This is a genomic window from Mesorhizobium sp. M0678 (assembly GCF_040320505.1).
In the GTDB taxonomy this organism is placed as follows: Bacteria; Pseudomonadota; Alphaproteobacteria; order Rhizobiales; family Rhizobiaceae; genus Mesorhizobium.
This window is the reverse complement of record NZ_JAMYPT010000002.1, coordinates 1-53,421: the sequence shown is the minus strand read 5'-3', so window position 1 is coordinate 53,421 and position 53,421 is coordinate 1. Positions and strand designations below refer to the sequence as shown.

At 63.4% G+C, this 53,421-nt stretch carries 64 protein-coding genes and 1 tRNA gene (1 of these 65 only partly in view); 23 read left to right on the top strand and 42 right to left on the bottom strand.

All coding sequences use genetic code 11. From position 1 onward, the window contains the following. From NKI29_RS03690 to gcvA, 4 genes are all read right to left on the bottom strand, one after another. Positions 1–18, bottom strand: the beginning of a protein-coding gene (locus tag NKI29_RS03690) for a carbohydrate ABC transporter permease (protein WP_023676992.1). Its footprint begins 807 nt before the window's first position; the window shows 18 of its 825 coding nt (coding positions 1–18); the start codon lies at positions 16–18; its stop codon lies off the left edge, out of view. Positions 19–225: 207 nt separating this feature from the next. Next, the gene (locus NKI29_RS03685) at positions 226–1,098 is read right to left on the bottom strand and encodes a carbohydrate ABC transporter permease (RefSeq protein ID WP_031195183.1); all 873 of its coding nucleotides are present in this window, start codon (positions 1,096–1,098) and stop codon (positions 226–228) included. A gap of 114 nt (positions 1,099–1,212) precedes the next feature. Then, positions 1,213–2,523, bottom strand: a complete 1,311-nt coding sequence (locus tag NKI29_RS03680; RefSeq protein ID WP_352568548.1) for an ABC transporter substrate-binding protein — start codon at positions 2,521–2,523, stop codon at positions 1,213–1,215. A 214-nt stretch (positions 2,524–2,737) separates the two neighbouring features. Beyond that, on the bottom strand, positions 2,738–3,649 hold the full coding sequence (gcvA, locus tag NKI29_RS03675; RefSeq protein ID WP_352568549.1) for a transcriptional regulator GcvA: 912 nt from the start codon (positions 3,647–3,649) through the stop codon (positions 2,738–2,740). A 110-nt stretch (positions 3,650–3,759) separates the two neighbouring features. Here gcvA and NKI29_RS03670 point away from each other — a divergent pair, with 110 nt between their 5' ends. Then, entirely contained in the window at positions 3,760–3,945 is a 186-nt protein-coding gene (locus tag NKI29_RS03670) for a hypothetical protein (RefSeq protein ID WP_254815832.1), read from the top strand. 75 nt (positions 3,946–4,020) lie between these two features. Here NKI29_RS03670 and NKI29_RS03665 read toward each other — a convergent pair whose 3' ends face one another. Further along, on the bottom strand, positions 4,021–4,980 hold the full coding sequence (locus tag NKI29_RS03665; protein ID WP_023676997.1) for a sugar-binding transcriptional regulator: 960 nt from the start codon (positions 4,978–4,980) through the stop codon (positions 4,021–4,023). Positions 4,981–5,341: 361 nt separating this feature from the next. Between NKI29_RS03665 and NKI29_RS03660 the strand changes: the two genes are divergently transcribed. Further along, positions 5,342–5,974: an HAD family hydrolase gene (locus tag NKI29_RS03660; protein WP_023676998.1), complete on the top strand. Its 633-nt coding sequence runs from the start codon at positions 5,342–5,344 to the stop codon at positions 5,972–5,974. A 22-nt stretch (positions 5,975–5,996) separates the two neighbouring features. On the opposite strand, the gene NKI29_RS03655 is transcribed toward NKI29_RS03660, so the two are convergent. The 7 genes from NKI29_RS03655 to ureC all read right to left on the bottom strand — a co-directional run bounded on the left by NKI29_RS03655 (position 5,997) and on the right by ureC (position 11,597). Next, the gene (locus tag NKI29_RS03655; protein ID WP_023676999.1) at positions 5,997–6,764 is read right to left on the bottom strand and encodes a class II aldolase and adducin N-terminal domain-containing protein; all 768 of its coding nucleotides are present in this window, start codon (positions 6,762–6,764) and stop codon (positions 5,997–5,999) included. Positions 6,765–6,844: 80 nt separating this feature from the next. After that, on the bottom strand, positions 6,845–7,486 hold the full coding sequence (gene ureG, locus NKI29_RS03650) for an urease accessory protein UreG (protein WP_023677000.1): 642 nt from the start codon (positions 7,484–7,486) through the stop codon (positions 6,845–6,847). Further along, a complete protein-coding gene (locus NKI29_RS03645) occupies positions 7,483–7,923 on the bottom strand; it encodes a DUF3995 domain-containing protein (protein ID WP_023677001.1) in 441 nt (146 codons plus the stop codon). The genes ureG and NKI29_RS03645 overlap by 4 nt, the downstream gene beginning before the upstream one ends. Further along, complete coding sequence (locus NKI29_RS03640) at positions 7,920–8,621, bottom strand: urease accessory protein UreF (RefSeq protein WP_031211833.1); 702 nt, start codon at positions 8,619–8,621, stop codon at positions 7,920–7,922. Before NKI29_RS03640 ends, NKI29_RS03645 begins: the two co-directional genes overlap by 4 nt. Further along, on the bottom strand, positions 8,602–9,186 hold the full coding sequence (locus NKI29_RS03635) for an urease accessory protein UreE (RefSeq protein WP_023677003.1): 585 nt from the start codon (positions 9,184–9,186) through the stop codon (positions 8,602–8,604). The genes NKI29_RS03640 and NKI29_RS03635 overlap by 20 nt, the downstream gene beginning before the upstream one ends. A gap of 57 nt (positions 9,187–9,243) precedes the next feature. Continuing rightward, entirely contained in the window at positions 9,244–9,837 is a 594-nt protein-coding gene (locus tag NKI29_RS03630; RefSeq protein ID WP_023677004.1) for a hypothetical protein, read from the bottom strand. Between the two features lie 47 nt (positions 9,838–9,884). Continuing rightward, positions 9,885–11,597 carry an urease subunit alpha gene (gene ureC, locus NKI29_RS03625; RefSeq protein WP_031211834.1) on the bottom strand — a complete coding sequence of 571 codons (1,713 nt, stop codon included), beginning with the start codon at positions 11,595–11,597 and terminating at the stop codon, positions 9,885–9,887. A 179-nt stretch (positions 11,598–11,776) separates the two neighbouring features. Here ureC and NKI29_RS03620 point away from each other — a divergent pair, with 179 nt between their 5' ends. Together NKI29_RS03620 and NKI29_RS03615 are read left to right on the top strand one after the other, a co-directional pair. Beyond that, entirely contained in the window at positions 11,777–12,160 is a 384-nt protein-coding gene (locus NKI29_RS03620; RefSeq protein ID WP_023677006.1) for a hypothetical protein, read from the top strand. 126 nt (positions 12,161–12,286) lie between these two features. Further along, the gene (locus NKI29_RS03615; RefSeq protein WP_023677007.1) at positions 12,287–12,781 is read left to right on the top strand and encodes a hypothetical protein; all 495 of its coding nucleotides are present in this window, start codon (positions 12,287–12,289) and stop codon (positions 12,779–12,781) included. A 26-nt stretch (positions 12,782–12,807) separates the two neighbouring features. On the opposite strand, the gene NKI29_RS03610 is transcribed toward NKI29_RS03615, so the two are convergent. Genes NKI29_RS03610 through NKI29_RS03590 form a run of 5 tightly spaced genes read right to left on the bottom strand, consistent with a single transcriptional unit; the run spans position 12,808 to position 15,193 of the window. Further along, entirely contained in the window at positions 12,808–13,113 is a 306-nt protein-coding gene (locus NKI29_RS03610; protein ID WP_023677008.1) for an urease subunit beta, read from the bottom strand. A gap of 7 nt (positions 13,114–13,120) precedes the next feature. Then, entirely contained in the window at positions 13,121–13,714 is a 594-nt protein-coding gene (locus NKI29_RS03605; protein WP_352795701.1) for a HupE/UreJ family protein, read from the bottom strand. 28 nt (positions 13,715–13,742) lie between these two features. Then, the gene (locus NKI29_RS03600) at positions 13,743–14,000 is read right to left on the bottom strand and encodes a DUF1272 domain-containing protein (RefSeq protein WP_023677010.1); all 258 of its coding nucleotides are present in this window, start codon (positions 13,998–14,000) and stop codon (positions 13,743–13,745) included. A gap of 19 nt (positions 14,001–14,019) precedes the next feature. Continuing rightward, a complete protein-coding gene (locus tag NKI29_RS03595; RefSeq protein WP_023677011.1) occupies positions 14,020–14,322 on the bottom strand; it encodes an urease subunit gamma in 303 nt (100 codons plus the stop codon). Positions 14,323–14,350: 28 nt separating this feature from the next. After that, positions 14,351–15,193 carry an urease accessory protein UreD gene (locus tag NKI29_RS03590; RefSeq protein ID WP_023677012.1) on the bottom strand — a complete coding sequence of 281 codons (843 nt, stop codon included), beginning with the start codon at positions 15,191–15,193 and terminating at the stop codon, positions 14,351–14,353. Between the two features lie 202 nt (positions 15,194–15,395). Here NKI29_RS03590 and NKI29_RS03585 point away from each other — a divergent pair, with 202 nt between their 5' ends. The 3 genes from NKI29_RS03585 to NKI29_RS03575 all read left to right on the top strand — a co-directional run bounded on the left by NKI29_RS03585 (position 15,396) and on the right by NKI29_RS03575 (position 17,704). Then, positions 15,396–15,650: an acyl carrier protein gene (locus NKI29_RS03585; RefSeq protein ID WP_023677013.1), complete on the top strand. Its 255-nt coding sequence runs from the start codon at positions 15,396–15,398 to the stop codon at positions 15,648–15,650. A gap of 4 nt (positions 15,651–15,654) precedes the next feature. Then, a complete protein-coding gene (locus NKI29_RS03580) occupies positions 15,655–16,863 on the top strand; it encodes a beta-ketoacyl-[acyl-carrier-protein] synthase family protein (RefSeq protein ID WP_023677014.1) in 1,209 nt (402 codons plus the stop codon). 136 nt (positions 16,864–16,999) lie between these two features. Continuing rightward, positions 17,000–17,704: a glutathione S-transferase family protein gene (locus NKI29_RS03575; protein WP_352588686.1), complete on the top strand. Its 705-nt coding sequence runs from the start codon at positions 17,000–17,002 to the stop codon at positions 17,702–17,704. 21 nt (positions 17,705–17,725) lie between these two features. Here the strand turns inward: NKI29_RS03575 and NKI29_RS03570 are convergent, their stop codons facing one another. The 4 genes from NKI29_RS03570 to NKI29_RS03555 all read right to left on the bottom strand — a co-directional run bounded on the left by NKI29_RS03570 (position 17,726) and on the right by NKI29_RS03555 (position 19,975). Next, complete coding sequence (locus NKI29_RS03570) at positions 17,726–17,854, bottom strand: hypothetical protein (protein WP_302893450.1); 129 nt, start codon at positions 17,852–17,854, stop codon at positions 17,726–17,728. Further along, positions 17,841–18,101 carry a hypothetical protein gene (locus tag NKI29_RS03565; protein ID WP_352750554.1) on the bottom strand — a complete coding sequence of 87 codons (261 nt, stop codon included), beginning with the start codon at positions 18,099–18,101 and terminating at the stop codon, positions 17,841–17,843. Before NKI29_RS03565 ends, NKI29_RS03570 begins: the two co-directional genes overlap by 14 nt. A 70-nt stretch (positions 18,102–18,171) precedes the next feature. Then, positions 18,172–18,792 (bottom strand): nucleoside triphosphate hydrolase, encoded by a 621-nt coding sequence (locus NKI29_RS03560; RefSeq protein WP_352449496.1) that lies wholly within the window; start codon positions 18,790–18,792, stop codon positions 18,172–18,174. A 76-nt stretch (positions 18,793–18,868) separates the two neighbouring features. Next, positions 18,869–19,975 (bottom strand): hypothetical protein, encoded by a 1,107-nt coding sequence (locus NKI29_RS03555; RefSeq protein ID WP_352795579.1) that lies wholly within the window; start codon positions 19,973–19,975, stop codon positions 18,869–18,871. Between the two features lie 209 nt (positions 19,976–20,184). On the opposite strand from NKI29_RS03555, the gene NKI29_RS03550 reads away from it, so the two are divergent. Further along, entirely contained in the window at positions 20,185–21,075 is an 891-nt protein-coding gene (locus NKI29_RS03550; protein WP_352795578.1) for a D-alanyl-D-alanine carboxypeptidase family protein, read from the top strand. A gap of 33 nt (positions 21,076–21,108) precedes the next feature. Here the strand turns inward: NKI29_RS03550 and NKI29_RS03545 are convergent, their stop codons facing one another. Next, positions 21,109–21,915 carry an AraC family transcriptional regulator gene (locus NKI29_RS03545; RefSeq protein WP_352795577.1) on the bottom strand — a complete coding sequence of 269 codons (807 nt, stop codon included), beginning with the start codon at positions 21,913–21,915 and terminating at the stop codon, positions 21,109–21,111. A 201-nt stretch (positions 21,916–22,116) separates the two neighbouring features. Between NKI29_RS03545 and NKI29_RS03540 the strand changes: the two genes are divergently transcribed. Further along, positions 22,117–23,037 (top strand): zinc-binding dehydrogenase, encoded by a 921-nt coding sequence (locus NKI29_RS03540; RefSeq protein ID WP_352795576.1) that lies wholly within the window; start codon positions 22,117–22,119, stop codon positions 23,035–23,037. A 163-nt stretch (positions 23,038–23,200) separates the two neighbouring features. Further along, positions 23,201–23,277 (top strand) — tRNA-Arg (locus NKI29_RS03535). Between the two features lie 2 nt (positions 23,278–23,279). Here the strand turns inward: NKI29_RS03535 and NKI29_RS03530 are convergent. Beyond that, the gene (locus NKI29_RS03530) at positions 23,280–24,980 is read right to left on the bottom strand and encodes a DNA methyltransferase family protein (protein ID WP_352795574.1); all 1,701 of its coding nucleotides are present in this window, start codon (positions 24,978–24,980) and stop codon (positions 23,280–23,282) included. After that, on the bottom strand, positions 24,977–26,929 hold the full coding sequence (locus tag NKI29_RS03525) for a type IIL restriction-modification enzyme MmeI (RefSeq protein ID WP_352795573.1): 1,953 nt from the start codon (positions 26,927–26,929) through the stop codon (positions 24,977–24,979). Before NKI29_RS03525 ends, NKI29_RS03530 begins: the two co-directional genes overlap by 4 nt. A gap of 242 nt (positions 26,930–27,171) precedes the next feature. On the opposite strand from NKI29_RS03525, the gene NKI29_RS03520 reads away from it, so the two are divergent. Then, on the top strand, positions 27,172–27,405 hold the full coding sequence (locus tag NKI29_RS03520) for a hypothetical protein (protein WP_023677026.1): 234 nt from the start codon (positions 27,172–27,174) through the stop codon (positions 27,403–27,405). Between the two features lie 106 nt (positions 27,406–27,511). Here the strand turns inward: NKI29_RS03520 and NKI29_RS03515 are convergent, their stop codons facing one another. The 3 genes from NKI29_RS03515 to NKI29_RS03505 all read right to left on the bottom strand — a co-directional run bounded on the left by NKI29_RS03515 (position 27,512) and on the right by NKI29_RS03505 (position 29,773). Beyond that, entirely contained in the window at positions 27,512–27,826 is a 315-nt protein-coding gene (locus NKI29_RS03515; RefSeq protein WP_352795716.1) for a hypothetical protein, read from the bottom strand. Between the two features lie 73 nt (positions 27,827–27,899). Further along, a complete protein-coding gene (locus NKI29_RS03510; protein WP_352795571.1) occupies positions 27,900–29,195 on the bottom strand; it encodes a cytochrome P450 in 1,296 nt (431 codons plus the stop codon). 50 nt (positions 29,196–29,245) lie between these two features. Beyond that, positions 29,246–29,773, bottom strand: a complete 528-nt coding sequence (locus NKI29_RS03505; RefSeq protein ID WP_352795570.1) for a metallophosphoesterase — start codon at positions 29,771–29,773, stop codon at positions 29,246–29,248. A 227-nt stretch (positions 29,774–30,000) separates the two neighbouring features. Between NKI29_RS03505 and NKI29_RS03500 the strand changes: the two genes are divergently transcribed. Together NKI29_RS03500 and NKI29_RS03495 are read left to right on the top strand one after the other, a co-directional pair. Further along, entirely contained in the window at positions 30,001–30,330 is a 330-nt protein-coding gene (locus NKI29_RS03500) for a hypothetical protein (RefSeq protein WP_352725664.1), read from the top strand. 94 nt (positions 30,331–30,424) lie between these two features. Further along, complete coding sequence (locus NKI29_RS03495; protein ID WP_352795568.1) at positions 30,425–30,973, top strand: DNA-3-methyladenine glycosylase; 549 nt, start codon at positions 30,425–30,427, stop codon at positions 30,971–30,973. 33 nt (positions 30,974–31,006) lie between these two features. On the opposite strand, the gene NKI29_RS03490 is transcribed toward NKI29_RS03495, so the two are convergent. Further along, complete coding sequence (locus NKI29_RS03490; RefSeq protein ID WP_023677031.1) at positions 31,007–31,273, bottom strand: DUF3606 domain-containing protein; 267 nt, start codon at positions 31,271–31,273, stop codon at positions 31,007–31,009. A gap of 176 nt (positions 31,274–31,449) precedes the next feature. Between NKI29_RS03490 and NKI29_RS03485 the strand changes: the two genes are divergently transcribed. Next, positions 31,450–31,968, top strand: a complete 519-nt coding sequence (locus NKI29_RS03485) for an EF-hand domain-containing protein (protein WP_352571830.1) — start codon at positions 31,450–31,452, stop codon at positions 31,966–31,968. Between the two features lie 86 nt (positions 31,969–32,054). Then, a complete protein-coding gene (locus NKI29_RS03480; protein ID WP_352725668.1) occupies positions 32,055–32,396 on the top strand; it encodes an antibiotic biosynthesis monooxygenase family protein in 342 nt (113 codons plus the stop codon). 26 nt (positions 32,397–32,422) lie between these two features. Here NKI29_RS03480 and NKI29_RS03475 read toward each other — a convergent pair whose 3' ends face one another. The 11 genes from NKI29_RS03475 to NKI29_RS03425 form a co-directional block, all read right to left on the bottom strand. Further along, the gene (locus NKI29_RS03475) at positions 32,423–33,256 is read right to left on the bottom strand and encodes an SMP-30/gluconolactonase/LRE family protein (protein ID WP_352795567.1); all 834 of its coding nucleotides are present in this window, start codon (positions 33,254–33,256) and stop codon (positions 32,423–32,425) included. 13 nt (positions 33,257–33,269) lie between these two features. Further along, positions 33,270–35,045, bottom strand: coding sequence for a CoA-transferase (locus NKI29_RS03470; RefSeq protein WP_352577644.1), 1,776 nt, complete (start codon positions 35,043–35,045; stop codon positions 33,270–33,272). Beyond that, positions 35,042–35,827: an enoyl-CoA hydratase/isomerase family protein gene (locus NKI29_RS03465; RefSeq protein ID WP_352468260.1), complete on the bottom strand. Its 786-nt coding sequence runs from the start codon at positions 35,825–35,827 to the stop codon at positions 35,042–35,044. Before NKI29_RS03465 ends, NKI29_RS03470 begins: the two co-directional genes overlap by 4 nt. 2 nt (positions 35,828–35,829) lie before the next feature. Beyond that, the gene (locus NKI29_RS03460) at positions 35,830–37,035 is read right to left on the bottom strand and encodes a CaiB/BaiF CoA transferase family protein (RefSeq protein ID WP_352571834.1); all 1,206 of its coding nucleotides are present in this window, start codon (positions 37,033–37,035) and stop codon (positions 35,830–35,832) included. Positions 37,036–37,053: 18 nt separating this feature from the next. Then, positions 37,054–37,839 carry an SDR family NAD(P)-dependent oxidoreductase gene (locus NKI29_RS03455; RefSeq protein WP_352620545.1) on the bottom strand — a complete coding sequence of 262 codons (786 nt, stop codon included), beginning with the start codon at positions 37,837–37,839 and terminating at the stop codon, positions 37,054–37,056. Between the two features lies 1 nt (position 37,840). Beyond that, positions 37,841–38,836, bottom strand: a complete 996-nt coding sequence (locus NKI29_RS03450; protein ID WP_352571836.1) for an ABC transporter permease — start codon at positions 38,834–38,836, stop codon at positions 37,841–37,843. 30 nt (positions 38,837–38,866) lie between these two features. Beyond that, the gene (locus NKI29_RS03445; RefSeq protein WP_352795565.1) at positions 38,867–40,399 is read right to left on the bottom strand and encodes a sugar ABC transporter ATP-binding protein; all 1,533 of its coding nucleotides are present in this window, start codon (positions 40,397–40,399) and stop codon (positions 38,867–38,869) included. Next, a complete protein-coding gene (locus NKI29_RS03440; protein WP_352571838.1) occupies positions 40,389–41,372 on the bottom strand; it encodes an ABC transporter permease in 984 nt (327 codons plus the stop codon). The genes NKI29_RS03445 and NKI29_RS03440 overlap by 11 nt, the downstream gene beginning before the upstream one ends. A gap of 139 nt (positions 41,373–41,511) precedes the next feature. Further along, complete coding sequence (locus NKI29_RS03435; protein WP_023677042.1) at positions 41,512–42,543, bottom strand: sugar ABC transporter substrate-binding protein; 1,032 nt, start codon at positions 42,541–42,543, stop codon at positions 41,512–41,514. Positions 42,544–42,566: 23 nt separating this feature from the next. Next, a complete protein-coding gene (locus tag NKI29_RS03430) occupies positions 42,567–43,418 on the bottom strand; it encodes an IclR family transcriptional regulator (RefSeq protein WP_023677043.1) in 852 nt (283 codons plus the stop codon). Next, positions 43,418–44,560: an ABC transporter substrate-binding protein gene (locus NKI29_RS03425; RefSeq protein WP_352571839.1), complete on the bottom strand. Its 1,143-nt coding sequence runs from the start codon at positions 44,558–44,560 to the stop codon at positions 43,418–43,420. Before NKI29_RS03425 ends, NKI29_RS03430 begins: the two co-directional genes overlap by 1 nt. A 622-nt stretch (positions 44,561–45,182) precedes the next feature. On the opposite strand from NKI29_RS03425, the gene cyoA reads away from it, so the two are divergent. From cyoA to cyoD, 4 genes are read left to right on the top strand one after another with little or no spacing between them, the layout of a single operon-like run. Further along, complete coding sequence (gene cyoA / locus NKI29_RS03420) at positions 45,183–46,106, top strand: ubiquinol oxidase subunit II (RefSeq protein ID WP_084641133.1); 924 nt, start codon at positions 45,183–45,185, stop codon at positions 46,104–46,106. A 2-nt stretch (positions 46,107–46,108) separates the two neighbouring features. Next, complete coding sequence (gene cyoB / locus NKI29_RS03415; RefSeq protein ID WP_023677047.1) at positions 46,109–48,115, top strand: cytochrome o ubiquinol oxidase subunit I; 2,007 nt, start codon at positions 46,109–46,111, stop codon at positions 48,113–48,115. Beyond that, complete coding sequence (gene cyoC / locus NKI29_RS03410; RefSeq protein WP_023677048.1) at positions 48,112–48,762, top strand: cytochrome o ubiquinol oxidase subunit III; 651 nt, start codon at positions 48,112–48,114, stop codon at positions 48,760–48,762. Before cyoB ends, cyoC begins: the two co-directional genes overlap by 4 nt. After that, complete coding sequence (gene cyoD / locus NKI29_RS03405) at positions 48,759–49,187, top strand: cytochrome o ubiquinol oxidase subunit IV (protein ID WP_023677049.1); 429 nt, start codon at positions 48,759–48,761, stop codon at positions 49,185–49,187. The genes cyoC and cyoD overlap by 4 nt, the downstream gene beginning before the upstream one ends. A gap of 153 nt (positions 49,188–49,340) precedes the next feature. Here the strand turns inward: cyoD and NKI29_RS03400 are convergent, their stop codons facing one another. Beyond that, positions 49,341–49,829: a YbhB/YbcL family Raf kinase inhibitor-like protein gene (locus NKI29_RS03400; RefSeq protein WP_352571840.1), complete on the bottom strand. Its 489-nt coding sequence runs from the start codon at positions 49,827–49,829 to the stop codon at positions 49,341–49,343. A gap of 136 nt (positions 49,830–49,965) precedes the next feature. Here NKI29_RS03400 and NKI29_RS03395 point away from each other — a divergent pair, with 136 nt between their 5' ends. Genes NKI29_RS03395 through NKI29_RS03385 form a run of 3 tightly spaced genes read left to right on the top strand, consistent with a single transcriptional unit; the run spans position 49,966 to position 51,841 of the window. Then, on the top strand, positions 49,966–51,147 hold the full coding sequence (locus NKI29_RS03395; protein WP_023677051.1) for a DUF3182 family protein: 1,182 nt from the start codon (positions 49,966–49,968) through the stop codon (positions 51,145–51,147). A 50-nt stretch (positions 51,148–51,197) separates the two neighbouring features. Then, a complete protein-coding gene (locus NKI29_RS03390; RefSeq protein WP_352645257.1) occupies positions 51,198–51,608 on the top strand; it encodes a SpoIIAA family protein in 411 nt (136 codons plus the stop codon). Positions 51,609–51,625: 17 nt separating this feature from the next. Continuing rightward, positions 51,626–51,841 (top strand): hypothetical protein, encoded by a 216-nt coding sequence (locus NKI29_RS03385; protein WP_031211849.1) that lies wholly within the window; start codon positions 51,626–51,628, stop codon positions 51,839–51,841. 39 nt (positions 51,842–51,880) lie between these two features. On the opposite strand, the gene NKI29_RS03380 is transcribed toward NKI29_RS03385, so the two are convergent. After that, positions 51,881–52,204, bottom strand: coding sequence for a hypothetical protein (locus NKI29_RS03380; protein WP_023677054.1), 324 nt, complete (start codon positions 52,202–52,204; stop codon positions 51,881–51,883). A gap of 204 nt (positions 52,205–52,408) precedes the next feature. Next, positions 52,409–52,846, bottom strand: a complete 438-nt coding sequence (locus NKI29_RS03375) for an Lrp/AsnC family transcriptional regulator (protein WP_023677055.1) — start codon at positions 52,844–52,846, stop codon at positions 52,409–52,411. Positions 52,847–52,975: 129 nt separating this feature from the next. Between NKI29_RS03375 and NKI29_RS03370 the strand changes: the two genes are divergently transcribed. Further along, a complete protein-coding gene (locus tag NKI29_RS03370; RefSeq protein WP_502896628.1) occupies positions 52,976–53,416 on the top strand; it encodes an arginase family protein in 441 nt (146 codons plus the stop codon). Positions 53,417–53,421 lie beyond the last annotated feature (5 nt).

Here is a 53,421-nt window from a genome sequence, read left to right as displayed (position 1 = left end):
GGTGACTGCACGTGCCATGGTCAGGTCCTCCCTATCGGCGATGTTGGCGGCAGGGTCGACCCCCACTCCGGTTTGCTGCGCAACCCACCTCTCCCCCGATCGAGGGGGTGGAGGAAGGGCGCGGTTTCGATGCAGGCCTTTCCTCTACCCCGGGCAGGGGGAGAGGTGTCCCGCGCAGCGGGACGGAGTGGGGGTGGTTCAGCGCACGTGCCATCTTATCCTCCCTTATTTATCCAGGTTCTTGCCGACAGCGCGCATGGCGAAGAAGGCAACGATGTTGGCGAGAATGACGGCAATGATACCGCCGGCGGACGCCTGGCCGATTTTGAACTCCAGCAATGCCTTCTGATAGACGAGGAAGGGCAGGTTGGTGGAGGCGTAACCCGGGCCGCCATTGGTGGTGACGAGGATCTCGGCATAGACCGACAGCAGGAAGATCGTCTGGATCAGGATGACGACGGTTATGGCGCGCGACATATGAGGCAGCGTCAAATAGATGAAGCGGCTGATGAAGCCGGCGCCGTCCATTTCGGCGGCTTCCTTCTGCTCGCCGTCGAGCGACTGAAGCGCGGTCAACAGGATCAGCGTAGCAAACGGCAGCCATTGCCAGGCAACGATGATGATGATCGCCAGGAGCGGATGCTGCCCGAACCAATCGATCGGCTGCCCGCCGAAGAAGCGCGCAATATCGGCGAAAACCCCGTACTGCGGATGCATGATCATGTTCTTCCAGACCAGTGCTGCCACCGGTGGCATGACGAAGAACGGCGAGATGACAAGGATGCGGACGATGCCCTGTCCCCACATCGGCTGATCGAGCAGAAGGGCGAGCAGAATACCGCCGATCACCGTGATCAAAAGCACGCTGACGACGATGGTGAGCGTGTTGAGGATCGACTGCAGGAATGCCGGGTTGGAATAGAACAGCGCGTAGTTCGAAAACCCGACGAAGCCGTCGCGCATCGGATTGAGCGGGTTGTATTGCTGGAAGGAAAACCACAGCGTGAATGCCAGCGGCACAATCATCCAGACCAGCAGCAGCACCACGGATGGCGCCATCATGAAACGGGCAAGCGAACGGGTCTGCTGAGTAGCCATGACGGTCACCCTTCGAGGTCGGCCAAGTTTTTCAGCGGTGTGAAAGCTGGCCGCCCGAACTGGGATTCGGGCGGCCGTTGCCGGTCGCCATTGGCAACCGGCACCCGGAGGAGCTTACTTGATGTAACCGCCCTCGGTCATCGTCGCGGTGGCGGCGTCCTGCGCCTGCTTCAAGGCATCGTCGACGCTCGACTGGCCGGCAAGTGCCGCCGAGAAGAGCTGGCCGACGGTGGTGCCGAGACCCTGGAACTCAGGAATGGCGACGAACTGGACGCCGACATAAGGCACCGGCTTGACGGTCGGGTGCGTCGGATCGGCGGAGTTGATCGAGTCCAGCGTCATCTTGGCGAAAGGTGCTGCCTTCTGGTATTCGGGATTGGCATAGAGCGACGAGCGCGTTCCCGGCGGAACGTTGGCCCAGCCTTCCTTCGAGGCGACGAGCTCGGCATAGTGCTTGCTGGTTGCCCAGGCTACGAACTTTTGAGCGGCGTCGGCCTTCTGCGTGCCGGCGGGGATGGCTAGCGACCATGCCCACAGCCAATTGCCGCGCTTGCCGAGGCCATTGTCCGGCGCCAGCGCATAGCCGACCTTGTCGGCGACGGTGGAGTTCTTCGGGTCGGAAACGAAGGAGGCAGCGACGGTAGCGTCGATCCACATGCCGCATTTGCCCTGCTGGAACAGCGCCAGGTTTTCGTTGAAGCCGTTGGACGACGCGCCCTCGGGGCCGTCGGCCTTCATCAGGTCGACATAGAACTGCAGCGTGTTCTTCCATTCGGGCTGGTCGAATTGCGGCTTCCAGTTCTCGTCGAACCAGCGCGCGCCGAACGAGTTCGACATGGCGGTCAGGAAGGCCATGTTCTCGCCCCAGCCGGCCTTGCCGCGCAGGCAGACGCCGTTCACGCCGTTGGCGCGGTCGGTCATCTTGTCGGCGGCCTGCTTGATGAAGTCCCAGGTCGGTGCATCGGGCATCTTGAGCCCGGCCTTTTCCATCAGGTCCTTGCGGTACATGACGAAGGAGCTTTCGCCGTAGAACGGGGCTGCGTAGAGCTTGCCGTCGACCGACAGGCCGCCGGCTATGGCCGGGATGATGTCCTTGACGTCGTAATCGTCGCCGAGTTTGTCGAGCGGCAAAAGCCAGTTCTGCTTGGCCCAGATCGGCACTTCATAGGTGCCGATAGTCATCACGTCGTACTGGCCACCCTTGGTGGCGATGTCGGTGGTGACGCGCTCGCGCAGAACGTTTTCCTCGAGCGTGACCCACTGCAGCTGGACGTCGGGATTCTTGGCGGTGAAGTCGTCGGTCAGCTTCTGCATGCGGACCATATCGCCATTGTTGACCGTGGCGATGGTGATGGATTCGGCATGCGCGGCGAAAGCGAGCGCGCTGGCCGAGAACAGGCCTAGGGTGAACGTGCGAAGTTTCATCAAAATTCCTCCCATAAACCAAGATGAGCATTTGCCTTGGCTGTGAGCAATTACTCACTTGCGATGAATTATGTCAAGACGGATTCGTTGCTGCAGCGCAGCACGCCGGGTCTTGTGCAGCGGCAAGCCTGGGACGTTTGCGGCATGTCTGACGAAGGATTCGGCCGGGCTGATTGGGCCCGGCGCTTTGCTATCGGGCTTGCTGGGATTCAGCCTACTGGCAAGCGATTTCACTCAGGATCCAATCGCGGAAGGCGCGGATCTTCGGCACGTTGCGTCGTGCCGTCGGATAGACCAGCCAATAGGCGTGGCCGTCGTCACCGACCAGATCAAAGGGCTGGATCAGGCGGCCGTCGGCAAGTTCGGTCTTGAACAGCGCCTTGGTAACGATCGCCACGCCGTGGCCGGCAATCGCGGCATTGGCCTCGTAGGCCTGCGCGCCCATGCTGGTGCCGGGACGCCTGGCCAGATCCTCGACCGGCAGGCCGGCGGCGGCAAACCAGTCCCGCCACCAGATGTCACCCGGGTCGAGGATCGGCAGCCGCAGCAGGTCGGCCGGCTCCTTGACTCCGCCGATGCTTGCCGCGAGCTTTGGACTAAGGACCGGCGTGAAATCGGCCCTGAAAAGCATATGGGTCTCGACGCCCGGCCAGTTGCCACCGCCGGAGCGGATGGCGATGTCGATATCCTCTCTGGCAAAGTCGACAACCCTGTTCGAAGTATCGACGCGCACCGCCAGCGACGGATGCGCGACCTGGAACGAACCGAGATGCTGCGCCAGCCAATTGGAGGCAAATGTCAGCAGCGTCGAAACGCAAAGCAAGCCGTCGGCGCCGGTGCGCGCGGCGGCATAGGCGCCGCTCAACAGCGCGAACGCCTCGCTGACCGCGGGCGCCAGGCGCTGGCCGGGTTCGGTCAGCACGATCTGTTTTGGCTGGCGCAAGAACAGGGGCGCGCCGATGCGCTCCTCCAGAAGCTTGATCTGATAGCTTGCCGCCGCCTGCGTCATGCCAAGCTCCTGGGCGGCCTTGGTGAACGAGAGATGCCGCGCCACCGCCTCGAACACCCGGATCGCCTGAAGCGGAGGAAGCTGCGAAACCAGCTGTCGTGAATTGAGCTCCGGCATAAGCCCTCCTTATGGGCAGTGATCGACGTTTGATTGGCGGCACCGGCCGGTCCTACCGATATTCCGTATTGAAGATCAATTACGCCTAGGGATAGCGAAGGCTGACGATCATGACCACAATACAGGAAAAGCTGCTTCTTGCTCCAGCCCATGGCTGGTTTTCACGGTTGGCGCGGGGATTGGCAAGGCACGCGGCGCGGAAACGGGCCTATCTCGACGTCCGGGAGCTGCCGCCGCATCTGCAGCGCGACATGGGCTTTCTCGACGGCAACGATCCTTGCGGCCGGCACCAGTAGTGACGCTCGTTTTATCGGGGATTCAGATGCGTTTCGATTTCACATGATCGTTTCCGACCGCCAGCGGCTCGGAGATCATGCGCCCGCCAGCAAGGCGGCGGCGGTCCGCTCATCGGTGATGAGGCCGTTGACCAACCGCCGGTTGACGGCGGCGAAGATGCCCGGCAGCTTGCGGTCGCCCATGGCAAGCGCGATCACCAGCGACTTTTCGCGCGACGGCAGCGGCGCCGACGACACCCGATCATTGGTGATGCCCTCGATCATGCGGCCGTCACGATCGAATACCCAGCCGACGATCTCGGCGACGCCGCCGGCCTTCTGCAGCGCCTTTAATTCGCCCTCCGAAATGAAGCCGTCTTCGTAAAGCGGCGCTTTCGGGCCGAGATCGCCGATGCCGACAAAGGTGACGTCGGCCTCGGCCGCAAGCGCCAGCGTCGGCTGGATCATCGGCTGGCTGAGCAGCATCTCGCGCTCCTCGGGCGAGGAAGCGATGACCGGCAAAGGCATCGGAAACGAACGCGCCTTGACCCTGTCGGCCATGGTGAAGATGACGTTGTAGAAGGCCGCCGAGCCGTCCGGCGAGATGTTGCCGGTCAGCGACACCACTTTGTGCTGCGGGCATTCCATCGGCGGCAGTTGCTCGATCGCGGCCTTCAGCGTGCGGCCGGTGCCGATCGCCATGACGATCGGCACCGGCGACCGCAGCCGCCGTTCGATCTCGGCCGCCGCCGCCTCGGCGACGCCGATGACGGTGGAGGAAGAAGAAGGGTCGCTCGGCACCACCTCGACCAGATCGAGCGCAAAGCGCGATTTCAGCCGTGCCGCAAGGTCGAGGCAATTGGCGATCGGATGGTCGACGCGCACCTTGATCAGCCCTTCGGAGACTGCGAGCGACACCAGCCGCTGCGCCGTCTGCCGCGAGATGCCAAGCGTGGCGGCGATCTGGTCCTGGGTGTTGCCTGCGACATAATAGAGCCAGCCGGCACGCGCCGCGTCGTCCAGCCTGTTGCCGCCGCTGTCCTGCCGCGAATTCAAGTTCCTGCCTCCCAACCCCGCCGAGCATAAGAGGCGGAGCGCAGTAGTTTCGCAGGGAATGAACTTGCGCGCAATTGCCTATTGTAAGAGCAATTGCTTAGTGATGAAACTTGGGTGTTTGGAGCGAAGTGACAGGTCGACCCAGTCTCGTTGCAACAGCAAGGCTGTCGAGGTCGCACCAATCACGGTTCTAAAGCGCGTTGCGTTCGATCGACCTCATGCGACGCGTTTTAGGTTCCTTTTTATGCATGTCGTCATCGCAAAACCGCTGCACACTTTGCGCGACATGCATTAGCGGGGACGCGGCGGTTTATCTCGCGCGCTAAACGCTTTAAGGAATTTTTTGAGAATGGAGCCTTGCATGACGCCGAAAGCGGTTTTCTGGGATATGGACGGCACGCTGGTCGACAGCGAGCCGCTGCACGAGGCGGCGCTGATTGCGGCGCTGCACAGCGTCGGCATCGCGCCGCCGGCCGACCTGCATGAGCGCGTGCTCGGCATCGCCGCATGGCCGGTCTACGAAATGCTGCGCGACGAGTTCGGCCTCGACCTGCCTTTCGACGACTGGATCGTGCGCAAGTACGATCACTATCTGCCGATGGCCGAAACGCTGACGCCACGCACCGGCGCGATCGAGATTTTCAATGAGCTGCTCGCGCTTGGCGTGCCGCAAGCGGTGGTGTCCAACTCCGACAGGCTGATCGTCGATGCCAATCTGCGCGCCGTAGGCCTCGTATATCCCGGCATGAAGACGGTCAGCCGCAACGACGTGCGTGAAGGCAAGCCGCATGCCGAACCTTTCCTGCGCGCCGCCTGGTTGGCCGACGTCGATCCCGCCGAGGCCGTGGCGGTCGACGACAGCGTGACCGGCGCCACGGCGGGGCTGGCAGCTGGAATGAAGACGATTTTCTGGCCAGAGGTGCCCATGGAGGGGCCGCCGGGGGCGATTGTCATCAACAGCGCCGGCGAATTGCGGGCCGAACTCGGGCTTTAAGCCAGGCCCGGCGGGACCGCGCTCAACTCCGGTAGGCAGGCTCCTGCTCGTCGAGGATCGCCTTCAGTTCGGAAAGGTGGCGCTCGGCCTGGCCGGGATAGTCTTCCTGTTCCCTTGCCGCTTTCTCCGCGATCTCATCCGACAGTACCCGCAGCGGCCGGCCGGTCCACAGCGCCTTGATATAGGTTTCGGCGGCGCGCTCGAAATAGAACATGCGGTTGAAGGTGTCGGCGACGCTGTCGCCGATGACCAGCACGCCATGGTTGCCCATCACCATCACCTTGACCTTCGGGTCGACAAGAAGCTGCGAGCAGCGCTCGCCCTCTTCCTCGAAGGCCAGCCCGCCATAATGAGCGTCGACGACATGGCGGTTGAAGAAGATCGCCGAGTTCTGGTCGATCGGCGGCAACGTCGAGTCAGCGAGCGAGGCAAGCACGGTGGCGTGGATCGAGTGGACATGCATGACGCAGCGTGCATGACGCACGTTGCGATGGATGGCACCATGCAGGCCCCACGCCGTCGGGTCGGGCGCATTCGGGCCGACCAGCGTGTCGGGATCATTGGCGTCGATCAGAAGCAGATCGCTCGCCTTGATACGCGAGAAATGCACCTGGTTAGGGTTCATCAGGAATTGCGAGCCATCGTCGTTGACCGCCAGCGAAAAATGATTGGCCACCGCCTCATGCATGTTAAGCCGCGCCGTCCAGCGGAAGGCGCAAGCCAGATCGACGCGCTCCTCATAGAACGGCAGGTTGGTCAGCACTTCCTTCTGCAGGCGCGTGATGCTCATCGTAACCTCCGTGAAAGAAGCAAGGATGCCGCGCGGCTGGAACACGCGCAACCGGTTTCGTTTGGTACAGGCGAGCGCCGTTATGCCGCCGTGCTGGTGGCCGCGCCGACCCGAAGCCCGCCATGCTCGACGATGAAATCGATCACCTCCTGCAGGCCCTTGCCGCGCGACAGGTCGGTGAAGCCAAACGGCCGTTTGCCGCGCATGCGGGCAGCGTCGCGTTCCATGATGTCGAGATTGACGTTCACATAGGGCGCAAGGTCGCTCTTGTTGATGACCAGGAAATCGGACCGGGTGATCGCCGGTCCGCCCTTGCGCGGAATCTCCTCGCCCTGGCAAACCGAGATGACATAGAGCGTCAGGTCGGCAAGGTCCGGCGAGAAGGTGGCGGCGAGGTTGTCGCCGCCCGATTCGATGAAGACGATGTCGAGATCCGGGAATTTTTTGGTCATCTCGGCGATCGCCTGCAGATTGATCGAGGCGTCCTCGCGAATGGCGGTGTGCGGGCAGCCGCCGGTCTCGACGCCGATGATGCGATCCTCGGGCAGCGCCTGAAGCCGGGCCAGCATCATGGCATCTTCCTTGGTGTAGATGTCGTTGGTGACGACGGCGATCGAGAACTCGTCACGCAGCGCCTTGCAGAGCTTTTCGGTGAGCGTCGTCTTGCCGGAGCCGACCGGGCCGCCGATGCCGATGCGAAGAGGACCGTTGGCTTGTGTCATCTAGGGAACTCCGTGATGGCAAGAATGGCGAAGCCGAGCCCGATCAACAGACAGAGCGGCGAATAGTAGCTGACATCAAGCCGCGCGAAAGGCTGTTCGGGCGCCAGCCGGCGCCACCACGGCGTGAAGCCGGCAATGCCGCGCGCCAGGAAGACCAGCGCGATGAGCAGCGCCGTGGCGGCCAGCCCGGCCTTGGGAAAGGGCGTGGCGAACACGCCTTCGAGCGCCATCGGCCACAGCGTCGCCAGGCCGAGGCAGGCGGCAACGGCGAAGCTGGCGAAGGGTGCCGGCATCTCGTCGACGCCGCGAAAGCCGATGACCGCGCGAGCGCAGGAGGCGGCGTCCCTGCCCGGCCAGATGCCGCCAATGCCCCAATAGACATGCAGTGCTGTGATCAACAGCAGGACCAGCGAGAGCGCGAAAGCGAGGACGATCATGAGCGGAACAGCCGCGAATACTGGGCTTCGTGCTTCATCGCCGTGACGTCGGAGATGAAAGCGCAGCCGCCGAGATCATCGAGGGTCGAGCCGGCAGCGCGGTCGGCCGTGGCCAGGGCAAGCGGTTCGAAGGCGGCCAGTAGCGTCATCGCGGCACTCTGGCCAACGATGCCGAGCCGGATCGCGGCCTGGACGAGATTGGAGAAGAAGGCCTGCAGAAAGGCCGCCAGGGCGTCCCGCAGCGCAATGCCGTGATCGCCGGCAACGGCGCCGACGGCAACGCAATAGGCACATTCGGCCGGCAGGCGATCCAGCACCTGGCACGGCCAGGCGAAGGCCGCCTTCAGGAAAGCAGCGCCCTGCAGCATGGTCTCGGCATGGCGCTCGCGCGAGCCTGCCAGAGCTTCGGCAAGGGCGACGATTTCATCGAGATCGCCGGTTTCGCGCCCCCTGCGCCAGCTTTCGGCAAACAGCACCGCATCATTCCAGCCCGAACCCATCTCGACCAGCGTTTCCAGCCACGCGGCGAGCTCTTTGCTGTCGGCAACCAGCCCGGCATGCACGGCTTGCTCGAGACCATGGCTGTAGGAAAAGCCGCCGACCGGGAAGGAAGGCGACAGCCACGCCATCAGCCGCAACAAAGCAATATTGGAAGGCTGGGCAACGTTGGAAGGCTGGTCAGTCATGGTCATGGTCATGCGAATGGCTGTGGGAATGCGATTCGCTATGGGTATGGGAATGCGCTTCGGCGTGGCTGTGCGCATGCGCCTCGGCATGAGCGTGGCCGTGGCCGCCATGCCCGGAATAGGCGCCGCGCACCGGCTTGAACGGCTCGGAGACGTCGCTAACGGTGGCGCCCAATCCCTCCAGCATCGCCTTGATGACATGGTCGCGCAGAATGAGGATGCGCCCAGCTTCGATGGCGGCTGCGAGATGGCGGTTGCCGATGTGCCAGGCAAGCTCTGCCAGATGGACAGGGTCGCTGGCCCGGACGTCGTAGAGCGCCTCCTCGGCCGCGATGATCTCGATGTGGCGGCCATCCTCCAGCACCAGCCGGTCACTATGGTTCAAGGTCACCGGTTCGGGCAGGTCGACCAGCACCTTGTCGCTACGGGCCGTTTCGATGGCGCGACGGCGCAGATGCCGCTCGTCATGGGCAAGCACCGCACTGTCGTATGGCGTGGTGGTTCCGGCTTCGCCCGCGGCCAGGACGGAGACGGCGCGCGGGAATTTGGTGAAGTCGGTGCGAATATCGAGCTTCATGTAAAAACTGCCTCTCCCAAAAAGCCTAGCCTATCGCGTCCGCCGCCCCAATGGGGCTCAGACGATCGTGTCGAAGAGCCGCAGGATGAACGATATCTGATAGACGAGCGCGCCGGCGACAAAGGCGATGTGAAAGCGGCGGTCGCGCAGCAGGATCGCAATGACGCAAAGCGCGACGAAAACCGGCGTGCGGATCAGATATTCGACGCCAAAATGGGCGAAATGCTCCGGCCCTTTCAGCAGCGTATCGATCACGTCGAGCAGATAGGTCGCCGCCAGCAGGCCGAAGAACCAGGCCCGGCGCGAATAAAAGAAATCCTCATAGCTGGTGTAGTCCAGCATCGAATCCGGAAACAGCAGTGCGCAGAGCAGGAACAGCGTGACGGCGTAGAAGATGATGAACAGGTATTTGCCGAAGGTCCAATTCTCGATCTGGAACAGGCCGAACTCCCACCACCAGAAATGCACCAGCATTAAAAGCACCGACGCAACCCAGGCGAGGTGCACGGGATAGAGCCGGTATTGGCCGGGATGCTGGACGATGCGGGCGACCCCCGACAGCAGGCGGGTGACGCCGAGGCCGATCACCATGCCCAGGACGATGCGGATATGCGGGAAAATGTCGTGGGCGTAGGGGAGTTGCGGGTCCATAAGCCTGGCGCGGCATGTTCTACATCGGTCGTTCTAACGCCTATGGTTCAGAACAGGAAGTAGCGTTGCGCCATCGGCAGCACGGTAGCCGGCTCGCAGGTCAGGAGTTCGCCGTCGGCGCGGACCTCATAGGTTTCGGGGTCGACCTCGACATGCGGCGTGGCGTCATTGAGCACCATCGAATGCTTGCCGATGCCGCCGCGGGTGTTTTCGACCGCGACCATCTGCTTGTCGACGCCGAGCCTGCCGCGCAGGCCTGCGTCGAGCGCGGCCTTCGAAACGAAGGTCACCGACGAATTGGTCATCGCCTTGCCGTAGGCCCCGAACATCGGCCGGTAATGCATCGGCTGCGGCGTCGGGATCGAGGCGTTGGGATCGCCCATCGGGGCGGCGGCGATCATGCCGCCGATCAGCACCATGTCCGGCTTGACGCCGAAAAAGGCCGGATTCCACAGCACGAGGTCGGCGCGTTTTCCCACCGCCACCGAGCCGATGTCCTTCGACAGGCCATGCGCGATGGCCGGATTGATGGTGTATTTGGCGATGTAGCGGCGGACGCGGAAATTGTCGTTGTCGCCGGTCTCCTGCGGCAGCGAACCGCGCTGGCGCTTCATCTTGTCGGCGGTCTGCCAGCAGCGGATCGCCACTTCGCCGACACGGCCCATGGCCTGGCTGTCCGACGAGATGATCGAGAAGGCGCCGATGTCGTGCAGAATGTCTTCGGCGGCGATGGTTTCCTTGCGGATGCGGCTTTCGGCAAAGGCGATATCTTCGGGGATCGACGGCGACAGATGGTGACAGACCATCAGCATGTCGAGGTGTTCGGCCAGCGTGTTGATCGTGTAGGGGCGTGTCGGGTTGGTCGAGGACGGAATGACGTTAGGCAGGCCGCAGACCTTGATGATATCAGGCGCGTGGCCGCCGCCGGCGCCTTCGGTGTGGAAGGCATGGATGGTGCGGCCCTTGATCGCCGCGACCGTGTTTTCGACGAAGCCGGACTCGTTCAGCGTGTCGGTGTGGATCATCACCTGCACGTCGTAATCGTCGGCGACCGACAGGCAGCAGTCGATTGCAGCCGGCGTCGTGCCCCAGTCCTCGTGCAGCTTCAGCGAGCAGGCGCCGGCGAGCACCATCTCCTCGAGCGCGGCAGGCAGCGACGCGTTGCCCTTGCCCGACAGGCCGATATTCATCGGGAAGGCGTCGAAAGACTGGATCATGCGCGCCAGATGCCACGGCCCAGGCGTGCAGGTGGTGGCCAGCGTGCCGTGCGCCGGGCCGGTGCCGCCGCCGAGCATGGTGGTGATGCCCGACATCAGCGCTTCCTCGATCTGCTGCGGGCAGATGAAATGGATATGCGCGTCGAAGCCGCCGGCGGTCAGGATCTTCCCCTCGCCGGCGATGATCTCGGTGCCGGGACCGATGATGATGGTGACGCCGCCTTGGGTATCCGGATTGCCGGCCTTGCCGATCGCGGCGATACGGCCGTCCCTGAGGCCGATATCTGCCTTGACGATACCGGCGGTGGCATCGACGACCAACGCATTGGTGATGACGGTGTCGACCGCGCCTTGCGCGCGCGACACCTGGCTCTGGCCCATGCCGTCGCGGATGACCTTGCCGCCGCCGAACTTCACCTCCTCGCCGTGAAGAGTGAGATCCCTTTCGACCTCGATGAACAGCTCGGTGTCGGCGAGCCGGACCTTGTCGCCGACGGTCGGGCCGTACATCTGCGCGTAGGCGGCGCGGGTGATTTTAGCCATCAGCAATTGCTCCCGAAATACAGCCCGGAAATACCGCTTGTCGAAGCCGGGCCCCACATTGCCGCCATCCTATGGTCACGCAATGACCCGCTGAGCGACACTTTCCGATCCCATTTAGCGTTTGAGGTGGCCGGGCCACCCCAAAACGACCATTTGCCAATCGATGGAAAGGAACATCCATGCGCAAAACGACCCTTCTGGCAGCCGCCGCCACGCTGGTGCTCGCAACCGCCGCCAGCGCCCAGCAACAGCCTGCGCAGCAGCCCAGTCCGGCGCCGGCTGCGCCTGCTCCTGCCGCGCCCGGGGCGCAGCCGCAGGCGCCCACCATCCAGGCGATCAACGTCGTCGATATCAAGGATCTGCCCGCGGACACTCAAGCCAAGGTCAACGAGGTGATCGCCAAGCGCAGCGATGCCGACCTGCAGAAACTGCGCGGCTCGATCGACGCGACACCGCAGGTCAAATCCGCGCTCGAAGCCAAGGGGCTCACCTCGGCGCAGGTGATCGCCGCCAGCATGAGCACCAATGGCGCGCTGACGCTGATCACCAAGAAAGCGAGCTGACGAGGCGAGGCGGCGGGCCGGCGCCCGGCCAGCCCGCCGCATCGCAAAGGGAACCTTCACGGGGGACGTTACGTTTCGGTCCTGTCGCCCTGACACGAGCCTCGAAAAGGACCCTGAGAACGAGCGATGGCGATCACCACCTTCTCCGACACCAGATGGCTGCATGGGATTGCCGCGACCGCGTTTCTGGCAGCCAGCATTCCGCACGCCGCGCTGAACGCGCAGAGCCTCGACAGCGCCGAGACCGTCAACCGGATCGTCGGCTCGGAGGTCGGCCAGGAAGAGACCCAGACAAATGCGGAAGCCGGCAAGGTCAGTTCGGCGATCGACCGCACGCGTGAAAACATCGCCGCCGTGCGCAAGACATCCAAGCTCGACAAGGTCGATATCGTGTTTCTTACCGATGCCGCGCGCACCGAAGGCGGCCCGCCGCCGGCGATCGAAAACAAGGTCAGGCAGCATCGGGACGACATCGCCGAGCTGCGCAAGGAGATCGAGGCGAACGCATTGCTGTTCAACGCCATCGATTCGCGGCGAGTGCAAACCGAGGACGTTCTGGCGGTGGAATTCGACGATCCGGGAAAGGTCGTCATCTATGCGGCGGCCAAGCCGCCCGGCTGAGCCGAAACTGCTCGACGCCTTCGATCTCACAGCGCGCCCATGATCTTCTGCTGAAATCCGTAGACCTCGCGCTTGCCGCCGAACGGCACCAGGGTAACGTCGCGCTCTTGGCCGGGCTCGAAGCGCATGGCGGTGCCGGCAGCGATGTCGAGGCGCATGCCGCGGGCCTTGTCGCGATCGAATCTCAGTCCCTCATTGGTCTCGAAGAAATGATAATGGCTGCCTACCTGGATCGGCCGGTCGCCGCTGTTGGCTACCTTCAAGGTGACCGTCGCCAGACCCTTGTTCAGTTCGATCTCGCCGCTTGCCGTGATGATTTCGCCGGGGATCATCGCGGCCTCACACGACGCCGAAAGCGAGGCCGGCGCCAATCGCGGCACAAGCGGCGCCAGCGGCGCGGGCAAGCCCGCGGAAGCGCCAGCCGAGGCCGAGACCGGCCGCGATGCCGACGGCGTGGAGCAATGCCGTGGCAACGGCAAAGCCCGCCATATAGCCGAGTCCGCCGACATTCTCAGGCACCTCGGCGCCATGGGCATAGCCGTGGAACAGCGCGAACAGGCCGATGACGGCGACGCCGGCCGAGACAGGAAGATCGACGGCGAGCGCAACCAGCAGCCCGAGTGCCACGACGGACGCCAGTATCGCCGGCTCGACGAAAGGCATCGGCACATGCAGCATGCCGAGCACGCCGCCGGCCAGCATGACGCTTACGAAGGCCAGCGGCCATGCCCAGGTCGCTTTGTCGCCCTTGAGCGCGGCCCATAGCCCGACGGCAATCATCGCCGTCATGTGATCGAGGCCGGAGAGCGGGTGGGAGAAGCCGGCGGTGAAGGACCAAACCGTGCCGGCGCCGACATGGGCATAGGCTGGCATTGCTGCCGCCAGCAGCAGGATCGCCGACAGCGTTGAGCGTTTCATCGTAGCGGGGATCATCGGCGTAGCTTCCATCTTCGACTACCTCTCACGCCGCCTTGCGGGCCGGAGCGCAGCTCTCTGCCTTGAGGACGCGCTTGGTGGAGGCCGGATATTTCTTCAGCAGCGCTGCCGGACGGATCGGGCGGGCCGAGAAGTTGCCGCCGCAATTCGGACAGGCGCCGCCGAGCACGTTTTGTGCGCAGTCGGCGCAAAAGGTGCATTCGAAGGTGCAGATCACCGCATCCGTCGCATCGGGCGGCAGATCCTTGTCGCAGCACTCGCAGTTGGGACGCAGCTCAAGCATTTTCCTCTCCTTGGCGGTGTTATCTGATCGGCTCGTGCACGGTCACCAGCTTGGTGCCGTCTGGAAACGTCGCCTCGACCTGCACATCGTGGATCATTTCTGCAATGCCTTCCATCACCTGGGCCCGGGTGACGACATGGGCGCCGGCCTCCATCAGCTCGGCGACCGCGCGGCCGTCGCGGGCACCCTCGACGACGAAATCGGTGATCAGCGCGATCGCTTCCGGATGATTGAGCTTGACGCCGCGTTCGAGCCGCTTGCGGGCCACGATCGCCGCCATGGCGATCAGCAGCTTGTCTTTCTCCCTCGGCGTCAGATTCATGCTTTTTCCTGCGGTGGCACAATCGAAATCAGAGTGACCATAATTTGGGCAGGCCCGCCCGTCCGTTGAGCAATTCGACAAGCGGCACCAGCCGCTTGCGGAGCTGGTAGCCGTCCTCAGCGAACAGCCTCGCAAGAAGCTTGCCAGATTTCCGCACGCTCCAGAAACTGACGCCGCCCTGGCCGCCGACTATGCCCCGGGCCGGCTCGAGCAAAGCCTCTGCCCGTGGCGACACCATCAGCAGCGTCGCCACGGCGACGGCACCGCCGGCCGCTGCGGGACGGTTCAAGGTGGCCGCAATGTCCGGCCCGATGCGGAACTCCTCTGCATGGACCAGCGCCCCGTCCTGGCGGACGCGCCAGCGGTCGTGGAAATGGCCTTGCGAAGCCCGTTCACCCATGGCCAGGCGGCCGAAGACGGTAGCCTCCAGGATCAGCGCCTCGGCTCCGGTGGCAAGCTCCACGTCAAGGCTGCGGGCAAAGGCCGAGCGGTCGAAGACGATGGTTTCCTGTGGCAGCCAGGCAATGTGGCCGTCTTCTCCGACAGTCAGCTGCACCCGCACTTCGGCGCGGTCGGATGCGGCGCGATAGATTTTCTCGCAGGCCTGCGTTGTTATGGTTGCGGAGGCGCCGGCACCGACATCGACCTCCCAGGCGAGACGGTCGCCACCGGTCAGCCCACCGGCGGTGTTGATCAGGACGGCTTCGAGCGGATCGGCCGAGACCGCCGGCATGCGGATCTTGGCCGAACCGTCCTGGTACAGACGCCGAAGACGCGTGCGGCCTCCGTTCCAGTCGCAGCCAAGCCGCGCGACGCCGGCAACACGCTGGGCCGGCGGCACTGAAGTCAAGCTATATGCGATCGTATCCACGACACCAACGTTAAGCACTGCGGCGGCTTTGTCGATATATAGCTTGTTGCTTGACAGCGTTTCGGTTTCTATAGAGGGAGCCACCTTGGTACGGTCACCGGCGCCTGGCGGGGGTAAAAGGCGACGATGACGACGTAATCGAGGACAAAAGGGGCGCTGATCAGTTGGCGTCGGGAAACGACAGAGTTGGGGAAGAAACCGAATGGCTGACCAGCTGGCAAACGATATCATCGCCAAGATCAAGGCTCATGCCGAGCCGGGCGGCGAGGAAATCACCACCAGTACCGAACTGACCGCCCTCGGCATCCATTCGCTGGAACTGACGGAGATCATCTTCGATCTCGAGGAAGAGTATGGCATCGAAATCGAGATGAACACTGTCGATGCCTGGAGCAATCTGAAGAATGTCGGCGACATGGTCGAGGCGGTTCGCGCGCTGATCGCGAAAAAAGCCTGACTGAATGCACAAGCGCGTCGTCATCACGGGCATCGGCGGATTATGCGGGCTCGGCACCAATGCACCGGCAATCTGGAATGAAATGCGCGCCGGCCGTTCGGCAATCGGCGCGATCGACAATCCGCTGCTGCATGATCTGAAGGTCAAGGTCGGCTGCGAAATCAAGGCGCTTCCCGAGCACGGCATCGACCGCAAGCAGGTCGTGTCGATGGACCGCTTCAGCCTTCTGGCGACGATCGCCGCGCGGGAGGCGGCACAGCAGGCGGGATTGAACCCGCACGCGGCCAACACCTACCGGATGGGCACCATCGTCGGCGTCGGCGTCTGCGGCTGGGAGGCAATCGAAGAGAACTATCGCGCCATCCTGCTCGAAGGCAAGAACCGCGCCGGCATCTTCACCGTCCCGAAAGTAATGCCGGGCGCTGCAGCCGGCCATGTCAGCATGAATCTTGGTCTGCGCGGGCCGGTGTTCGGCATCACCTCTGCCTGCTCGTCATCCAACCACGCCATTGCCTCGGCGGTCGATCAGATCAGGCTCGGCCGGGCCGACGTCATGGTCGCCGGCGGCACCGATGCGCCGCTGGTCTGGGGCATCCTCAAGGGCTGGGAGGCCCTGCGGGTGCTGTCGCCGGACACCTGCCGGCCGTTTTCGGCCGACCGCCAGGGGCTCGTGCTCGGCGAAGGCGCCGGCATGGTGGTGCTGGAAACATATGAGCATGCCATGGCGCGCGGCGCCGCCATCCTTGCCGAAATCGCCGGCGTCGGCCTTTCCGCCGACGCCTCCGATATCGTCGCGCCAACCATCGAAGGGCCTGAGGCGGCGATGCGCTTCTGCCTCGTCGATGCCGGGCTCAATCCCGAGGACGTCGACTATCTCAACGCGCATGGCACCGGCACCAAGGCCAACGATCAGATCGAGACGGCGGCGATCAAACGCGTGTTCGGCGACCATGCCTACAAGCTTTCGGTGTCCTCGACCAAATCGATGCACGCCCACTGCCTCGGCGCCTCCGGCGCGCTGGAAATGATCGCCTGCGTGATGGCGATCCGCGAAGGCATCGTGCCGCCGACCGCCAATTATCGGGAAGCCGACGCCGACTGCGATCTCGACATCACGCCGAACGTGGCGCGCGAACGCACCGTGCGCACCGCGATCAGCAACAGCTTCGCCTTCGGCGGCACCAATGCGGTGCTGGCGGTCAGGGCCGTGTGACCGCACCCCTTGCGGGTCCTTCACCGGGGCCGGCGAAACTTTCCATGCGCATATTGATCGCGCCAGGCGTCGCGCCTAACTCTCTGCGACCCGCCATGACCGTGCCGCTCGGCGCGGTCTCCTACCAGGAGTTTCGATGACCGATCTGTCCGCGTTTCCGATTGCTAGGCGCTGGCCGGCGAGCCACCCCGACCGCATCCAGCTTTATTCGTTTCCGACGCCGAACGGGGTGAAGATATCGATCGCGCTGGAGGAACTTGGCCTGCCTTACGAGCCGCATGCCGTCGATCTCGGCAAGAACGAGAGCTGGACCCCGGAATTCCTGTCTTTGAACCCGAACGGCAAGATACCGGCGATGATCGATCCGGACGGCCCGAGCGGCAAGCCGATCGGCTTGTTCGAATCCGGCGCCATCCTGCTTTACCTCAGCGACAAGACCGGCAAGCTGGTGCCGGCAGACGCGACGCTGCGTTATGAGACGATCCAGTGGGTGTTCTTCCAGATGGCTTCGATCGGGCCGATGTTCGGCCAAGTCGGATTCTTCCACAAATTCGCTGGGCGCGAAATCGCCGACAAGCGCCCGCTGGAACGTTATCGCGACGAGTCGCGACGGCTGATCGGCGTCCTCGAAACGAGGCTCAAGGGCCGCAGCTGGATCATGGGCGACGATTACACCATCGCCGATATTTCGATGCTTGGGTGGGTGCGCAATCTGATCGGCTTCTACGAGGCGCGGGAACTCGTCGGTTTCGACGATTTCCCCAGCGTGGGCGCATGGCTGGAGCGTGGCCTCGCCCGGCCGGCGGTGCAGAGGGGCCTCACCATTCCGGCCAGAAGCTGATCTTACATCGATTCCGCTCGGCTATTTTGCCTTGGTCCGGGGTTTTGAGCCGCCCTTGCCGACTACGGAAGCAGCAAGCGACGCCGCACCTTTGGCGGTGGCAAGCACGGCACCGGCGGCGACATTGGCCGTTGCTTTAACAGTGCGCATTGCGCTGCCTGCGATCGATCCTCTGCTGCTTGCCGATCTTTTGGGCTTGGGTGCAGCGGCTTTGGCCGCGGCAGGCATCACCTTTTTCGGCGCCGCCTTGCCAAAGCTGGGCTTTGCCGCATCCTTGGAGCGGGCCGCCGCTGCCGGGCCGGCGCTGGTTTTCACTCGAGTGGCTTTTGATCGTGTTGCCCTGCCCTTGGCGGGCGCAGGCTTTCTTGCCATGGTTTCCATCGAACGGTTCCCTCATGGGCACAATTGCCGTATCCGGGATAACGGCCTGAAACTGTCAAGGTTCCGGCCGGGCGGTTCCTTGCAAGTCAGGCCAGGTCGCCGACCACCAGGTCGGCGGGCCGCCGACGGGCAAGCACGCGGTCGATGTTCGGCATATCGTTAGAGGCGATCCAGGCGCGCGCATCCTCGTCGGAGCGGCCGTGCTCGTGCCATCGCGCCAGCAGTCGGCGCTCGAGCTCGGCGCGCGGCACATCGACGAAGATCGAGAAGTCGAACAGCGGCGCCAGCCGCGTCCAGGGTTCCTCGTCGAGCAGCAGATAATTGCCTTCGACCAGAATGAATTTGGTGTCGGCGGCGACAATCGCAGCGGCGGCGCGCGACAGCTCCATGCTGCGGTCGAAGACCGGGATGGCGATATCCGGCTCGCCGGCGCGGATGCGCTTCAGCAGCGCTTCGAAGCCGGCAAAATCAAAGGTTTCCGGAGCACCTTTTCGCGCGCGAAGGCCGCGTCGATCGAGAACGACGTCATCGTAATGGAAGCCATCCATCGGCACGACTTCCGCCGTGCCTTCCGGCAGCAGGTCGTGCAAGCCTGTCGACAATGTCGACTTGCCGGCGCCGGGCGGACCGGCAATGGCAACGATGAAGCGCGGCGCCTTGCCGGCGCGCTTGAAAATGGCAGCAGCGATATGGGCGATTTCTGACATTGGCCCCCTTACGGTGGTTCTGGCGCATTTTGGCGGCAGTTTTCGAAAATTTCAAACGCCGGATTGTGCCAAGCCTTCAATCGGGCCTGGATTGACCGATCCGCAGGAAATCGCTGTCGAAGGCGATGTCGCGCACGGCACCGTCAGCCGCCAGGATGCGCATGCGGCCCGGCGAGGTCGTGACGTCGTGCGGCGGCTCGCCGGATGGCCATGGCAGTGCGCCGATGACATGGCGGAACGAAAAGCGGCGCCCTTCGGAAAGGGCAAAGGCGGTCGCCACGCCTTCGCGCTTCAGCCAATTGTCGCCGAGCGATGCGGCGTGGCCGACGGCCGTGCGGCCGTCCTCGATGCCGAGCACGCCGCGGTGGCGGCCACTCCATGGCGCATAATCGCGCCCGCCATTGCTGACCCACAGCATGGTGACCGGCAGTTCGGCCGGGTTCTTCAGCACCAGCACGAGATCGGCTTCCGCCTGGCGCGCCAGCGCGGTCCAGCCCGGCCCGCCATGATCGGCCTCGACCAGCGTCACGAAGTCCTCACGCAGCTGGTCCATGCGATAGGTGGTCAGGTCAATCGTGCCGCCGTTGGCGGCGGGAAAGCGCGTCAGGTCGGCGGTTCGCGCCGGGTAGGCGAGCAACGAGCGGCCGCGGGCCGGATCGGGCTCCGGCGCCTCGTTGGGCGTCGCGGCAAAGCGCTTCGGCGAGAAGGCCAGCCTGCCGCCGGCCGTCATCACCGTCATCGGATGGTGGGCGACGGGAATGGCGCCGGCGCCGCCGGAAAAGACGTGCTCCTGATAGAGAAAGGGATGATCGTCGCGCAAGGTCAGGATCTTGTCGACGGTTGCGCCCATGACCGGGCGCTGCAGGCGGAAGACGGCGCGCCAGCCGTCGGCCGTTGCCGCGCTGTCGACGACGTCCCAGCGACTATTTGCCGGCCAGCCATGCAAAGGTGCCGCTTCGACGTCGCTGATCGAGAACGGCGCGCAGAGGAAATCGCCGGACAGGTGGACCGTCCCTTCAGGCAGGTCTTTCGGCAGCATCTCGCGCGGCTCGCCGACCCAGGGTGCGCGATGCAGCGGCTTCAGCCGATGGCCATCGATATCGACCGCCATGTCGGCGAGATGGCCGACGGCAAGATCGACCGATACCGAAATGCCCTTTGCCGTGATCGTGACCGCATCCATGTGCACCTACCGATTCTGCCGGCGCCAGCAAAGCCCACTCGCCGCCGGTTGCGCAAGCGCGGTGGCCGGCAATTCACATCAGGCGGCGCCACGTCGGCCTGTGGACAGGGCACCGTTCGAGGGCCAGACCGATATTAACCAAATGGACTGTGCCTTTGCGTTAAGATAGCTTCGCCTCGTCTCAGAAACTGCCTGCCTTCGGAACTGACTTGTCCGCCTTCCGGTTCTTTTCGTCCATCCACAAATGCGTCGCTGTGCTGGCGCTGCTGTTGTTTGCTGCCGGCTGCACGACTGTCACGCCGCCCGACAGCGTGCTGGCGGTACCGGCGCCGCCGCAGAAATATGCCGCCATGGTCATCGATGCCGGCACCGGCAAGACGCTGTTTGAGGTCAATTCGACGGCGCCGCGTTATCCGGCGTCACTGACCAAGATGATGACGCTCTACCTCCTGTTCGAGGCGCTGGACCAGGGCCGCATCAGCAAGGAGACGCAAATCCCGGTGTCGGACAACGCCGCCCGGCAGCCGCCGACCAAGCTGCGGTTCAGGCGCGGCGAGACCATCGACGTCGATTCGGCGATCCGCGCCGTCGTCGTCAAATCGGCCAATGACGTGGCGGTCGCCGTTGCCGAATATCTCGGCGGCAGCGAACAGGCGTTCGCCGGCATGATGACCGCCAAGGCGCGCCAGATCGGCATGAGCAGCACCGTTTTCCGCAACGCCTCGGGCCTGCCGGACGGCGACCAGCACACCAGCGCGCGCGACATGGCGGTGCTCGGCATGGCGCTGCACGCCCGCTTCCCGCAGCATTTCCACTATTTCTCTGAAAGCGACTTCATGTTCCGCGGCAGGCTGGTGCGCGGCCACAACGACATGCTCGGCCGGGTGCGCGGCGTCGACGGCATCAAGACCGGCTACATCAGGGCTTCGGGCTTCAACATCGTCACCTCCTATAATGCGGACGGGCACAGGCTGATCGTCGTGGTGATGGGCGCCGACAGCGCGCGCCAGCGCAACGACCACGTCGAGGCGCTGATCCAGCGCAGCCTGTTGCCAACCTCCGAGGCAAAGACGCGGCTGCTGTATGCCGAGGAGCAGTGACAGTTGAAGTCCGAGTGTTGACCGCGTGCGGGTTCAGGCGACAAACGCAGAGCCGCCGTTTTGCGCGACACTGCTGAGATACTTTGCCGGCGGCTTGCCAAGCGCTTTCTTGAACATGGTGATGAAGGCGGTGACCGATTCGTAACCGAGATCGGCCGAAACCTGCTGCACGCTGGCGCCGGAGGCCAGTTCGCGCATTGCGACGATCAGATGCAGTTGCTGGCGCCAGCGCCCGAAGGTCAGCCCTGTTTCCTTTACCACGAGACGTGCGAGACTGCTCTCGCTGAGCGCGGCGCGACTGGCCCATTCCGCCAGGGTGCTGCGATCGGCAGGATCTTGCGCCAGCGCCGCCGCGATGCGCCTCAAGCGCGGCTCGGACGAGATCGGCAAATGCAGCTGCTGGACAGGCATGCGCGGCAGTTCGGTGAGCAGAGCCCTGGTCAGGAGCTCGCCCCTCGCGTCATCGTCCTCAACGCGATCCGTCAGCTCGATGATGAGCTCGCGCAGCAACGGCGTGATCGAAAGCGTGCAGCACCGGTCCGGCAGGTCGGTAGCTCCCGGTTCGATATAGACGAAGAAAATCCGGGCATTGGCGGTCGCGATATTGCTGTGCTCCATGTCGCCGGGAATCCACACCGCGCAATGCGGCGGCACCATCCACAGGCCGCTGGGGACGCGACATGTGACGCCACCGCCCAGCGCGAAGACGAGTTGCCCTTTGCGGTGGTGGTGGTCCGGCACCTCCGCCCTGGTTTCGGTAACGTCAACGCGCACGGCGATTGCCGGGGCGAGGACATCATCCGGATCGAAAGGCCAGGGGTAGCGGAGAGGCTGTCTCATATTGACCGATTTTAGCGATCGATTGCCAAGATATCTAAATTACCCAAACGGGAAAGTCGATAGTTTAGGGATGAGTAACTCAGAAGCCGACAGGCGGGCTTCCATTTAGTCATGCCCTGCTTGCGTTCTGAACGTCGGACCAACAAGCCCGACGCACGAAACAGGCTGGCGTCCGCCACGCAGCAAGAAGGGACGATACCAATGCTCGCCTTGGTCACATCTTCCGACAGCGCCACCGGGTTGCGGCTCGCCGAGCTTGGTGAGCCCGAGCCCGCCCCGCATGAGGCGCTGGTCTCGGTCCGGGCAGTCTCGCTGAACCGCGGCGAACTGCGCCTGCTCAACATCCGTCCGAACGGCTGGGCGCCTGGCCAGGACGTCGCCGGAATTGTCGAGCGCGCCGCGGCCGACGGCTCCGGGCCGGCCGTCGGCGCCCGGGTTGCGGCTCTGGTCGACGAGGCCGGGTGGGCCGAACGGGTTGCCGTTCCGACCGACCACCTCGCCGTCCTGCCGGACGACGTCAGCTTCGTCTCCGCCGCCACTGTTCCGGTCGCGGGCACGACCGCGCTGCGCACCCTGCGCCTCGGCGGCGACCTGGCCGGCCAGCGGGTGCTGATTACCGGCGCCAGCGGCGCGGTCGGCCGTTTCCAGATCCAGATCGCCCGCCAGCAGGGCGCGTCGGTGGTGGCGGTCGCCGCTGCCCGTCATGCCGCGGATCTCCGCGGCCTCGGAGCCGAGCGGGTCGTCGAAACGATCGAGCTGGCCGAAGGACTGTTCTCGCTGATTACCGAATCGGTGGGCGGCGATAGCCTCGCCCACGCGATCGAACGGATCGCGCCCGGCGGGACCGTCGTCATGTTCGGCTCGAGCAGCGGCGAACTCACGCCCGTCGGCTTCCGCCAGTTCGTTCCGGGTCACGAAGGCGCGCGACTGCAGACCTTCGCCTACTACGCTTCCGGTCCGGAGGTTGGCGCCGACATCGCCTCGCTGCTCGCGCTGATCGCAGCCGGCCGGCTCGAAACGCGGGTAGTCCTTACCGTGCCGTGGCGGGACGTCGGCCGGGCCCTCGACGCGCTGCGGCAGCGCAGCATCAGCGGCAAGGCAGTGCTTACCGTGACCGAATGAGCAGGCGGTGGTGCCGGACGGGACGGTGTCTGTCTCCCCCGGGCTGCTACGGCAACTTGAGCCCGCTGGCGATTGCCCGTTGAAGCCGGCGCCTGCTTCCGCTAAGAAGCCGTGGCTGGCCGGTTTACCGGCTGGTTCGTTTTTGGGATCACCGATCCTGAAGGCACCCGTAGCTCAGCTGGATAGAGCGCTGCCCTCCGAAGGCAGAGGTCACAGGTTCGAATCCTGTCGGGTGCGCCAAATTATCTTGGCAAGAAGTACCTGCGTTGACCATTAAGCTCGCCCATGCGCGCCAGCCCGGTCGCCACCAATGTCTCCAAGACCTGCCCGATTCGGTCCTTGCGCTTGGCGGTATTCTTGCCATCGAATTCAGCGGCTATCACGTCTGGCATCGTGGGTGCGGGGGCCTTAGCAAGGATGTCGCGAACTAGCCTGATCTGCTCAAGTCCGTCGGAAGGCCACTTCAGCTTGTCCGAGGGACCAGGTACGATGTCGAGCATTCCCACATGCTCGCCTTCCACCTTCGGCGCTTTCACGCCCAGCTTCGGTATCTGGTAGCCGGGGCGCAGCCAACGGACGAGACCGCGTTTTTCCTCCACCGCACGCTCGTGATTGAGCGCGACAAGCCGAGTCAGCAACTCCTCTTCGGCCTGTTCCTGCGCTTCGGTCTTGCATGGTGACGGGAGCGTGGCACCGGGCTTTCCGACTAGTTCCGAGATCAAGTCCTCCCAGCCATAGGCCGAGAGCACGGCACGGTCGATGTCGTCATGGATTTCCTTCAGGATAGAAATCAAGCCCGCGTTCTGTATATCGCGCTCGGCGTCGGTCAGCCGAGGCACATCGCAGCCATTCTCCAGCTCACGCTGCCGTTCCAGCGCGTTGTAAAGGCCTGTCATTGTCATGAACGAGTGTTCGGCCAGCCGATCTTTGCGGAAGTTGTCGAGCCGTTCACCGAGTTCGCGGAGGCGCTCCTGTTGGGCGAACAGCGGATCTTTGTGCGTCAGCTTTGGATCGACCGAGATTGGAAACGCAAGGGGAAGGAATATAAGCGAGTTGTTGTAGCGTGGATCATTCCCCACGCCGAGAAAACCGCCGCGAGCCAACGCCCATACTAAGTGGCATCGTGAAGAAAGGACGGCCAGCACTTCCGCTCGATCGCTGGCTACGCAAATCAACCCCTGATCAGAGATGTGTTCCTTCTCAACGGCCACAAAATACCTATGCTTCGCAGTCATTGGCGAAACAAAATAACGACGCAAATCGGTCACGGCCTCACGAAGCTCAGGCCGAGGTTCCATGAACACCCACCAAAGATCGCGATATGAGGCGCGCTGGCTGAGTTGGCGGGATTCACGAACGTTCAATAGCAGATGCTGATAGAGATGCGGGTGGCTGTCCCGAAGCGTGGCCTCATTGAAACCGTAAGCGTCAATCGCCCAGCGCGGACTAGGTCTGTGAGCGAAGTCGCGACCGTTGCGAATTTCGCGAACAATGTTCGGCGCGCTGGATGCAAGCTGATGTGCTTGACGCGCGTCTTTTAGGAAGAAGCCATCACCTCCTACACACACACCCCGAAACGCAAGTCGCCTGTTCGCAAGAAGCACGTGAACAGATCCTACGTCTGCACCAATGGCAAGGTTCGGCCGAACCTTGCCTCCGCGCTTCTCTAACCCAACCTGAGGCGTGTCGGTGTTCAGCCCCGCCTCCGTCACGACCTCGGCCAGAATGCCCTCGTGCTCACCTTTCTCCGCGACTGTCATCGCAATACGTACAGCAGCCTTATCGGATGCCTTCATCCATGGGTGGTTCGGCACGGCGAAGACCAGCGATAGTCGCTCCTTTGCAGTCATGTGGTGCTCAATGACACGACGGGAGAAGATCTGGGTGATGGAGTTGGTAGTGATGAAGCCGAAGCGCCTCAGCGGGTTCGTATGGCCCTTCATCGGCCTCCGCAAAAGCCGGGTCGCCGCCTCGTCCAGAAGTGCATCACGAAATCGGCTCCACCCGAAATATGTGGGCGTGCCGCCCAACAGGCTTCGGCGTAACCGTCGCCAAGCTCGGCGCGCATATCTTTGCCGCCGATGAACGGCGGGTTACCGACGATGAACTCGACCTCGGGCCATGGCGCGCGCTTAGGGTTCACATAGGTGTAGAGCGGAACTTGCGCGTCCGAGTCGGGGATTTCCTCGCCCATGATCGGGTGCAGCTTTCTGGTCACGCCATCCCAGCGCGACAAGGGGCGTCCGGTGGCATCCCGCAACAGCTCCTGCCGATCATACACGATGACGGCGTCCTGCTGGGTGATGGTGCCATAGGCGTGCAGGATCGGTTCGGTGATCGAGCTGAGACCGGCGGTCTTGAGCTGCCACTTCAGATAACCGATCCAGAGTACGAGATCGGCGATGGGAACTGCACGCCGATTAAGCTCCAGCCCGTAGAACTGGCGCGGGTTAACCGTTTCCCCTTCCATGGCGAAGCGAGCCTGGTCCTCGCCAAGATCGTCCAGCGCCTCCAGCACCTCGCCTTCGAGGCGCTTCATCAATTCGAGGCTGACATAGAGGAAGTTGCCAGTGCCACAGGCCGGGTCCAGGACGCGTGTCGTGCAGAGCTTGTGGTGATACGCCTTCACTGCCGCCAGGGCCCCGGCGTGGTCGCCCTTGTCGCGCAACTCCTTCACCTGCCCCTGCACGATCGCCCAGTCGGCACGTAACGGCTCGATGATCGTTGGCACCACCAATCGTTCGACATAGGCGCGCGGGGTGTAGTGCGCGCCGAGCTTGGAGCGTTCACGGCTGTCCAAGGCCCGCTCAAGCAATGTGCCGAAGATTGCAGGCTCGACATCCGACCAGTCCTTGCTCGCCGCGATCCACAACTCGTTGACATCGTCCTTGTCTAGTGAAAGGGCAGAACGCTTCTTGAAAAGCGAGCCGTTGAACCTCTTTAAGGTGGCGTTGAGGTGGGGCGCGTAGCCGCCCGTGTCCATGACTGCCCAAAGGCTCTCCAGCGCAGACACAAAATGCTCTGGCGTGTCCTTCATCTGACCGAGGAGCTTCTGAAAGCCTTTCTCTGGAATGAGGTTCACGTCCTCAGCGAACATTGTGAACAGGCAACGCATCAGGAACTCCGCCACGTCTTTGGCGTCGTGCTTGCCTTCAAGCCGCTTGGCAATCTTGGCTAGGCGTTCTGCGATATCGCGCGTGACCTCAGCCGATATGCGCGTCGGGTCGAGCGAAAGCGGATCGGTCCAGATCGCTCGTAGGCGTGTCTGAATCTTACTGTCGCGAAGATCGTCCATACTGATGCGATATGTCTGGCGGTCGGGGAAATGTGCATAGTTCTTCCCCTGACCGGAGAAGTCGGCATAGACCTCGATCACGTGGCCTACATCGACCACGAGCAGGAAGGGCGGGTAACCGTGTTCGACCGGCAGCGCACGTGAGTAGTCCTCTGCTTGCTTGCGAGCGGCGAGCATCACTTGGTCCCATCCGCGAGTACCGCGTTTGGCTTGGCCGGGCTTGCGGTGAGTGGCGTCCTCCGGGATCAAGAGTAACTGGCTGGTATCGACCTTTGCAGCCCGGCGTTTACCCGACTGCTTGGCTTCGAGGATGAAACAGCCACGCCGATAGCAGTCGATCCGCCCTGCAGAGCGAGTGCCGTCAGGATGCTTGAAATCCACCCGGCGCTCAAAGACATAGTCGTTCAGGTGGTTCTGTTCCTGCGCCATGTTCGGACGCTCAAGCCCAAGCGCCTCGCACAGACCGATGACGAAGAGCTGATAGTTGGCAAGCTCCGACCCGCCGGACTGCGAACCCGCAGCAATCAGCGCATCAAGTTTGGCTAGGTTGTCTGGCCGTTCCCCCATGCCAGATAAATATTCGAACGTGGCCCACAAAGACAATGCGAAAGATGACTATGGGGGTGATGAATCTTGTCGTGCACGTACTGACTCGGACTGTAAGCGAACTTCCCCGAGAGCCTCTCGGCTCAGCCAGTCAACTTTTGGGTGACCCTGCCCGAATTCACCAATAAACCGGTGCGAGCGACCCCCATCACGCTCACCTTCGACCTCAGCGATCTGGAACCAACCGGCCTCCAACGACTTCTTCGTCAACAGATCTCGAACGGAGCGCCCCCGTGCCTGCACCACCCGAAATGGATGTCGTCCTCGAAAAGCTGCCTTTGAGGATCGGCGCCTACATACCCGACGACTTGCTGGAGGACTGGTTCGCGCCGGGGACGGGCATGAACCCGGTCAGCAAGGAGGCGCTTGCCACCGCCAAGAACTACGGCTGGCGCTTCGAATGCGAGTTCAAGCACTACCCCGAACGCAAGGAAGGCGTGTTCTGGAAGTGGGTGCCGGCGATCTGACCGGCGCTGGACGGTTCATCGTTCCGCGGAAACGCAGAACCGGTCTATCGTATTGTTTGACGCAAATACCGGACGGAAAACCGCTTCACACTTTTCCTGGAATTGCTCAGCCTCCGCCTATCGGCGTCGTCACCTTGCCGGTTCCGCCGCATTCGGGGCAGGTGCGGCCGTCGATCATGCCTGACCCTGCACAGCGGCGGCAAATATTCTCGCCAGCGCCTGGAGTGCCTGCGGGCACTTCGTCCGTGTTGGTCTGACCGGCTTGCCGGGGCTTGCCCTGCAGCTTGCTTCTCAGCCGGGCGACCCAGCCTTCGTCGACCTCGAGCGGCCTGCTGCTGTCGTCCGGCAGGCCTTCGCCGGATTGGCCGATGGTTTCATTGCGCGGCCGGTCATTCGCGCCTGTCGTAATCTTCTGAGCCATTGCAGGTGCCTTTACGCCTTGCAATTTCGAACGCCTCAGCTGCGCAGAGGTTCCGGTTGCGGCCGGCAACGTTTCAGCCGGGTTTTCGCCGCACTTTTGCTATCCTGAACCCGGATTTCGGCCGCGCCGGCATGCGTGCGAGCGAGACCGTCATATCCTGGTCGGGCACCTGGTAGACCATCGACCGCGTCAGCAGGCGAACCGCTTCCATGATCAGCGCGACGGTGACGGCTTCGCCGGGGCAGCGATGGGTGGTCGCCGGATCTCCGCCGCCATGCGGGATGAAGTCGAAGCCGTGCGTTTTCCAGCTCAGGCCGCGCTCGGGGATAAACCGGTCCGGCTCGGCAAACAGGCGCGGATCATGGTTGGTGCCGTGCAGGTCGAGCACAACCCAGTCGCCTTGGTGGAAACGGTAGCCCTTCCATTCGAACGGGTGGCGCGCGCGGCCGCCGATGAACGGGAAGAACGGATAGAGCCGGCGAACCTCCTCGGCGAAGGCTTCCAGCCCGTCGTCGTCGCCGGTCGCGAACTTGTCGTGCCATTGGCGGTGCTGGTGAAGCGCCAGCGCCGCGAACATGATGAAGCGGCCGATGGCGACGACGGGCCGGATGATGTTGATGATCTCGACCGCAGCACTGGCAAGATCGAGCGGCATTCCCTCGGCATCGACATATTCGCTGACCAGGCGGACCGGGCTGTTTGCCGGCAAATCAAGCGCGCCGCTTCGAACGCGCCGTACAAGCTCGCCGATAGTGCGTTCGGTCCGGCGTCGCCGCCACAGCGCCAGCATGGTCGACGGCCCAATGCCGCCGGCGTTCTCGACCATGCCGCTGAGCTCGCGGCAGAGTTCGGCGCGATCCTTGTCGGCCGGGATGCCGGCCCAATCCGCTGCCGCATGGGTCAGGACGAGGTTTACGGCGTCGAACAGGACGATCTCGTCACGCCGCTGCCAGTCTTCCAGCCGGTCGAGCCAGGCGCGACGGAAGGTTGCGCGGAGCCGCTCGATCTGGTCACCATCCAACAGGATCGACAGGAAAAGCGCCTTGCGGTGGCGGTGAGCGGCGCCGTCGAGCGCCTGGACGCTGCCCTTGTCCTGCAGCAGACGCAGCGTGGTCTGCGGCATCGCACCAATTCGGGTGAAGTGGTCGCCGCCATAAAACATCTCGGCAGCCTCGGCACCGCGGACGCAGATTGCCGGCCGCAGCATCAGGCGCGTGGCAAAGATGTCGGTGTTCATGCGCCGGCAGCGGGCCGAAATGAAGTCATAGCCTTCGCGCAGCAGGGCCAAGGTGCTATCGAACGCGGCGCGCGGAATGGGTTTTGCGGCATGATTGCCGCCGTCGGCATCGATCAGTTCACGTCTGTTCATGGCGTGCTCCCTGGCGTTGAAATTCCTCAACGCACGGCCGGCACTTTCGATCACACGACTTTTTGACGGCTTTGCCGCGCCGCCCTTCGGCCGCGGCTGGCAAGAATGGTGGTCAGCGTGACCGGACGAAAATCCCAGCTGTCGACGCCGACGTCATACTGACGCGTGACCGGGGTCAGCCTGCCGTGGGAATGGCCATGCAGGTCGATCGATTTCCTGCCGATCTGGTTCCAGGTGCGAAAAGGGTAGTGGCAAAGGATCAGCAGGCTGCCGTCGAGCGCCAGCTCCTTGTAGTGCTGCGTGCTCGCCCAACCTGTGGCCTCGATGGTGGCCGCAGCATCGTTGTTGCCGATGATCAAATGCTTGCTGCCATGAAGAGACGCCAGAAGCGACGACACGAACGTGGCCGATCCCCTGGCAAAATCGCCGAGATGCCAGACCTCGTCGTCCGGTCCGACAATCTCGTTCCAGAACGCAATGAGCGCCCGATCATGTTCCGCCAGCGAGCCGAACGGGCGGCGGTCGATGCGCAAAATGCGCGGGTCGCTGAAATGCGTGTCGGCGGTGAAGTAGATCATGCGCTGGAGCCTGTTTCGAACTGCCGATCTGGGCGCGTGGCGCACCAAGTCCATGTTGCTCTCCCGATGCTTGCTCAACCCGCTCGATCGCCGGTTGTTCCTGGAAGCAGGCCTAGGCGGTTTTCGCTCGTTGGCACTTTGAAACGGGGGAACTTTGAAACGGGGGAACTTTGAAATGAGACGCAGGTTAGAATGCTTGACGCCGATGCTCTGAAAGGACCTCGACGATGACCGACGCAGCACCTCTTGGGCGAAGCCCGGCTCAGGCGCGGGGCGATATCGACGCCGGGCGCGAAGGGGACAAGACCCCGGGCATCGATCCGGCTGCGGCTCCCATGGAAACGGACGCGGAATCCGCCGGCAACGCTCCGCCGAAGAGCCCTGCCGCGCGCCATGAAACGCCGAAGTTTACCAACCAGGCGAGCTATGCCAATGCGATGCGCCCGCTGAAGGATGAGCCCGACGTCCAACCGAGCAGATATGGGCCAGTCATGGTGATTGCCGCCATCGTCGTGCTGGCCGCGGCGGTTTTCATCGGCGCAGCCGTGCTGCGCTGAATATCTTCATCCGAGCGCTGCGGCTGGACATTTTGTGTCCGGTCCGGAACCTTGTTGTCGCGTCAGGTTCAGGCGCGACCGAGTCTGCTGCACAATGACCACCACCCATCAATTCTTTGCCCGTGACGCCACCACCGTGGCGCGCGACATGATCGGCGCCACGCTGCTTGTGCACGGCGTTGGCGGCGTCATCGTCGAGACCGAGGCCTATCGCCCGGATGACCCGGCTTCGCATGCTTTCGGTGGCAGGACCGTGCGCAACGGCGCAATGTTCGGTGCCCCGGGCAGCGCGTATGTCTATCGCTCCTATGGCCTGCATTGGTGCCTCAATGCCGTCTGCCTGCCCGGCAGTGCCGTGCTTGTCCGCGCAATCGAACCGCAATCCGGGCTGGAGGTGATGCGGGCCAATCGCGGCGTTGACGATCCGCGGCTGCTTTGTTCGGGACCGGGTCGTCTTTGCCAGGCGCTGGCAATCGACAAATCCCATGACGGGCTGCCGCTGGACGTGCCGCCATCCGAATTCAGGCAGCCGGGCGACGCCAGCGCCGTTCTAACAGGCCGCCGGATCGGCATTTCCAAGGCTGTCGATGCCGAGTGGCGGTTCGGCCTGCGCGGCTCGGACTATTTGAGCCGCAAGTTCTGATGCCCGCGGCAGCGGCAGAGCAGTTGCCCGGCATCACTCGTCGGGTTTGCCGAGATGCATAGGTGTCGCCTGCTGGCGGGCTTCCCTGGTCACCTCGTCGGCTCCGGCAGGTGAAATCCCTCGCAACGCCTTCGCGGCTACGGTCAGCCGGCCGCGATCATTGCCGAAGCTTTTGATCAACTGACGGACCTGGTCGGCGGTGATGCCGTTCTGTTGGGCAAAATACTCGACTTCACGGTCGTCTTCCGTAGAAACGCGGTCGCGCTCGCGGAAATCTCGCTTGCTCTTATCGTCGGCCATTTTTTCCTCCTGATGGAGCTTTGCATCAACGGCAACGTGGGTGAGCCGCTTTCGTTGCCGCGATCAGGCGGACTTTTCCGCCGCCGTGCCGACTGCCCAGGAACCATGAGGCGAGCAGCCGGTTTGGCTTGGATGCAGACACGTTCAGCCTCCAATTCATACCGATGGAGAATACGATGACGCTCGCAAGCAAAACCACTGCAATTGCCGCGGCGCTGGCCATGTTGGCCGCGCCGGCATTCGGCCAGACGAGCCCACCTGCGCCCGCCGCGCCGGCACCGGATCGTGGCGCCGAACCGTCGCCCGGAATGAGCGGGCAGAGCCAGGATGCCATGCGCGAAATGATGCGCCAGATGATGACTGAGATGCTGGAGGAGAGAATGCAGGAAGATCGCGCGCCCCGGGCAGAACGGCGAGGTCCCGACCGCTGGCATCGTGGCTACAGGATGGGCCCGCCTGACCGAGGTTGGGAGATGGGAGGCCGCGGTGGCATTGCACGCGGGATGCATGGCGCGAGGATGCGCATGATGTTCGCCATAGTAGATGCGGACGGCGATGGCGCGGTTTCTCAAAGCGAAGTCCAGGATTTCGTCGGGCGAATATTCAACGCCGTCGATGAGAACGGTGACGGTAGCGTCGACATGCAGGAAATCCGATCCTTCTTCCATGGAGGAGGCGCCGAGGATCAGGAGTAAGTCTCCTACGGTCGGCAAGGAGGCCTGTCTGGGGCTGGCCTTGCCGAACGCCGCGGACCAATCAGACCAGCAGGAATTCGTTGACCATGACAGCGAAAGCTACGGAGAAAACCCCGACCATCGCTCGTATCTGGCGCGGCAGAACCGTGCCTGAAAAGGCAGACGCCTATGAGAGTTACAATTACAAGGCCGGCATCAAGCCGCTGATCGAGAAGGCGCTGGGCGTGCAGACCTTTCGCGAGGACACGCCGACCCATTCGGAATTCGTGACGATTTCCTATTGGGAGACTATCGAGGCGATGGCGGCGTTCACCGGCGGCGATCCGACGAAAATCCACCATCTCGAGCGGGACGAAGAGTTCCTGATCGAGTTGCCGTCACAGGTGCAGGTGCTGCGCATCCGCTCCAGTCACGGGCGGCTGGGATAGGGCAGCGCCGCCCGGTTCGGCCCGATCTAAGAAATCGCCGTCAAGTCGATTTCGGTGATGTGCCAGCGGCCGAGATTTGCGGTGTAGAGCTTGTCGTCCTTGAAGGCAATGTTGGTTGGGTGGGCGAGCGTCGTTGCCGCCGGATCCTCGATCAGCACCTCGAGCCCGCTATCCTTTCGCCAGCGATAGATGCGGCTCGGCTCGTAGCATGAGATGAACAGCGAACCGTCCGGCGCCAAGGCGACGCCATCGGGAACGTTGTTCACGCCCTCCACGACGAGCTGGCGAGACCCTGCCGTGCCGTCGGCAAGGATCGGCACATAGCTGAGGCAGGCCGCATGGCTTTCCACGACGTAAAGCCCATCGCCACCCGGCGCCATCGCCATGCCGTTGGCGAAGGCCATGGTCTCGCTGCACCACAGGCCGCCTTCGCCGGTCTTCAAATCGTAGCGAAAGATGCCGGAGCGGTTGTCTTCGCCTACGCTGTCCGACACGTAGAGCCAGCCGCGTGTCTCGTCGACGATCGGATAGTTCGGCACGCGGATGCCGGCCGAGGCGAAGCGCGTCATACCAGCCGTCGCGGCATCCCAGCGAAAGATCGCCGCATGTCTGAGATCGCACGCGAAGCAGTTGTCCGCGCTATCGAAGGCGATGCCGAGCAGAAAGCCCTCCGTACCGCCCATGCGTTCGACCGAGCCGCCATCGGCGGCCAAGCGCAGCAGGTCGCCGGTTTCGGTGCCGCACCAGATCGAGCCGTCGCGATGGATGGCCACGCCTTCCGGATGGGCAACGCGCGGGCTGGTGAAGATGCCATCGAAGAAGACCCTCGCGGCCGGCATTTCGAGCAACGGCTTTGCCATGCGCCACCCCTCTTCAATCCGGTGCAGCATGCGACCGCTGTGCGGCGATGCAGCGCTCGACCATCCGCCGGTCGGTGGCCAGGATCTCGGCGATCAGCGCGCTGCGCTCCCTGGCGCTGACGAATTCGAGGCGTCGCAGGCCGAGCGGGTCGATGCGGTTTCGCAGGATGTCGAGCGTCTCGTTCGAGGGTAGCGCAACTTCGCGGCAATCGGCATCGAATGTCAGGGCAAAGCCGGTGGCATCCTGGAGCTGCTGGCGCGTCACGCACGGCATGGTCTCGATGACGGCCAATTGCCGGCTCTCGCCGTCGAGCCGAAACACGCAAAGGTCGGTGAACACCAATGCCGCGCCGGTCCGATAGCCCATCGGCTCGCGTTCGGCCTCAGTCAACAGGCCGCGCGCCGAGCTGGCAATCTCGACCGTCTCGACCAGCGACTGCACGGAATGGCGGGGGACGTAGAGCAGATAATCGCGATGCATGTTGGCGACGTCGGCCATGCCGCCTTGCCCGGGCAGCCGGATAAGGCTGCCGTCACGCTTGCGCAGCGCAATGGTGTTGACGCGCCCACGGCGGTCGACCTGCGCGGCACCGACGATCTCATGCGTCACCGCGCCGGCCTGGTAGTAGGTCGAATAGGTGTCGTCGCCGCCGGCATGCGCCACCGCCGTCTCGCAATCGAGGCTTTCGATCAGCGACAGGATCATCGGGCTCGGTGCTATGTCGAGATGGCCGCAACTCATGGTGGCGATGATCATGTCCGGCGCGTGCGTCGCTTTGGCCAGCCGGTAGGCGACATTGGCGAGCGGCGACACCGCGCCGGCACTGGCAAAGCTCTCATTGTCGAGCTCAGCGGCGATGCGGGCGGCGATGATCTCGTCGATGGACGCCTCCTTGTTGCCGTGCACGAGCCTGGGCATTGCGAGGACTGTTTCAGCGCGGACTTTTGCAGCGTCTTGAACCCGCTCCGGCACGCCTTCCGAAGGCATGCTCAGGCTGTCCGACAAAGGTATTTCCTTGGCCGCGAACGCCCCCGCCAACGCCTGATAATCCGTCACATAGAATGGCAGGCAGGAGGCGGGATAGGCGCCGCCTGGTGCCAGCGCGATCGCCGACACCTGGTTGCGGGTCAAAATGCTCTGCCGACCATCATGCCGCAGCGCTCCGACCGGGACGATCTCCTCGACCGTCACCAGCACCTCGCGCGCCGCGCCGGCCATGGCGAAATCCAGCGCCCGTGGTCCGATGATCTGGACATTGCCGCTCTCGTCGGCACGCTGGGCATGGACGACGAACGTATCGAGCCGCAAGGCCGGGATGATCCCGGTCGTGATTCCCGCGATCGGATCGGGCGCGGCGATCGCACCCGGCACGCGCGCCAGCATGTCCGAACCCTCCGGAAGCTGAAACGGCATCAACGGCAGGTTCTGCTGCCCCGCCCGCAGCGCCTGGATCATGGCCAGCGCCGTCCAGTCGCGGACCGGCACGGCATTGGTCTCGGCAGCCGCGCGGAAGCGCGGCGGCAAGCCAAAAATATCGAGGCTGGAAAAGCAGATATCGACCTCCGCCACGGCATTCGCTTCGAGAAGCAGTTCGAGCGGCAGGCCGCCGGCCCAGCAGACATAGCGAAGATCCTTGACGCCCAAGCGGGCGATGGCCCGCAACAAGGCGATCGGCAGCCGGGCAAAATGATGGCCACCGACACCGAAGACGTCGCCGCCGCCGACCATCGCGGCCAGGCCCTCGACATCGGTGAAGCGCGGCCGGTTTTGCTTGACCAGGGACGTCATTTCGCAGCCTTCGGCCGCGTCGCGCTCTTTTCAGCAAATTCCTTGACGCGCCGCTGGCCGGTCTCGCTGCGGTACAGGCCACCCAGGACATCGCGCTCCATGGCAAGGCCGTCGGCCAGATCGCCCGACACGGCATGCGCGGTCAGCGCTTTCAGCCCTTCGATCGCTGCGGCCGGTTCGGCGGCGAGCATCTCGGCAAGGTCCAGCACCCGCGGCATCAGCCTTTCGGCATTGACGATCTCGTTGACCAGACCGGCGCCGACGAACTCGGAAGCCGGCACGATGGCGCCGGTCATCAGCAGAAAATTGGCGCGGTTGCGGCCGAGCTTCTGGACGCTGCGCTGGGTGCCGCCGCCGCCGGGGACCAGCCCGAGCTTGATCTCGGGCAGGCCGAGCTTCGCGAACTGGTTGGCAATGACGATGTCGCAGCACAGCACCAGCTCCATGCCGCCGCCGAGCGCAAAACCATTGACCGCGGCGATGACCGGCTTGCGGTTCTGCTCGATGGCCGCATACATGCGCGTGCCCGCCGCCTGGAAGGCGTCGAACTCGATAGCTGTCTGGGCGGCGTATTCCTTGATGTCGGCGCCGGCCATGAAGCCGCGCCCCTCGCCGGTCACCACGATCGCGCCGACGCTGTCATCCTGCGACAACGCCTCGAAAACCTCGGTGATCTCGCTCTGCATCAGCCGGTTCATGGCATTGAGCTGATCGGCGCGCCGGAAGGTGACGACCGCGACGCGGCCGGACATTTCCAGAGTGAGTGTCCGGTAAACGCTCATCGTCAGGCAGCGTCCACGGTCATGTCGCCGGACGCCTCCAGCGCGGCGATCTCGTCGCTGTGGAGGCCGAACTCGGCCAGTATCTCGCGGCCATGCTGGCCGACCAGCGGCGCCGGCCGCTCGATGGTTGCCGGCGTCTCGCTCATCTTGACCGCCGGCGCGACCACCCTGACCTTGCCGCCGCGCGGATGATCGTAGCTGGTGATCATGCCCAGGTGCTTGACCTGCGGGTCCTCGGCTGCGCGCCTTATGTCCTTCACCTCGGCACACCAGATGTCGGCTGCCAGCAGCCGCGCCAGCAGGTCCTGCGTGGCAAACTTCCTGGTTTCGGCGTTGACCTTGTCGAACACCTCGTCGCGCCTGTCGAACAGCGTCTTCAGATCGTCGTAGACAGCAAGCTGCGGCGCCTCCAGCACTTCATACAGCGTCTTGAACGGGCTCATGGCGATCGACACATAGCCGCCGTCCTTCGCTTCATAGACACCGAACGGCGCCTGCATGCCGGGGTGGCCGATGCCGGAATTCGGGCGCACGAAATCCTCGCCGAGATTGAGCACGGCGACATATTCCTGATTGAGATGCGCCAGCATGCCGGCGAGCAGATTGACCTCGATCTTCTGGCCCTTGCCGGTCTTCTCGCGATAGTAGAGCGCCGACAGGATGCCGTAGACCATGTTCATGGCGCCGATCTGGTCGGCCAAGCCGGCACCGGCCGGAACAGGAGCCTGATCGCCGCGGCCGGTGTTGGAGATCAGCCCGGACAATCCCTGGATCAGCATGTCCTGACCGGGGCGCTCGACATAGGGGCCTTCCTCGCCATAGCCGGAGCCCGAGCAATAGATGATGGCGGGATTGACCGCCCTGAAATCCTCGTAGCCATAGCCGAGCCTGGCGAGCACGCCGGGGCGGAAATTCTGCACCACCACATCCGCCTTCTTGGCCATGTCCATGATGATGGCATGCACCTTGCGGCTTTTCAGGTTGAGCGCGATGGAGCGCTTGTTGCGGTTCCAGGCGAGGAAATTCGGGCTTTCGGAGCCGCCGACCCATTTGGCGAAAAAGGTCATGCTACGGAACATGTCGCCGGCGCCGGCGCGCTCGATCTTGATGATGTCGGCGCCCATGTCGCCGAGCAGCTGCGTGGCGAACGGCCCTTGCAGCAGATGGCTGAAATCGAGAATGCGGACGCCTTCGAGGGCTTTGTTCATTTCATGTCTCGTTGGTTGTCAAAGCAGGTCGGGTACGTAGCGGGGTGCTGCGGTGAGGCCGCCGTCGACGCGCAGGTCGGTACCGGTGGTGAAGCCGGCGGCGTCGGAGGCCAGATAGACGGCGGCTTCGGCCACCTCGGACGGTTTGCCGATGCGGCCGAGCGGATGCATCTTGACCCAGGCCTTGGCGAGATTGCCGCCGATCTCCTTGACCAATTTGTCGTTCATCGGCGTGTTGATGGTGCCGGGCGAGATCGAGTTGACGCGGATGTTGAGCGGGCCGAACTCGACCGCCATCTGGCGCGTCATCGCCATCACCGCACCCTTGGCGCCGGCATAGGCGGTCCAGCCCTCGAGCCCGATATGACCTTGCGCCGAGGCCATGTTGATGATCGAGCCGGATTTCTGCGCGATCATATGCGGCAGCGCATATTTGCAGCCGCGGAACACGCTGGTCAGGTTGACCGCGATCAGCCGGTGCCACTGCTCGTCGGTCATCTCATGGACCGGCATGCCGCCGATGGCGATGGCGGCATTGTTGACGAGAATGTCGAGATGGCCGGTCTTGCCGACGGCTGCGGCGATAAGAGCGGCGATATCGGCCTCGTCCGCGACGTCGCAATGGATGTAGTCGGCGCGGTGGCCGGCGGCGCGCAGCTCGGCTGCGAATTTTTCACCCTTCTCGTCGGCGATGTCGCCGAGGAAGACGTGCGCGCCTTCCCTTGCCATCGCCTCGCTGATCGCGTGGCCGATGCCGTCGGCGGCGCCGGTGACGATTGCGGTTTTCCCTTTGAGACGATCCATATCAGCCTCCAATGGCGTGCCGGCGCTTTGCTTCGTCGAAGGCGACGGCGGCAATGATGATCATGCCGGTGATGACCAGTTGCCACTCGGTCGGCAGGCCGAGACCGCGCAGCCCGTTGGACAGGAACTGCAGGATCAGCACGCCGAGCGCCATGCCGGTCAGGCTGCCTATGCCGCCGGCAAGGCTCACCCCGCCGAGCACGGTGGCGGCAACGACCTGGAACTCGAAATTCAGCCCGGCCGTATGCTGCGCCGAACCGACGCGGGCTGCCAGGATGATGCCGGCTACCGTCGCCAGCAGCGCGCTGATGATGAAGCAGGTGAACTTGACGCGGCGCACGTCGTAACCCGCCAGCCGTGCCACTTCCGGATTGCCGCCGACGGCATAGATCTGCCGCCCGAACGGCCGGTGCTGCATCACGTAGGCGAAGACGGCGAGCAGGACGATGGCGATGACAGCCGAATAGGGAACGACGTTGAACAGGCGGCCGTCCGACAGCGCGATGAAGCTGTCGAGCGCGGCATCGTCTGGAATAGCACGCTGGCCGGTATAGAGATAAACGCCGCCGCGCATGATGAACATCGTGCCCAGGGTCACGATCAGCGAGTTGATGCCGGCATAGGCCGTCAGATAGCCATTCACGACGCCGATGATCAGCCCGAACAGCAGCGCGCCACTGATGCCGAGCACAAGCGAGTTGGTGTCGTTCATGATGATGATCAGCGGCAGCGCGATCGTCGCCAGCAGCGAGCCGATCGAGATGTCGACCTCGCCTGATATGAAGACGATGGCGCAGCCGATGCCGGCTGTCAGCGCCAGCGAAGCCTGACCGAGCACATTGGTGATGTTGCGCACGGAGAAGAAATTCTCGGCGGTGAAGGAAAAGAACGCGATCACCAGGATGAGGCAGAGGAGCAATGCCAATTCCTGCCGCGCGACGAGCCGCGCCAGCATGGACGGCCCAGCTTTCATGGTGTCGGTGCTTGCCAGGCTCATCGCTTGGTCCCTTTGCGAAGCGTCATCGTCTTAGCCGATCGCCGCATTGAGGATGTTCTCCTGCGTGGCCTCGTCGCGAGGCATGATCGCGGTGAGGCGGCCTTCGCACATCACCGCGATGCGGTCGGCAAGCCCCAGCAGCTCGGGCATTTCGGACGTCATCATGACGACCGCCAGGCCCTCGCCGGCGAGCCGGTCGATGAGCGCAAAAATCTCCGACTTGGCGCCGACGTCGATGCCGCGGGTCGGCTCGTCGACGACGATCACCTTCAGGCCTCGCATCAGCCAGCGCGAGATCAGCACCTTCTGCTGATTGCCGCCGGACAGATTCTTGACCTGCTGGAACAGGCTGGGCGTCCGGATGCGGAAACGGTCGACATAGTCCTGCACCGCCTTGCGTTCGCTGACCTTGTCGACGAAGCCCATTCTGGCGAAGGCGCCGAGTGAGGCGAGGCTGGCATTCTGGTAGACCGGCAACTCGCCCATCAGCCCCTCGCTCTTGCGGTCCTCGGTGAGCAGGCCGATGCCGAGCCGGACGCCGGTGTGCGTTTCGTGCGGCAGCAGCCGGCTGCCATCGACCGAAATGGCGCCGGAAGTGATCGGGTCGAAGCCGACGATGGCCTTGGCGAGCTCGGTCCGGCCGGCCCCCATCAGGCCGAAGAAGCCGAGGACCTCGCCGGCATGCGCCTCGAACGACACATCCTTCAGCTTCTTGGCGGTGCTGAGCCCTTCAACGGAAAGCGCGACCTTGCTGCCCGGCGCGCCGCGCTGGCGAGGGAACAGGTTTTCGATGCGCCGGCCGATCATGTCCTGGATCAGCGTGTCGTTGGTGTGCTCGCCGATCGGCCTGGTCGAGACGTGGCGGCCATCGCGCAGCACGGTCACGGTGTCGGCGATCTCGAAGACCTCGTCGAGCTTGTGGCTGACATAGAGCACCGCGATGCCGAGCGCGGCCAGCCGGCGGATGACGGTGAACAGCAGCGAGACCTCGTTCGGCGTCAGCGAGGAGGTCGGCTCGTCCATCACCACGACGCGGGCCTCATGGGCGAGTGCGCGGGCGATCTCGACCATCTGCTGCTGGCTGACCGGCAGCGATCCCGTGCGCGCCGCCGGGTCGACATTGAAGCCGATACGCTTGAACAGAGCGGCCGCATCGGCACGGATCTTCTTCCAGTCGATCGAGCCGCCTTTGCCGGTCGGATAGCCTTCGAGGAAGATGTTTTCGGCGACGCTGAATTCAGCGATCAGCGCGATCTCCTGGAACACCACCTTGATGCCCTCTTTCAGGCTATCGCGCGGCGACTTGATGTCGGCCTCGCGGCCGCGCAGGCGGATGGTGCCGGCATCCTTGCCGTAGACCCCGGCCATGATCTTGATCAGCGTCGACTTGCCGGCGCCGTTCTCGCCCATCAGGGCATGGATTTTGCCGGGTTCCAAGGTCAGATCGACATTGTCCAGCGCCACCACGCCGGGAAAACGCTTGCCGATGCCGCGCATCTCCAGCGCCGGCACGCTTTTGTCGACGGCCGCGGTTTTGCCGGGGTGAAGGAAATCAACCGACATTGGCTCTGTTCCGGACGATGTCGAGATAGGTCGCCAGGATGATGACGATGCCAGGCACCACCATCTGCAGGTCCTGGTTCCAGCCGAGGATGATGATGCCGTTGTCGATGACCTTCAGCACCAGCACGCCCAGCAACGTGCCGAGCAGCGAACCGCGGCCGCCAAGCAGGCTGGTGCCGCCGAGGATGACGGCGGCAATCACCGTCAGCTCGAAGCCGCGGCCGGCGGTCGGCTGGCCGGCATTCATCAGCGACGACAGGATCATGCCGGCGATGCCGACGCACAGGCCGGTGACGACGAAGGCGAACAGTTTCAGCCGTTGCGAGCGCACGCCGGAGAGACGAACCGCGCGCTCGTTGGCGCCGACAGCGTAGAGATAACGGCCGAGCGTGGTGAAGCGCAGCGTTGCCGCGGCCAGCGCGAAAATCAGCGCGGCAATGACTACGGGCAGCGGGATCGCGCCGAGATAGCCGGCGCCGAGATCGGTGAAGCCGGCAAGCCGGTGGTGGTTCTGCACCGCCTCGCGGGTGAACAGATAAACGCCGCCCTGCAGCATCATCATGGTGCCGATGGTGGCGATCAGCGAGTTCACTTTGAGCCTGGTGACGACCAGCCCGTTGAACAGGCCGACGGCACCGGCAAAGGCGAGCGCCGCCAGCAGCCCGAGCGTCAGGCTGTGCGTTGAATTCAGCACGGCCATGCCGATGCAGCCGACAAAAGCCAGCGATGCACCGACCGACAGGTCGACTTCCGCGGTGATGATCAGCATCGTCATGCCGGAGGCGACGATCAGCACCAGCGCGCATTGGCGCAGGATGGCGATGATGTTGGCCTCGGAATAGAATTGCGGCGCGGCAATCGAAATGGCGATGCAGAGCACGGCCAGGATCACGCCGAGCACCAGCTGGCTGCTGCCCAGCAGCTGGCCGCCGATGAAACGCCTTGGCGCGGAGGATTGCGTAAGCTCGCTCATGTCCATTTCATTTCCGGGCCCGTATCGGTGCCGTCGCCGTCTGGAACTGCCGGCCAAAACAGGACGGTTGCCCTGTTTTGCCGTCGGCATATCCGATCCGCCACCCTTCCCGCCGTGCGGGAAGGGCTACCCGGAATCCTTACTTCTTCAGATCGGCGGAAGTTTTCATGCATTTTTCCGGTGGCTGAAGCGCATTGACGGCATCCCATTTGATTTTGCGTGTGGTGCCATCGTAGTCGTAGAACTTCTTCCAGTCGTCACCGTTCATCGGCGCGGTGGGGCTGACGATGTGTTCCGGCACCTCTTCGCCGTTGAAGAGCTTAACCGCTGCATCGATGGCGGTGTAGCCTTCCTTTTCCGGGAACATCGCGGCTTCGATGCGATAGGACGGCTCGTTCTGCATTGCATTGATGAAGGCGAGGCCTTCGCCGCCGGTGCCGACCGTCAACAGGCCGTCCTGCGACTTGCCGGCCGCTTTCCAGGCCTGAAGGCCGCCGAGCGAGGAGGAATCGTTGATGCCGTAGATGATGTTGATGTCGGCGTTCTTGGCAAGTGCCGCCGAAGAGACCTCGAGCGCGCGATCGGGATTGCCGCCACCGTCGAGGTCGTGGACCATGACCGCGTCGGGGATGATGGTCTTCAGGCCATCCATGAAACCCTGCGACCGCAGCACCGTGGCGGACAGCAGCGGCAAGCCGACATTCATCACCTTGGCTTTGCCTTCGAGCTTTTCCTTGGCGTATTTGCCGGCTTCGACGCCGGCGGTGTAGCCGGTGTCGTAGTCGCAGATCGCGACCATTGTGGTCATGCCCTTGACCGGATTGCCTTCGAGCACGACTGGAACGTTGTTGGATTTCGCCTGGCGCAGCAGCGGCACGACGCCTTCCTCGTTGACGGGCGTGATGATCAGGACGTCGACGCCCTTGGCCATGAAATCTTCGGCGGCGGAGACCTCCTTGGCAACGTCCAGATTGGCGTCCTGCACCTCGAGCTCGATACCAAGTTCCTTGGCGCGGGACTGCATGCCCTTGATGACGTTCTGATACCACTCATGCGTGGCGTAGTTGGTGACGTAGCCGATGCGCTTCGGCATGTTTTCGGCGTGTGCCGCGGCGGCGCTCAGAGCAAGCACCGCCGCCGAGGCAAACAGCATCGATTTGGACCAGTTCATGTTTCTTCTCCCTGTATTTCTTGTCAGTTGCTGAACGGATAGTCCCGCCGTTCCGGGTCGGCACGTGAAGAGGCGGCAGCTTCGCCCGCGCCCAGCGCCGCCGATATCGTCTCGGCCGCCGCCTTCGTCCGCTCGAAGACGGTGCTGCGATCGAAGCGGGCGGCCTTTTGCGGCAGGAAGGGGACGGTGAGCGCGGCAATGACGGCGCCGGTATGGTCGCGCACCGGCATCGAGATGTTGGTGCAGCCCTCGACAGCCAGCGAGGCGCGCATTTCATAGCCGAGCCTTGCGACCTCGTTCAGCCGCGCTTCGATTTCCGTCCGGCTGCCTTGGCCTTCGCCTGCGGCGACGATCCGTTCGACGATGCGGTCGCGCTCGGCGCGGCTCGAATGCGCCAGCAGCACCGCGCCGGAGCTCGTTTCGAGTATCGGGAAATGCGAGCCAAGGGCAACCGAATAACGCATCGGCAAAGGCGAATCGATCTGCAGCACGACCAGTGCGCTCTCGCCTTCGCGCACGACGAGATGGCAGCTCTGGTCGGCATTGGCGGCCAGGCCGCGCATCACCGGCAGCGCACATTCGACCAGGCGGTTTACCGGCGGATGCATATGCGCCAGCTCGAACAGCTTCAGCGACAGGCGGAAGCGGTCCGATTGCGTCCGGAAAATGTAGCCGCGCTTCTCCAGCAACAGCAGGATGCGGTAGATCTCGTGAATGGAGCGCCCCATTCCGGTGGCGATCTCGGTTTGGGTCAGCGGCTCGCCGCTGGCAGCCATGAATTCCAGTATGTCGAGCGCCTTCTCCACCGCCGGCACCCGATAGCCGTTGCGGCCGCTTTCGCCTTCGTCGACGATCTGGGCAATATCGGCGGCCATTACGCGACGCTCCGTTGCGGCTGGCCATGCCTGGTCTCGCGATAGAGCCGGTTCAGCCGATCCGCGAGCTCGGCCGCCTGCAATTCGCCGGCGATCGCCGCCGCGGCATGAGGGGCGCATTGGCGGAAGAAGCTGATGAAGCCCGGATGGGTCGGGCGCAGATAGGAGGCTTCGATCGTCGCCAGAGTCGAGGCGAAGAAGCCGCCCGAGAGCGCGTTGACCTCGGTATCCTGCCACGCCGCCAGCGACCCCGGCTGTCCGCCGGATTTCACATAGTCGCCGCGCTGATAGCCGGGCGAGCACAGAAATAGCGCGTAATCGATGGCTGCCTGCTTGTGTTTCGATTGGGCGCTGACGCCGATGCCGGCGCCGCCGAGCAAGGCGCCGGCGGATCGCGGCGTCGGCACGTCGGCGAAGCGCAGATACGGCCTGTCTGCCTTAGAGGCGTAGTTCACATAGCCGAAGGCGAACGGCACGTAGACCACGTCGTCATGCGCGATCATCTGATCGTAGCAACGGATCGGGTTCCATTTCGGCGAGTTCGGGTGCGACAGCGCCGCAAGCTGGCGCAACTGCCCGACGGCCTGCTCGATTTTTTCCCCGGCGATGAACTCGTCGCCGTCTTCCCGGGGCTCACCCAGCGTCAAAAGCAGGCACATGGCGTCAGTCGGCACCAACGGCAGCCCAAGCCATTTGCCGTCCTTCAAGGCGCGCCGGCCGAGCTCCAGCACCTCGTCATGGCTGCGCGGCAGCGGCCCGTAGCGCTCCAGCAGATCGGGGCGATATGAGGCAACCTGACAGGCAGCATCGATCGGCAACGCCCATTGGCGCCCGTCCCTTGCGTAGGATTGCCAGGACGCGCCGACCGAATCCCGTTCGAAGCCGCGGCGCTGCTCGGCCGACAAATCGAACGGCACCATCAGCCCGCCTTCGGCAATATCGCCGATGAACGGATGGTCGAACACGACAAGATCATAGGCGCCGAGCACCGGACCAAGCGCGCCCTCGCCGAACTCGTAGAGGCTGCGGCGGTCCCATTCGATCTCAAGACCGGGATTGGCGGCACAATACGGCCCGATGCTGGCGTCGAGCGGACCCCAGCAGCGTCGGTGATCCCACGCGAGGCCGCGCAGTCTTGTCATGCCGAAATTCCTCCCAGAGGCGGCCATGCGCCGGCCCAGCCGATTAGTAGCAACTATTTTCACCTAGACAAGTAGTTTTTACATACGCAAAGCCAGTCCTCGCTTCTGTTTGGCGAGAAAGCCGCCCAACCATCCTTGGTGCGCATCGCGTTGCCGCCGGCCTGCAACCAAAGGCTGCGATGGATCTGGCTTTTTGGGAACTTTCGCGACGAACATTCGTTCGGTTGGCGCAGCCATCTGGAGCAGCATCACTGGGCAGCGTCACTGGATTCAGCGCCGAGTCGCGGGGAGCGGACTAAATGGACAACGGTGGGCGCGGCCATGAACCGGTTTACCGCCTTGGCATTCGCCACGTTTCTGGCGATAACTTCGATCTGGGTCCTGTCGCTGGTTTCTTAAGATTTGGCTCTGGTTGCTTGGGATTTGCCGCTGGTTTTTAGGATTTGGAGGGGTTCTCGACAGGTCGACCGCTTAACGATGACGTCCGCCGCATGTGGTTCTGCCAGCCGGAGCCGCGTGCGTGAAGAAACTGTCGCCAGGAGCACACCGGCGCGCACATTCGGGGTTGGCAGCCACGCTGCCTGCAACGTTCCAATCGGTTTTCAGGAAACGGCGAGATCTCATGCTGCTGAGGGTGATCGTTCGAAACTGTGCCGCCATCCGTCTTGGCTGCCTCGGCGCGACGATTTTGCTGGTCGGGCTGCTTGCCGGCTGCCAGGGCGGCGTGCTCGATCCGCAAGGGCCGGTGGGGGCGGCGCAGCGGACGATCCTGCTCAATTCGGTCGCCATCATGCTGGCCATCGTCATCCCGACGATCGTGGCGACGCTCGGCTTTGCCTGGTGGTTCCGGGAAACCAACACAAGAGCGCGGTACCTGCCGGAATGGGCCTATTCCGGACGCATCGAACTGGTGGTCTGGTCGATCCCCATCCTCGTCATCCTGTTTCTGAGCGGCATCATCTGGATCGGGTCGCATGACCTCGATCCAATGAAGCCGCTGGATTCGCAGCAAAAGCCGCTTGAGGTGCAGGTCGTCTCGCTCGACTGGAAATGGCTGTTCATCTACCCCGAGCAGAATGTGGCGAGCATCAACCAGCTCGTGGTGCCGGCGGGCAGGCCGGTGCATTTCTCGCTTACCTCGGCAAGCGTCATGAACGCGTTCTTCGTGCCTCAGCTTGGCGGCATGATCTATACGATGAATGGCATGACGACGCAGCTTCACCTGCAGGCGGATCAGCTCGGCGAATTCTATGGGCGGTCGGCCCATTTCAGCGGTGACGGTTTTCCAGGCATGCAATTCGTGCTGCATGCCGTCGCAGCGGATGCCTTCGACGCGTTTGTCAATTCGGCGCGAAGCCAGGGACAGGCACTCGACAAGGCCAGCTACCAGGAACTGGCCAGACAGAGCATCGACGTGCCGCCTTCGACCTATCGCTCGGTCGAGCCGGACCTTTTCCATGAAATCGCGACGCAGGGCGTTCCGCCCGCGCCCGGTCCCCAGGCCGGTCGCCCCGAGCCGAGCGTATCGCCCGCGACAGGAGGCTGACAATGCTCGGAAAATTGAGCTGGGACGTCATTCCGTTCGATCAGCCTCTGCCGATGATCGCCTCGGCGGTCGTCGCCCTGGCAATTCTCGGCGTGCTGGCCTGGGTCTTCCTGGCCGGCCATTTCCCCTATCTGTGGCGCGAATGGATCACCAGCGTCGATCACAAGCGGATCGGCGTGATGTACACGCTGCTGGCGCTGCTGATGCTGCTGCGCGGCTTCAGCGACGCCGTCATGATGCGGTCCCAGCAAGCCCTCGCCTTCCAGGCGCCCGGCTATCTGCCGCCCGATCACTTCAACCAGGTCTTTTCCGCCCACGGCACCATCATGATCTTTTTCGGGGCGATGCCGTTCGTCATCGGCCTGATGAACCTGGTCGTGCCGCTGCAGCTCGGCGTCCGCGACGTTGCCTTTCCGACGCTCAACTCGGTGAGCTTCTGGCTCACCGCCACCGGTGCGCTGCTGGTCAACATCTCGCTGGTGATCGGCGAATTCGCCCGTACCGGATGGCTGCCCTATCCGCCGCTCAGCGAGACCGCCTATTCGCCGGGCGTCGGCGTCGACTATTATCTGTGGGCGGTGCAGATATCGGGCGTCGGAACGCTGCTCACCGGGATCAATTTCGTCACCACGATCCTGAAGATGCGGGCGCCCGGCATGAGCTACCTCAGGATGTCGATGTTCTGCTGGACCTCACTCGCCGCCAGCCTGCTCATCGTCGCCGCCTTCCCGATCCTCACCGCCACGCTCGCGATGCTGACGCTCGACCGCTATTTCGGCTTTCATTTCTTCACCAATGAAGCCGGCGGCAACATGCTGATGTTCGTGAACCTGATCTGGGCCTGGGGCCATCCCGAGGTCTATATCCTCGTCCTGCCGGCGTTCGGCATCTTCTCGGAGGTCATCTCTACCTTCTCCAGCAAGCCGCTGTTCGGCTACCGCTCGATGGTGGCCGCGACGCTCTTCATCTGCATCGTCTCCTTCATGGTGTGGCTGCACCACTTCTTCACCATGGGCGCCGGGGCCGACGTCAACGCCGCGTTCGGCATCGCCACCAGCATCATTGCTGTCGGTACCGGCGTGAAGATCTACAACTGGATGTTCACCATGTATGGCGGCCGCATCCGCTTCGCGACGCCAATGCTGTGGTCGCTGGGCTTTATGGTGACGTTCGTCATCGGCGGTATGACGGGCGTGTTGCTGGCCGTGCCGCCAGCCGATTTCCTGCTCCACAACAGCCTGTTCCTGGTGGCGCATTTCCACAACGTCATCATCGGCGGTGTGCTGTTCGGCGCCTTCGCGGGATATACCTACTGGTTTCCAAAGGCATTCGGTTTCCGGCTGCACGAGGGCTGGGGCAAGCTGGCCTTCTGGCTGACTCTGATCGGCTTCTACGTCACTTTCGTGCCGCTCTACGCTGTTGGCCTGCTCGGCATGACCCGCCGAATGCAGCATTTCGACGTGTCGGCATGGTATCCCTGGGTGCTGGCTGCCGGCGTCGGCATGTTAATCACTACCGCCGGCGTGGTCGCGCAGATCGTACAGCTCGTCGTCAGCATCCGGCAGCGCGCGGCGCTTCGCGACGCCACCGGAGATCCCTGGGACGGCCGCTCGCTGGAATGGGCCACGCCCTCGCCGCCGCCGGTCTTCAACTTCGCCGCGCTTCCGCATGTCGAGGGCGAAGAGCCCTACTGGAGCATCAAGCAGCGGGCACGCGAACAAAACCGGCTGCGCGACGAGCCTGACTACGAGCCGATCGAGATGCCGCGCAACAGTCCCACCGGGTTCATCTGCGCCTTCTTTGCGACCGTAATGGGTTTTGCCCTCATCTGGCACATCTGGTGGATGGTGGCGCTCGGCGCTCTCGGTGCTTTGGCCACCTTCGTCGTATTCGCGTGGCGCGACATCCCCGAATACGTCATTCCTGCCGCCGAAGTCGCCCGGATCGACCGCGCCAACCGAAGTGCCCGCCGCGAGGCGCTGGTTACCTACACAGGGCCAAGGCCATGACCGCGATCGATGTTCGAGAGCGTGACCCTTACCGCCTCCATGGCGGGCACGGCCATGCACCTGGCCACGGCGACGGCGGCCCGGCACCGATCCGGATCGTCGTCGGCTACGGCTTCTGGATCTTCCTCCTGAGCGACATCGTGATGTTCTCGGCCTTCTTCGCGGCCTACGCCGTGCTGGCGGGCAAGACGGCGGGCGGACCAAGCGGGGCCGAGCTGTTCGACCTGCGCAACGTCGCGATCGAGACGGCGGCCCTGCTTTTGTCGAGTTTTACCTGCGGTCTCGCCAGCCTCGCCGTGACAGCGCGGCGAAGCTCCTGGTTCTATGTCGCGATGGCTGTCACTTTCGTGCTCGGCGCCAGCTTCATCCTGCTCGAGTTGCGCGAGTTCGCGCATATGGTTGCCCGCGATGCCGGACCGACGCGCAGTGCTTTCCTGTCGGCGTTCTTCACGCTGGTTGGATGCCATGGCCTTCACGTGACGGCGGGGCTGCTGTGGCTGCTCACGATGATGGCGCAGATCTTCGCCAAGGGATTCCGTGACGATATTCTTCGGCGTTTCATGTGCTTCAGCCTGTTCTGGCACGCCCTCGACATCATCTGGGTCGCCCTGTTCACGGTGGTCTATCTCCTGGGAGCAAGTCGATGAGCAATGCGGACGATCGCCACGCGCAACGGCGCGACACCGATGGGCTGGAGCGCTACGACATCGATACGGCGCCGGGTGACGAATACCTCGGCGACACCGAAGTCGGATCCGGGCTACGCGGCTATGTGATCGGCCTCGGGCTGGCAACGCTGTTGACCATCGCCTCGTTCTGGTTGCTCGGAACCAACCTGATATGGGCACCCGGCATTCCGGTGGCGCTGGTCGTGCTTGCGATCGCCCAGATGGGCGTGCATCTCGTCTTCTTCCTGCACATCACGACGGGGCCGGACAACACCAACAACGCTCTAGCGCTTGCCTTCGGCGTGCTGATCGTAGTTCTGGTGATTGGCGGCTCGATCTGGATCATGGCCAACCTCGACCACAATTTGATGCCGATGAACGCGATCATGAACATGAACCGCTGATGCATGTCGCGCAAAAGTGTGCAGCGGTTTTGTGATAACGACATGCGTAAAAACAAGAATCTAAAGCGCGTCGCATGAGGCCGATCGAACGCGACGCGCTTTAGCGATTATTCCGGCCGTTCGCCGCAGTTCATGCGACAGCGAGCTCCGGTCTCAAGCCCGTTCGAATGTGCCGACGAGCTCGGCCTCTCCCACGACGTGCGGCGCGGCCTGTTTCAGCACGTCTTCGACGGCAGCCTTCTCGTCGAGACGCAGCGTCTCGACGTCGACCGCAAGAAGCCGGAAATGGTAATGGTGGAGCCCATGCCCAGGCGGCGGCTGGGGGCCGTCATAATGAGGATTGCCGAAATCATTGACGCCGTGTCCGAGGCTCTCGGTCTTGGCGCCGGCGGTCGTGCCTTCGGGAAGAAAGTTCCGCTGTGCGTCGATGTCGTAGACCGCCCAATGACGGAACATGCCTGAAGGGGCGTCGGGGTCCTCGACGGCCAGGACGAAGCTTTTGGTTCCTTGCGGCGCGTCCGTCCACTCCAATGGCGGCGAGACGTTGCCGCCGTCGCGGGAATAGCGCGGCGGTATTTTTTCGCCATCGAGCTTTGAGCGTGAAAGCCATGGTCTCGATCTCCCTGGCTGAGGTTCCCGCATAACAACCGCGAGCCACCGATGTTCCGGGCAGCCACCTGGTCAAACCCGCAGCCGGCCGTTGGCCGGAACATTCGCCGAGGAAGCGGGTTTTTCGGTTCGGACGCATCGCCGCGGAATGGCGGCAAGAGGCTCGGCAATGGACGAAGGGCGCGACATGACCGGGCTAAGCGGTAAGCAACCAAGCGGGGCGAAAGGTGTTGTGGTCGCATTCTCCGTGCCGGGCGGCGAGACAATCTATACCCACGAGCGGGAAACCGTCGCTGCCGTTGCGCGCACGATTGCGGCGTTGAAGGGCTTTGCCTTCCGCCAGGGCCTGCGTGACGGCGGCGGTGACAGTGGCCGACTGTATTTCGTGCCGGACGACAGCCTGCTTGCCGTCGATGCGCTCCAACTGGGCATAAACGGGCCGGACGACCTCTTCGGCGGTGTGGTGCCCTGGCGCCTCGCAACCACCAAGGCCATAACCCACGAGCTGGTGGACGGATCGGCGGCACGGCCAAAAGAATGGCACGCCGGCTTCGGCAGGGCCGTCGCCGCGGCCGTACTGCCCGGTTACACCGCATTTTCACGCCACGACGCGCTGCGCGCAGCGCAACGTCTGCTGGAGCTCGGGCTGGTCCGGTTCAAGCCACCGCGCGCTTCGCGGGGCCGCGACCAGCACACCGCCGCGACGGTCGGCGATGTCGAAAGGCTGCTGGACCAATATCCATCCTCTGACCTAAGCGAATACGGCCTTGTTCTCGAAACGCAGCTTCGCGACATCGTTACGCTGAGCGTTGGCAGAACCATGATCGACGAATTGTCGATCAGCTATTACGGCACCCAGCGGACGACGACCGACAACGACGGACAGCCCGTTTACGGCGGATCCGATCTGGTCGTCGTGCGCGGCGGATGGGAGGCGCTGGATGAGCTGCGATTATCGCCGACGCTGGGTTTGGCCGTGGCGCAGGCGAGGACCTACGACGCGGCGATGGATGGCTATCCCGGATTTTTCGCCTCACGGCGCAACTACGACATCGGCCAAGGTGTCGATTCCTCGGGCATCTGGCGATCGGGAGTGCTGGAAGCCAGTTGGCGGATCGGCGGCAGCAGCACGGCCGAGCTTGCGGCAATGGACGCCATGACGCGTGACCCCGACGTGCAGATTGTGCATGTCTCCGCCGTCAAGCAGTTCGGCAACACCGCGCAGCTGCCGCTGAATGCAGAAATCCACTTCGACGGAGAGGACCCCGAGGAGGGCCAAATCACGCGTTACACCGTCGTCACCCAGGTGATCCGAGGGCCGGTCGGGGAAGCCGGCCGATCGTCATTTTAGGTCGAAGTGAAACACGCCTTTGGCAGGGAACATCCGCGAATGGCCCGAGTTTGTTTCAGGCAGCCAGCCAGTCAGAAACCGGGGGAAAAATGATCGAGATGATTTCCGCTCCCCAGAACGTCGCCGCCTTTCGTGTCACCGGCACTGTGACAGCGGACGACTACGACAGAGTCATCCCGGCAATCGAAGCCAAACTGAGCGACCATAAGGACATCGGCGTCCTGACCGATCTTACCGATTTCGAGGACATGACGGCTGGCGCCTTGCGGCGCGACCTGCAGTATGGGCTGAGCAAACTTGGCGAGCTCCACCGCTTCAAACGTGCCGCCGTGATTTCCGACAAGCAGTGGATCAAGGCAGCTACGGAAATGACGGACGCGCTGTTTCCGCAAATCGAGGCGCGGGTGTTCCCGGAGGACGAAAAAGCCCAGGCCCTGAAATGGGTGGCAGGCGTACAATAGCGGTGTTGGAGAGTGCCATGCCGTTCGACAAACGACAGGATTCAGAAGGCCTCTGGGAGGTCTATGACAGCGAGAGCGACGAAGCCGTCGTGGTCGGCGGGTTGCCGCTTTCCGGTCTCGACGAAAGCGAAGCCGATGAAGCGATCGAAAAGCTCAATCGGGGCGATCTGACGTCGGACAACATCCCCGAGACGGTTCGGTCAGGGTGGCCTCCGACCAAGGACGGCTTGTGATGACAGCCTGACGGACGTCACCGAGGACCGGTCGCGGATCTACGACGAGGCCTTGACCCCGAGCTTGCGGGCTTTGTCCTCAAATTCGTCGCGAATATCCTCGATCGTCGGCAGATGCAGGCGCCGCAGCTGGGAGTGCAACTTTTTGGCGGCATCTGAGCTCAGGTCGCGCTTGAAATTGGTCGCGACCTCCTCGGCCGAGCCGTAATGGCGATAGCGCTCGATCTCGGTCTTCGTGGCTTGCTGGACGTGCTCGAGCGTCTTGCGTTCGGCATCGGATTTTCCGTCTGGTTTGGCCCGCACGACCGGATTGAACGCTTTGCTGATAACGAATTCGACCAGTTCCTGCTGGGCGTGAGCCATGATTGTTCTCCCTCGAAGAAGGGCTGTCCGAGCCTAGAACGGTTCATCGGGGGAAACGCTGAACCGATCTCTCTTGTTTGACGCAATTCCGAACGGAAAACCGTTTCACACTTTTCCTGGAATTGCTCTAACCGCACCGGCAATTGAAGGTTCTGTGGCTTCGGATTTCGTTATCGCTACAGGCCCAAGGCGGTTCCTCGAAGGTCACAGCCGCGCCTTGGTGGTGCGCGGCGTTGCCAGGAGCAGGCTTGTTTCGCTGCCGGTAATTCCGGGGATCAGGCGGATACGTCTCAGCACCGCGTCGAACTCGCTCAGGGTCTGGGTTCCGAGTTCTATCACCAGATCCCAGCGGCCATTGGTGGTGTGGATGGTCGAGACCTCGGAGAAGCCGCCCAGCGCCCGAATGACGCGATCGGCGGCGTGGCCTTCGATCTCGATCATCATGATGCCACGCACGCGCTGATCGACCGCGTCGGCGCGCAGAATGACGGTGTAGCCGACGATGACGCCGTCTCTTTCAAGCCGCTCGATCCGGGACCTTACCGTTGCCCGGGAGACACCCAGGCTAACGGCAAGGTCGGAAATGCTGCGCCGGGCGTCGTGCCGCAAAGAGGTGATGATCTGCTCGTCGAGGTGGTCCATGATTGCTCACAACGGAAGTAGATGCTGCCGCTATGGTAAGGCACTTCGACAAATTTGCCAATTTGACATGTTCATTCTGCCAGCGATGCCGGCTTCAATAAAGGCATCGTAATTGGCGGGGTATGACAAATGCATTGCACGATCGTTGGGGCGCCGATCCAGGCCGGCTCAGGCCGCATGGGCTGCGAGATGGGGCCGAGTGCGCTGCGCACGGCCGGCCTGGCCGGCGCACTGACCGAGCTCGGCCATACGCTGACCGACCTCGGAACGATCGTCCCTGCCGACATGCGTCCTGTCGTACACGGCAACGCGGCGGTGAAGGCGCTGCCGGAAATTGCGGCCTGGACGGCCGCAATCAGCGAAACGGCCTATGCCGCGAGCGCCGATGCGATGCCGATCTTTCTCGGCGGCGACCACAGCATTTCGGCCGGCACGCTCGCCGGCATTGCCCGCCGGGCGGCGCATGCCGCCCGGGCGCGCTTGGTGCGGTGGGGCGGTGCGCCCCCCGCTTTTCATTCGCGCGCCACGCCGCCCCGCGGCCATTTGGATGGTGTGGGGCGGGCGTTTTAGCGCGG

Excerpts from the sequence above, each read along its gene's own strand:
- NKI29_RS03570 (WP_302893450.1), bottom strand. The coding sequence starts at position 17,854 with ATGCGCACTGTTAAAGCAACGGCCAATGTCGCCGCCGGTGCCGTGCTT.
- cyoD (WP_023677049.1), top strand. The coding sequence starts at position 48,759 with ATGAGCAATGCGGACGATCGCCACGCGCAACGGCGCGACACCGATGGG.
- NKI29_RS03600 (WP_023677010.1), bottom strand. The coding sequence starts at position 14,000 with ATGCTTGAGCTGCGTCCCAACTGCGAGTGCTGCGACAAGGATCTGCCG.
- NKI29_RS03680 (WP_352568548.1), bottom strand. The coding sequence starts at position 2,523 with ATGAAACTTCGCACGTTCACCCTAGGCCTGTTCTCGGCCAGCGCGCTC.
- NKI29_RS03660 (WP_023676998.1), top strand. The coding sequence starts at position 5,342 with ATGACGCCGAAAGCGGTTTTCTGGGATATGGACGGCACGCTGGTCGAC.
- NKI29_RS03430 (WP_023677043.1), bottom strand. The coding sequence starts at position 43,418 with ATGGCCGCCGATATTGCCCAGATCGTCGACGAAGGCGAAAGCGGCCGC.
- cyoA (WP_084641133.1), top strand. The coding sequence starts at position 45,183 with ATGCTGCTGAGGGTGATCGTTCGAAACTGTGCCGCCATCCGTCTTGGC.
- NKI29_RS03480 (WP_352725668.1), top strand. The coding sequence starts at position 32,055 with ATGACAGCGAAAGCTACGGAGAAAACCCCGACCATCGCTCGTATCTGG.
- NKI29_RS03475 (WP_352795567.1), bottom strand. The coding sequence starts at position 33,256 with ATGGCAAAGCCGTTGCTCGAAATGCCGGCCGCGAGGGTCTTCTTCGAT.
- NKI29_RS03605 (WP_352795701.1), bottom strand. The coding sequence starts at position 13,714 with ATGATCCCCGCTACGATGAAACGCTCAACGCTGTCGGCGATCCTGCTG.
- NKI29_RS03455 (WP_352620545.1), bottom strand. The coding sequence starts at position 37,839 with ATGGATCGTCTCAAAGGGAAAACCGCAATCGTCACCGGCGCCGCCGAC.
- NKI29_RS03620 (WP_023677006.1), top strand. The coding sequence starts at position 11,777 with ATGCGCAAAACGACCCTTCTGGCAGCCGCCGCCACGCTGGTGCTCGCA.
- ureG (WP_023677000.1), bottom strand. The coding sequence starts at position 7,486 with ATGACACAAGCCAACGGTCCTCTTCGCATCGGCATCGGCGGCCCGGTC.
- NKI29_RS03490 (WP_023677031.1), bottom strand. The coding sequence starts at position 31,273 with ATGGCCGACGATAAGAGCAAGCGAGATTTCCGCGAGCGCGACCGCGTT.
- NKI29_RS03655 (WP_023676999.1), bottom strand. The coding sequence starts at position 6,764 with ATGAGCATCACGCGCCTGCAGAAGGAAGTGCTGACCAACCTGCCGTTC.
- NKI29_RS03575 (WP_352588686.1), top strand. The coding sequence starts at position 17,000 with ATGACCGATCTGTCCGCGTTTCCGATTGCTAGGCGCTGGCCGGCGAGC.
- NKI29_RS03555 (WP_352795579.1), bottom strand. The coding sequence starts at position 19,975 with ATGGATGCGGTCACGATCACGGCAAAGGGCATTTCGGTATCGGTCGAT.
- NKI29_RS03505 (WP_352795570.1), bottom strand. The coding sequence starts at position 29,773 with ATGATCTACTTCACCGCCGACACGCATTTCAGCGACCCGCGCATTTTG.
- cyoB (WP_023677047.1), top strand. The coding sequence starts at position 46,109 with ATGCTCGGAAAATTGAGCTGGGACGTCATTCCGTTCGATCAGCCTCTG.
- NKI29_RS03370 (WP_502896628.1), top strand. The coding sequence starts at position 52,976 with ATGCATTGCACGATCGTTGGGGCGCCGATCCAGGCCGGCTCAGGCCGC.
- NKI29_RS03495 (WP_352795568.1), top strand. The coding sequence starts at position 30,425 with ATGACCACCACCCATCAATTCTTTGCCCGTGACGCCACCACCGTGGCG.
- NKI29_RS03445 (WP_352795565.1), bottom strand. The coding sequence starts at position 40,399 with ATGTCGGTTGATTTCCTTCACCCCGGCAAAACCGCGGCCGTCGACAAA.
- NKI29_RS03435 (WP_023677042.1), bottom strand. The coding sequence starts at position 42,543 with ATGAACTGGTCCAAATCGATGCTGTTTGCCTCGGCGGCGGTGCTTGCT.
- NKI29_RS03470 (WP_352577644.1), bottom strand. The coding sequence starts at position 35,045 with ATGACGTCCCTGGTCAAGCAAAACCGGCCGCGCTTCACCGATGTCGAG.
- NKI29_RS03585 (WP_023677013.1), top strand. The coding sequence starts at position 15,396 with ATGGCTGACCAGCTGGCAAACGATATCATCGCCAAGATCAAGGCTCAT.
- NKI29_RS03395 (WP_023677051.1), top strand. The coding sequence starts at position 49,966 with ATGGACGAAGGGCGCGACATGACCGGGCTAAGCGGTAAGCAACCAAGC.
- NKI29_RS03400 (WP_352571840.1), bottom strand. The coding sequence starts at position 49,829 with ATGCGGGAACCTCAGCCAGGGAGATCGAGACCATGGCTTTCACGCTCA.
- NKI29_RS03465 (WP_352468260.1), bottom strand. The coding sequence starts at position 35,827 with ATGAGCGTTTACCGGACACTCACTCTGGAAATGTCCGGCCGCGTCGCG.
- NKI29_RS03500 (WP_352725664.1), top strand. The coding sequence starts at position 30,001 with ATGACCGACGCAGCACCTCTTGGGCGAAGCCCGGCTCAGGCGCGGGGC.
- NKI29_RS03595 (WP_023677011.1), bottom strand. The coding sequence starts at position 14,322 with ATGAATCTGACGCCGAGGGAGAAAGACAAGCTGCTGATCGCCATGGCG.
- NKI29_RS03540 (WP_352795576.1), top strand. The coding sequence starts at position 22,117 with ATGCTCGCCTTGGTCACATCTTCCGACAGCGCCACCGGGTTGCGGCTC.
- ureC (WP_031211834.1), bottom strand. The coding sequence starts at position 11,597 with ATGGCTAAAATCACCCGCGCCGCCTACGCGCAGATGTACGGCCCGACC.
- NKI29_RS03450 (WP_352571836.1), bottom strand. The coding sequence starts at position 38,836 with ATGAGCCTGGCAAGCACCGACACCATGAAAGCTGGGCCGTCCATGCTG.
- NKI29_RS03565 (WP_352750554.1), bottom strand. The coding sequence starts at position 18,101 with ATGAGGGAACCGTTCGATGGAAACCATGGCAAGAAAGCCTGCGCCCGC.
- NKI29_RS03685 (WP_031195183.1), bottom strand. The coding sequence starts at position 1,098 with ATGGCTACTCAGCAGACCCGTTCGCTTGCCCGTTTCATGATGGCGCCA.
- NKI29_RS03545 (WP_352795577.1), bottom strand. The coding sequence starts at position 21,915 with ATGAGACAGCCTCTCCGCTACCCCTGGCCTTTCGATCCGGATGATGTC.
- NKI29_RS03630 (WP_023677004.1), bottom strand. The coding sequence starts at position 9,837 with ATGGACCCGCAACTCCCCTACGCCCACGACATTTTCCCGCATATCCGC.
- NKI29_RS03645 (WP_023677001.1), bottom strand. The coding sequence starts at position 7,923 with ATGATCGTCCTCGCTTTCGCGCTCTCGCTGGTCCTGCTGTTGATCACA.
- NKI29_RS03635 (WP_023677003.1), bottom strand. The coding sequence starts at position 9,186 with ATGAAGCTCGATATTCGCACCGACTTCACCAAATTCCCGCGCGCCGTC.
- NKI29_RS03515 (WP_352795716.1), bottom strand. The coding sequence starts at position 27,826 with ATGGCTCAGAAGATTACGACAGGCGCGAATGACCGGCCGCGCAATGAA.
- NKI29_RS03560 (WP_352449496.1), bottom strand. The coding sequence starts at position 18,792 with ATGTCAGAAATCGCCCATATCGCTGCTGCCATTTTCAAGCGCGCCGGC.
- NKI29_RS03380 (WP_023677054.1), bottom strand. The coding sequence starts at position 52,204 with ATGGCTCACGCCCAGCAGGAACTGGTCGAATTCGTTATCAGCAAAGCG.
- gcvA (WP_352568549.1), bottom strand. The coding sequence starts at position 3,649 with ATGCCGGAGCTCAATTCACGACAGCTGGTTTCGCAGCTTCCTCCGCTT.
- NKI29_RS03580 (WP_023677014.1), top strand. The coding sequence starts at position 15,655 with ATGCACAAGCGCGTCGTCATCACGGGCATCGGCGGATTATGCGGGCTC.
- NKI29_RS03460 (WP_352571834.1), bottom strand. The coding sequence starts at position 37,035 with ATGAACAAAGCCCTCGAAGGCGTCCGCATTCTCGATTTCAGCCATCTG.
- NKI29_RS03615 (WP_023677007.1), top strand. The coding sequence starts at position 12,287 with ATGGCGATCACCACCTTCTCCGACACCAGATGGCTGCATGGGATTGCC.
- NKI29_RS03610 (WP_023677008.1), bottom strand. The coding sequence starts at position 13,113 with ATGATCCCCGGCGAAATCATCACGGCAAGCGGCGAGATCGAACTGAAC.
- NKI29_RS03640 (WP_031211833.1), bottom strand. The coding sequence starts at position 8,621 with ATGACCATGACCATGACTGACCAGCCTTCCAACGTTGCCCAGCCTTCC.
- NKI29_RS03485 (WP_352571830.1), top strand. The coding sequence starts at position 31,450 with ATGACGCTCGCAAGCAAAACCACTGCAATTGCCGCGGCGCTGGCCATG.
- NKI29_RS03530 (WP_352795574.1), bottom strand. The coding sequence starts at position 24,980 with ATGAAGGGCCATACGAACCCGCTGAGGCGCTTCGGCTTCATCACTACC.
- NKI29_RS03385 (WP_031211849.1), top strand. The coding sequence starts at position 51,626 with ATGCCGTTCGACAAACGACAGGATTCAGAAGGCCTCTGGGAGGTCTAT.
- NKI29_RS03670 (WP_254815832.1), top strand. The coding sequence starts at position 3,760 with ATGACCACAATACAGGAAAAGCTGCTTCTTGCTCCAGCCCATGGCTGG.
- NKI29_RS03375 (WP_023677055.1), bottom strand. The coding sequence starts at position 52,846 with ATGGACCACCTCGACGAGCAGATCATCACCTCTTTGCGGCACGACGCC.
- NKI29_RS03510 (WP_352795571.1), bottom strand. The coding sequence starts at position 29,195 with ATGAACAGACGTGAACTGATCGATGCCGACGGCGGCAATCATGCCGCA.
- cyoC (WP_023677048.1), top strand. The coding sequence starts at position 48,112 with ATGACCGCGATCGATGTTCGAGAGCGTGACCCTTACCGCCTCCATGGC.
- NKI29_RS03425 (WP_352571839.1), bottom strand. The coding sequence starts at position 44,560 with ATGACAAGACTGCGCGGCCTCGCGTGGGATCACCGACGCTGCTGGGGT.
- NKI29_RS03440 (WP_352571838.1), bottom strand. The coding sequence starts at position 41,372 with ATGAGCGAGCTTACGCAATCCTCCGCGCCAAGGCGTTTCATCGGCGGC.